Origin of the sequence: Tychonema sp. LEGE 06208, assembly GCF_015207505.1 — a bacterium.
GTDB lineage: Bacteria > Cyanobacteriota > Cyanobacteriia > Cyanobacteriales > Microcoleaceae > Microcoleus.
On sequence record NZ_JADEWT010000049.1, the window covers coordinates 1 to 44507 of the forward strand.

Here is a 44507-nt window from a genome sequence, read left to right on the forward strand (position 1 = left end):
AAACCCGCCCCACTACATCTAAGCTGATTCTTGGTGGCCCGGATCGCCCCGGAGTTTTTCTATAAACTCTGGATAATTTTCCATATCCTCTAAGGATTTTAGGGGTGGATGCGTTACCCGGTTCCCTTCTGCGTTGATTTTATCAACATAAGCATAGAATGCCTCATTATCATCTCGATGAGCGAGTACATAAGCGCGTAACTCTTTTTTGCTCATTTCATTGAAGTTGGGTTTCATATTTATTTAATCCATTCGACCTTGGGTTTAATTTCGATTTCGATTTCTTCACCAACTAAGATGAACACATTTCCTGTCCGCTCATCTATACGGACTAAATGAACACTCCGATACAATTTTGTTGCCCAGCAACAAAGAATGAAGGTTTGCCTCTGTGCTGTCGTGGGAATAGCTTCCACTCCTGAAACTCACCATCTTTCATTTTACACTTTTTGGCTAAAATTGCCATTCAGACAATCTTGAACTTTATTCACTTGTTTAGGCGTTTTCATTTGATTAAATATTTTAATAGCTTGCTGCCAGTGATTCTGAGCTATTTCTAATTCTCCCAAATCCCGGTAAGTCAGCCCGATGTAATAATTGCTAATCCCTAATTCGTACTTAGCACCAATTTTCGTATAAAATTCAATGGCTTGGTTTTGATATTTCAAAGAAGCTGAAAAATCATTACTTTCTCGAAAAACATCGCCCAGAATGTACCAGGCACGGGCGATGTCTGATGTAAAGTTGCAATTTTGGGCGATCGCCACAACTTGCCCTAAAGTTTGCTTAGCTTGTTCGTACTCGCCAATATGTTTTTGAGCTAAACCAGCCATATTCAAATCCCAACAAGCTTGCCAAGGCGGAACATTTTCTAAAGGTTGTTGTAAGTGTCTTTTAGCTTCTTTCAATGCTGCCTTGGCCTCACTCCCTTGTCCTAAATAAGAGCGCAGTAGAGCAACTTCGCAGTAACAACTATTTAACCGAGATTGAATTGCAGGAGATACTGGAGATAAAGCTAGATCGAGTTTTGCTTGGTAAATAGCTAATCCTAACTCGTATTCACCAGCAGCAATATAGCACAAACCCATATCACTATAGGAGTTGAATTCTGTCCATTTATCGCCTTCACGCTTAGCAGCAAATTGAGCTTGGCGGTGATATTCTAAAGCTACCTCAAAACCATCCGCTAGCAAATAGGCGTGACAGTCGCCGATGCAACGATACAGACTTGCTTCCCGGTTAGGCGAAACTCGATTTAACAGTTTTTCTGCTAATTCAAGAGTTTGGCTGATGTATCCCCAGGATAAAAAATATAGAAACAATTCTTCTGGTAAAATAGGTATAGCAGGGCGGCACAATACATCCCACGCTGAATCACAATCATGTATTTCTCGGAAATGATAATAAGCTTCTAAAACTTGCAAACCTAACTGAGGGGATTGAATGTGTTCTACACTGGTAAACCAATGTTGGGCGATCGCCCTTTGAGTTTGTTCCCATTCGCTGCTCTTTTGCAACTGATTCAAACCCGCCGCCCGAATTGCTGGGTGCATTCGGTATTTGCCCCGATGTAATTGTAGCAAGGAATAGTCGCACAACTGCCGCGTTACTTTCAATTGTTCTGCTGGCGTTACATCCCACAGCAAAGCCTTGATACAAGTATCTGGCAACCATTCAATTTCTTGATACCGACAAGCTCCCAAACGGCATAGCAAGCGGTAAGCTTGCTGAGAGTGAGCGTTGAGGCGATTTAGTTGATTGTTGATAAGAAACGAAAATGGATCTAGCTGCTGTAATTCCTGGCGGTTTTGTTGCCAAGCTTCGGCAATATCTCCGTCATAATTATTGTGAATATCATTGTACAGCACCTCCATTGCCAGAGCATTACCTTTGTAAACTGCGTGCATTTCTTGCAGAGCTTGTAAATCTTCCGAAGTTTTGGGAAATTCAAAATATTGTTGCCATGCTTCTGGACTCAAGCCTGTCAAACTGTGAGTTTGAACGCCTCTGATATCTGGTTCTTTTAATTTTTCTCTACTGGTAATCAGGGTGACTCCTTTGATTCTCGGATCGCACAGGACCCGCAGTAATTCTACATAATTGCGGTATTCAGGTAAAAACATACCGTTGCATAAGGCAGGTTCTAAGTTGTCTATGAAAATTGCGACTTTGATTTGACGCAGTTTTTTTTCTAGTAAGTTTAAACTGAGGCTAAAATCTCTGGGTGCATCTTCCTGAAAATCTTGTTGCAGCCAAGTTTGTACAAATGAATCGGCACTCCGCAAGTTTTCGGGAGTTAGGGCAATTTTCATATCTAAGATTTTTTCAAATTGGCAACTTGCTAAGTATTGCTGTGCTAAGGTGGTTTTTCCGATGCCGCCTTCTCCTACTATTATCAAAATTTTGAAATTTTCTGATGTCCATTTTTGGAGTTTGGCAATATCTGAAGTTCGTTCAACCCAGCGAGAATTTAATGGTTGTGTTTCTACAGGTTGCGCCGGGATTAATTCTGGCATGAATTGAAAAAACAATGACTGCAAATCTGACCAGCTTGAGCGCTTGTCGTCTCCCAAACCAAAGGCTTGATATGCTGCGGTCAAGTGTTGGCGTACAGTTGCTTCTGATTTAATTGCGAGAATTTTGGCGATTTGTTTGTTGGGTTTTCCAGCTAGTTTTTGCTGCAAAACTTGCTTGCATTTATTGCCTAAATTGTTGTAAATGGTGATAAACTCTGCTTGATTCATCGGTAGTTTACCTATAGGTATAAGTACGATCGCGCGGTGTATTTAGGGGGGATAACCCCTGGGATGTTTGAAAAAGTGTGATGTCTTAAGTGCGATCGCGTAGGGCAGCGAAATGTCATATCAAATCCGTTAGCATCGGAATTATAAAAACGGAGGACACGGCAGTGCCGTGTCCCTACGGCGATCAATTGTAGGGACACGGCACTGCCGTGTCCTCTATATCTATATCATTCCGATGCAACCGGATTTGATGTCAAAGGTTGGTGACTGCTGCCTGTGACTGCACAATTGTGAGTTTTGAATGTGCATTGATTTTACACTGAGTTACGGGTTAAAAGTTATTCAATAATTAAATTTTTGCAAACACCATTTTGGAGGTAAGAACTATGGATTTTCTGGCGGATGGGGATTGTGCGGATGCAAGGCTGCTATTTGTTGTGCGATCGCGGGTAATAGGTGCTTCACTGTCTGTGGCTTTGGGAGCGATCGTGTAAATGATTGTTACAAAAGCTGGAAGTATGCGTAAAAACATAGGGCTATTTCCGCAATGTCAATAAAGGCTGAAATTTAGGGAGTCAGAAGCTATGAGGTTTGTATCAGAGGATGCAGCAGGCGATCGGACTGACAAAGCAGGCGACAGCAACAGCAAAGCTAAGTCAACTCAGAAGGTGGAAACAGATATGTCATCAGCGCCAGAAAGCAAAGAGAATCCGATTAATCAGGTTTTGAATCAAGTTGAGAAGATTTTGTGTGAAACTTGGACAGAAACAGGGTTTGGACAGGTGATTATTGAGAGTGAGAGGAGAGAAAAGGGTAAAGGTAAGATTCAAGTGACTGTGAAAGGTTCTACTTTTTATCGGCATCACATTTCTGAGGAAGATATTCGGGAGTGGAATTCAAAGGAATAGGTGCGGGCTACCTCGCCTGGGCACTGAGACAGGGACTTATGTCCCTGTAGAATGTTGACAAACAGACGAGAATGGTGTATGTTTTTTTGTCAAGGTGAATAAAGCCTAAGTGTATCTACACTGCACGGCTGCGATGGCTGGCGGTATTAAAAGTTTGAATCATCTAAATAAACACAAAACCTAGTTCGAGACGATTGTGATTTTCGCGGGGCTGGGGAAGTGGTGATTTCGCATTATGTGCGATCGACCCTTCTCCGGCCTTTTGTTTTTCGATCCGCAAATTGACTTAACAAATTGGAGATTGAATATGGCTCGTTTAGATGGAACAGCGCAAAATGACCAACTCATTTGGTTGAATCCTGAACCCGTCGAAATTTATGGCTATGCTGGCGATGACACGCTAGTAGGCGATGCGGGAAACGATCTGATTGTTGGCGGTTCTGGAAGTGACAGTTTATTGGGAGATCCTGGTAACGATGTTATCTATGGTGGTCGGGATAGCGACTCTATGTATGGCGGATTGGGTGCAGATCAACTGTTTGGTGGCAAAGGAGATGATTATTTAGTCAGTGGCTTTGACACAGATACGCTGACAGGGGGTGGAGGTAGTGATACTTTTGGTGTCATCGGCGAAGGGGTAGCTATTATTACCGACTTTAATGCTGCTTTTGATTTCCTCCGACTGGTAGATAACCTGACAGGTTCTCGCGTTTTAGTTGCTCGTAATGACAGCAATAGTGTCGGAGTTTATGCTAGCAAAAATGGCAATTCTTCTTTTGATAAAGTCTTGGCATTGTTGACCAATTTTTCTGGTGATGTTGGCAGTGTTTCTGCGAAAATTATCGGTGGAAATGGGACAATAAGTCCGAGTCCAAATCCGAGTCCAAATCCGAGTCCAAATCCGAGTCCAAATCCGAGTCCAAATCCGAGTCCAAATCCATCGCCAAGTCCGAGTTCAACAGGAACCCCCGGCTTAGATCCAGAAGAGCGATCGGCTTTAGATTTCCTCAACTCTGCTCGGCAAAATCCCCAAGCCACAGGACAACAGTTAGGGATTGATCTGAGTGGAGTTACGCCTCGTCCTCCCTTAACACCCGATCCGATTTTAAATCAGGTTGCTCAGCAGCGAGCTGATGATTTGGCAGCTAGAAATTACTTCGCTCATGTAGATCCAGACGGTCTGGGCCCAAACATAAAGGTAGAGCGAGCTGGATATCCGCTGCCGTCGTTTTACTTGGGCAACCCCGCCAACAATTTCATTGAATCGCTATCGACCGTATACACCGTTGGCAATTCCTCTGGTGCTCAAACTTCAGGAAAAGATCAGATGGCAAATTTGCTCGTTGATGCTGGAATATCACCCCCTGGCCATCGGATTCACTTGCTAGCTCTTAATGATTTATACGGCAAGCATACGGATGTAGGTATCGGTTATACCAGCGTCACAAGAGGGAATCAAACCAACTACTATATGGCTGTTTTGACGGCCTATAAAGCTTGAAGGATATAACAACTAACAAGCGATAGCCTTTTCACAAAACAGGTGATTTTCCATAATTTTTTCAATCATATCATGTCCGTTTAATTCGGAATTGTATAAATTTTGGATGGCTGGTTTACCAACAATTATGGCCTAAAACCCACAATCTTATAAACCCGCCCCACCGATAAAAATCGGATGCTACCGGACATAATATCAGAGGTAATTATCGATCGGACTTAAAGCGCGATCGCCATTTCTTGACTTAGTTTTTTTTGCAAACCAATAGGTAGGAAAATTATGACTATCAAACGACAAGGGATTTATTTGATCGGAGAAGATACAGCCGACAATGTTGCACTCCAAGCTGGACAACTTCAGGAAGTGCCTGGAGGATTGGCAACTCGCAAAGGCAATGATACTGTCAGCGGTTCCTCTGATGCTGAAGTTGTATATGGTGGCAAAGGAAATGATGAAATTGAGGGCGGAGGTGGCAATGATTCCCTTCGCGGCGACAAAGATGAAGATACTGTTATCGGAGGAGATGGAGATGATTGCTTGTGCGGCGGTCAAGGCAATGATTCAATTGTCGGCGGTAGCGGCAATGATAGTTTGCACGGCGATCGGGGTATCGATACCCTAACAGGTGGCAGTGGCTCTGACACATTTTTTCTACTGTTAGATGATGAGAGTATTGATTACATTACCGATTATCAAAATGGAAGCGATCGCATTGCCAGCGACAACGGCATTTTGAATTTTGATAACTACACTTTTAGTGCGGGTACGGGTGCTAATGGTGCTAGTAGTGGCGACACGGTGATGATAGATAAAAGTACCAATCGGGCGATCGCGGTTTTGCTCAATGTTGCCAGTAGCACGTTTGCAGCTAGTCCCACACCAACACCAGCGCCGACACCAACACCAGCCCCAACTCCAGCCCCAACTCCAGCGCCAGCCCCAACACCAGCCCCAACACCAGCGCCGACACCAGCACCAACCCCTGCGTCAACTCCGGTGACAACACCGACTCCGGTGACAACACCAACACCAGCCCCAACACCAACACCAGCCCCAACACCGACTCCGGTGACAACACCAACTCCGGTGACAACACCAACACCAGCCCCAACACCAACACCAGCCCCAACACCGACTCCGGTGACAACACCAACTCCGGTGACAACACCAACTCCGGTGACAACACCAACTCCGGTGACAACACCAACTCCGGTGACAACACCAACTCCGGTGACGACTCCGACTCCGGTGACAACGCCAACTCCGGTGACAACGCCAACTCCGGTGACGACTCCGACTCCGGTGACAACGCCAACTCCGGTGACAACACCGACTCCGGCACCAGCATCATTCGATGAAAAGTTCTACCTTGTCAATAATTACGACGCTACCCAAGCGATTTTTGATAGCAAGGTAAAAAGTGGTTGGGAACACTACCAAACTATTGGCCAAGCTGAAGGTCGGGCCAGTGCTCCTTCTCAGGTAAGCACTTTCAACATCACATTTGACTATCGGTTTGATACCAATGGATACTTCAGTGACCCCATTGATGGCCCCAACCGCAAAGCTACTTTAGAAGCAGCAGCAGACTACTGGGAAGCTGTTATCCAAGATGAATTTCCCAATGTTCCCGTTGGTACTGAATTCTGGGTACAAGATCCTCAAAGTCCAACAGATGAAATTAAGAAGGTTGTTTTGGACAACGAGATTGACGATCTACTAATCTTTGTGGCTGCTCAACCTCTTGCGGGCTCTACTGGTTATACGACCCAGGGTGGTTTCACTGATGAAAAACGTTCTTCCTATGTTTTTCCGGATCGGATCAATGGGGTTAATTATGAACCTTTTGCAGCCAGGATCACATTTAATAGTGCAAACGTCACTGACATTACCCCATTTGACCTGAGCGATAATACTGATAATACCGGAGGTGGGAATCTTTTTATCACTGCCGCCCATGAAATAGAACACGCTCTAGGGATTGGCCTTGCACAAGTTTTCCGCGCAAGAACAGTTGGAGCCTCTTTTGACGGTCCCAATGCCAGATCTGCTAATGCAGGTAATCCTATTCCTCTTAGAGCCGACTTGGGACATCCAGCTAGTATTGTTAGTAAGGGTGGTTTGCCATCTCTTCTTGGTGACGGCGGTAATGCCAATGCCTTCATCCCCACCAAAGTTGATTTGGCACTACTTGCAGATATTGGCTACAAATTCCAAGGATTTACCGTTCAAGATTCAACGCCAACCACTGCAACTGAGGGAGATAATAAAGTCCTTGGTACAGATTTGGCTGATACCCTCAACGGTTTAGGGGGTAACGACACCATCAACGGTGTAGCTGGCAATGATAGCCTGATTGGAGGTGCTGGCAACGATGGGCTTGATGGTGGCGGTGGCAATGATACGCTGATTGGTGGTCTTGGCGAGGATGCCCTGACAGGAGGCCCTGGCAGCGATACCTTTATTTTTGATGTCGCAAGCGGTAAAGATGGGATAGCGGATTTTACGGTAGCTGATGACAAAATACAGTTGGCTGCTAGCTATGGATTTAAGGACGGAGCTGCTGTTTTAAGCGCACCTGGAAACTTCTTCAACGGCACAGTAAACGATGTCAATGGCAATCCCGATCCGGGTAAACGCTTTGCTCAAATCACTCTCGGCTCTAATTCGGGGAATGTTATTACGATCGTTTACGATAATAATCCCCTGACAGCCGCGAATTTCATCATTCTCTAAATCTAATCATCAAATAGGTTTGCGCTCCAGGCGATCGCCTCGACCTTTCTTGCGCGCGATCGCCATTGGTAGGGGCAATCCCCCGTGGTTGCCCCTTTTGCTTTTGCGATCGCGATGGGAGCCAAATCCTTAGAAAAAACCGAATAAATTCCAGCAAATCATTTATAAAATTTAGCAATAATGTCATGCGTCAAACTTTAGTTTTTCTGGCTATAACCACATTTCAAGTAACACAAATATCAGTAGTATTAGCTCAAAACAGTTCAGCATTTGAGCAGAGAATGATTTCCGAGATTAACCGAGCTAGAGAAAATCCTCCAGCTTATGCTGATTGGCTGCAAAGAGTCAAACAAACATACGATCCTGCTACCAGATCCTTCCAAATTCCTGGGCAAAATAGTCGATTTGGTGTGTTTGGAGACTTAGCAGCATTTGATGAAGCAATTAGTGCCCTTAAAAGAACTTCTCCAATCCCAACACTTCGTACATCTAATGGACTTGGTTCAGCAGCAGCAGATCATGCTCGCGAACAGTCAGTTGCTACATCTTTTAGCCAGATAAGTCACACTGGAAGAGATGGTAGTAATATAGGTGATAGAGTAAATCGTTACGGCTCCAGTAGGGGCGTTGTAGCGGAAAATATTGGAGCTGGTTCCTCACCTGAATTTATTGTAATGAACTTGATGCTCGATTACTGGGAAGCTAGTCGTGGACATAGAAAAAACTTTCTAAATTCAACTTTTAGATTAATGGGAGTAGGTTGTGGTAACTCATCTATAGCAGGTGTGGGAAAAGTCTGTGTAATGAACTTTGCTCAAGAGTATTCTGAGAATAGAGGAAACCTTCCTAATCAATTCCCGAATCAAACTGATAGACCACCTAGAGATACAAATCAGCCTAGACAACTTAATCTTACAGGCAAATGGGTAATTGAGACTGGGAGTTTTAAGTTCTTATCCAATGATGTAAATAATTCCTGTGTGTCAGCGCCAGAACTTGGAACTGGTTATTCTCCAATTACAATCCGTCAAAGTGGGAGCCAGCTAATACTTTCAGGTGTTTATCAGAGATATAACAATATTACGAATAGTCGAATTTCAGGTACTCAATTTGAAGCAATTGCTATGTTTGGGAATTTAGCATTACTAAGATATAGTGGTTCTGTGAGCTTGGATGGTAGACAAATTACAGGTACTATAGTGTGTGGTAACAGAGGAGCAAACATACCATTTATAATGAGGAAATCTTGATAAGAAATTTTCGCTACACCAGATAAGCTGAGAATTGTCAGGCTAGTTTGCATCATTTGTTGGTGGGTTAGGGCTGGTTTTTATAATTTGTCGATCGGTGTCAAATATCTAGGCGAACCCAACCTGCAATGCCTGTAAAATATGAGGATAAATTTGTAGGGGCTGGTTCGCCGCTCGATTATGCCACCCACAAATAATCTTGACAAACCCGCCCCCACCCAACCGTGAAACTTCTTGCTATAACAATATACGCGATCGTCCTTATTCCATCCATGTTTATCTGCGGTAAAAAAGGGCGATCTCTTTTCTTTTGTGAAGTGCTATCGATCTTTAAATATATAATTTTAAATCGCTTGTACTAATATTACAAAATTAAGTAAATGAAACTACCTAATGATACCATTATTACTGAAGCAAAAATAACTCAATACTTGCTCAAGTTCTTAGTAGAAGATGATAAATCTTTGTTTCTTGCACGAGCCAATTACACCCTAGACAAATGGCAACAACTAGAACAAGACTTAAGAGAACAAATTTTGCCTCTGGATGCAACACCAACCGAACAAACGCGCTATGGTAATAAGTATGAAATTCGCGGCACGTTAACTGGCCCTAACGGCATAAGCCTGTGAGTAGTGACTGTTTGGATGACTGAGTTTCCCTCACAAAAAACCAAGTTTATCACCCTATATCCCAATAAGGAGGTATGAAAATGAAATTTCCCTTGTTTAAAAGAGTAGCATTACGAACAGATGTACCCAAGTACAAACTCTGTCGAGGAGATATTGCCACTATTGTTGAGCATCATCCCCACCCCGATGAGGATGGCTACAGTCTCGAAGTTTTTAATGCTTTAGGTGAAACTATAGCTGTAATTACCTTAGCTGAGTCGCAAATTGAACCGTTGATGTCTAATGAAGTTTTGCGTGTCAGGACTTTGACCGAGGCTGCATAAACAGTCCTGGACGCACGGGCGGTCAGAAACCGGGTTTGTTACCAAATCTGCGATGTTCCAACGAAGTATTTTCCTAAAAAAAACCGGTTTTTTGACCCCAATGCGTCCAGGACTAAACGTAAACTTAAATAAAATTCAACGATGGTTAAATTATGTCATCACTAATCTTAACGCGCATTTTCCTCGCAACAGCAGCCGTCTTCGGAGGTTTATCCGTTGCAGGCGGTGCTTTTGCCTCCCACGCTTTGAAAAGTCACTTGGGCGATCGAGCTTTAGCAATTTTTGAAACTGCAGCCCGATATCAAATGTACCACGCCCTAGCTCTATTGCTCGTAGCTTTACTATTAAGCCGCGCCCCAGAGTCTCAAACCTTTTTTGCAGTGGCTGGATGGGCTTTTATTGCCGGCACGATCGTTTTTTCAGGAAGTTTGTACGCCCTGAGTTTGACTGACATCAAATGGCTGGGTGCCATTACGCCGCTGGGCGGAGTTGCTTTTATTGTCGGTTGGGGATGTTTGGCCGTCGCAGCTTTCTCTTTCAAATAACCTGTTGCTAAATTTTGACAATAACTGCCAACAACCAACAACCAACTGCTTTCCTAACAACTGCCAACTAATAACGGACTAATTATCAAAGACATCGCTGGAAAACATCTCTGTCACAGTCCGCAAGTAAGGTAAAAATACCATTAAATCTTCAGCAGGAAGCCGATCGGATATTTCCCAAAACAAAATCAGCAGCATATCCTGCACTAACTCCCAACTTACATGAAGTTTTGGGTAAAGCATCACGCACATTGGAAACAATTCTTGCTGTACCGGGCCAATGCTTTCTTCCAAAACGCACCAACACAAATAGCTTTGAAAAATTTCGACATCCCGGATACTAGAATTTTTTACATCGCGATCGCTCAAATAACCGCTGCTGCTGCGGTATCCTTGATGCTGGGAACTAGCGCGATCGTACACTGCACTAGCAATCTGAGTCGCGTGCTGCAACAAATGCTGAACCGCTAACATAGCTTTTGAATTCGGTGGCTGATTCGCAGCAGCCTCGTTAATCTCTCCGTAGGGACTGTGCAGGTAGTCATCTACAACTTTTAAGTAGGGTGTAAATTCCGATCGCTCTGACTCCGAAAGACATCCTAACAAGATTCTGCTAGTATATTGAAACTCCAACGTCACAAATCCTAGCACTAAGGAATCTCTCTGTGAGTATTTCCGCCTCACTTTGACAATATCTTTTCCCACCAGCACTGACAAACGAGAAGCTGGTTCTCTATCGCCGTAAGCGTCTATTGCTTTGCGATATAAAGCGCGAGTGTCGGCCAAAATTTCTTCACGATCGATTAAGCTCGCATCGATCGCCTGCTGCTCTATTTGTCCCCCTAAAATAGCTTCTACTTTATTCCAAGCTATCTCGCTACCTACTTTTAGGGTATCTATCAATTTGTCAACAATTTGGGCTCGGTTTTCATCAAAGTTATTTGACTGCGGGCTGTGGGGAATTTGCCGCGACGTTTGTTTTTCTCGTGCTTCGACTGTATTGTAATATTTTTTTGCCCAGCTAACTGCTAAGGAAGAAACATTAACACCCCCCGCCTCGGGATTTTTTTGAATGTCAGATTCATTCATACCCCGTGTTAGAAAACTGTCGCCCTGTTGAATCTCGTCGGTTGCTGATAAAGACTTCAAATATAGTTGTGAAATACTTGTCATGATAAACCTCGTTTTGTGATAAAGTCGCACCCGCTCGATTTCCTGATTTTTAAAGTTGTTAACTGCAATTTTCTCCATTTTGAGGCTAAAAGTCATCTGCCATTGTGCTTAAAACTATAAGCTATTTAGCTTGACTGCCTGCATCTTTTATAGATTGTACGTTAATAGCGCTATTGATTGTGCGCTGGATCACAGGGAGACGGCGATCTTCATAGCCTTTTTCAAGCGTGGTGAGGAGTCAATCTATTTTAGATACTTCGGCTCACTTAGACTTGCTTCGACTTCGCGGGTTCACAAGACGCGAGTGTGCAAGTCGCTCAGTAAGAATTTTAGATTTTAGGTTTTAGATTGGGGGATTTGGGGATTGAGAAATTAATCAATTGAGGGATACCTCATCAGTCTATTTTAGATTTTAGATTAGGGGATTTGGGGATTGAGAAATTGTTCAACTGAGGGATACCTCCTATGAGAGATAGAACTGCTATAGCCTTTCTGTGCTATCATAGGAGGTACTATGCGGCATAGGGCATCGGCCCGCGCAGGGCATAGAACCTAAAAGCATACCTCACTTTTTTGATAACCGCTATATACCTTAATTCTTTTCTCGAACTGTCAACTGTTTGCTGTGAACTATTTGCTGAAAAGGGGGATGCTTTAAACCCATTTTTTTGTTGTAAAAAAGGCTGAAAATAAATTCAACTTGTCTTAAAAGCTGACAATTAAAGTTTAGTTGACCTCAAAAAAACTGCTGATTTAAATTTTTAGTCTTTGTTTTGGCTCGTTTTTGTCCATCCCTGCTTTCTCAAAGAATCTACCCTACATCACAATCTAACGATAACTTTGATTAATTGATTTCGGTGAAGCAAGAAAATTATTTTCAGCCTGGCGATTGTGAGAAAACACTAACACATTCTAAGAGAGGCTTTTATAAATAAATAATTAAATTTATGATGATAGTAAAATTTATGTGACAGTTCGCGATCGCCCTCGGACTAATTGATTCCGGGTTTTTTGATGAATCGCCCGCAATTTTTCCCCGTCTATTCGATCGCCCAACCAGCTTTCAAAACCCGAATTTAGATCAACTCGCGCGCCCAATATCAGATTTTACCAACTCTAGCTGCTTCGAGTCCTCTGCCAAAAGTCGGATCGGGCTCACACAAGGATAGGATCGGGTTGATTGGGCTTGGCGCGGGGATTCTTGCTGGCGATCGCTTCGGCGCACCTCAAAAAGACCGCGGCCACTACGTCTTTAAGGCTATGCCTTCGGGTAGGATTAGTAGGACGAGAGGAAGTGATAAAATGAGCGCCAGCAATTCAACAGAAATTAAGTTCGGAACCGATGGGTGGCGAGGATTGATTGCCCGTGACTTTACTTTTGCCAACGTGCGAAAAGTCACTAGGGCGATCGCCAGTTACCTGGAAACTGCTTACACCAAAGACCGCCCAGTTCTAGTCTCCTACGATACCCGCTTTTTGGCAGACGAGTTCGCCCGCACGTCGGCGGAAATATTGGCAGATTTGGGATGGACTGTGCTTGTGGTCGATCGAGATTGTCCGACACCAGTCATCGCCTACAGCGCCAAGCATCTAAACTCCGCAGGCGCTTTGATGTTCACCGCATCGCACAATCCCGCACCTTACTGCGGCATCAAATACATCCCCGACTACGCCGGCCCGGCTACCCCAGAAATTACCGATACGATTGTGGCAAATATTGCTGGTGCTTCTGATGCGCCAGCAATCGGTAGCCACAACGATAAAATCTCCACTTTCGATCCGAAACCCGAATATCTGAAGTTTCTTTATGCCTCGATCGATGTGGAGCGGATTCGCTCTGCTAAGTTAAAGGTCAAGTACGACGCTCTCTATTCGACTTCTCGCGGTTATCTTGACGAAGTTTTGGAACACTGCGGCTGTGATGTCGAAAGTTTTCACACCTACCGCGACGTGCTGTTTGGTGGCGGAATGCCCGAACCCAAGGGCGAACAGTTAGTCGAGTTGGTGGAATCTGTTAAAAAGGATTCGGCTGATTTAGGTTTGGCCACCGATGGCGATGCCGATCGCTTTGGTATTGTTGATGAGTTGGGAAATGTCTTAACTCCCAACACTGTGCTGTTGCTCTTGGGCCGCCACTTGGTTAAGAATAAAGGCTTGACTGGGGCGATCGTCCGTACCGTCGCAACTACCCACTTGCTCGACAATATGGCCGCCAAATACGGTTTAAAAATCTACGAAACCGCAGTCGGTTTTAAATACATCGGCGAAAAAATGCGGGAAACTGCGGTGCTCATTGGAGGCGAAGAGTCTGGCGGTTTGAGCGTTTTGGGTCACATCCCCGAAAAAGACGGGATTTTGGCTGATATGCTAGTTGCTGAGGCGATCGCCTACGAAGGCAAACCGCTTTCTCAGCTAGTCGAAGAAGCCATCAAAGAAGCCGACGGCCCCCTGTACAACAAACGCTTGGACTTGCACCTAGAGGAAGCCCACAAAGCAGCCGTTTTGGATTCTTTTACCAAGAATCCCCCCACGGAAATAGCGGGTATCGGCGTTAAGGAAATCGGCCGCAAAGACGGCATTAAACTTTATCTAGAAGACGGCGGTTGGGTACTCCTGCGGCCTTCGGGAACCGAACCTTTGATGCGCGTTTACATGGAAACCAATTCTGTGGAAAAAGAAACCAAAGTTGCTGAATACATGGAAAAGGTTATTTCCCATTTAGAACCTGCTTAATTTTTCACCTATTCCAATGCGGGGTTTTTTCCCTAGGCCTTGAGATTGTATGGTGCGCGCAGCGCGCACCTCATCTAGGGCTTGAGTCCGTAGGGTGCGTCAGCAATGATCCGATCTGTGTTTAGCCAAGATTTTACAACTGACGCACCCTATTAAAACAACTAAAATTAATCATCGATACTGCTCGGCCAGTCATATATAGCCTTTCTCAAGCGTCGTGACGTATGCCTTATGCCCAATGCCGCATAGTACCTCATCTTTCTGAGAAAGGCTATACTTGCAATACAGTCCGACTTGTTACAGTTTATTTTTATTTGTTTAAATATTTAAAAAAAACCTCATTTTTTTTAGTATCTACTTGACTTTTCCTGATATTTTATTGTATATTATTTAATAATGGGATGGTTGCAAAAATAATATTTTGACACAGATTTCTATTATACAATAAGTATATCAGTTAAATTGTTAGCTTGTCAAGCCTTTTATGAAAACAATTCCTCAGCTCGCCATTAGTTTTTTATTAGCAATTTTGGCCGGCGCGATCGGCATAATCTCAGTACAGAACGCCGCCCCAGTATCCTTAAACTTTATCTTTTTTAAATCCATACAAATGCCCGTAGGATTAGTATTGGCGACGAGTATTAGTGCAGGACTGATCGGCGGTGCGCTGCTGCAACCGCTGTGGAACCTTTCTGAGTCCCAAGGTTCGCGTTCCAACTTTCAGGCAAATTCACAGGACTCCGACACCGCAGAATATTAAGTTAATTTGCTGAATGCTTAGATTGAATACACCTGACCGTCAATCAACAGCCGAGTAATTCCCTTGGCTAGCAGGTAAGGCGCAGCTTTTTGCAGCATCCGGCCGTCAGGAATCTTGAAAACTCTTTGATTGCGAGTGGCAAATCGGCGCGCTACTCGGTGATTGTCAAATACTGGCAGGGTTTTTTCGCGAATTTCGATCGCCGGAATTTGACCGAGTTCGCCAAAAGCTTTCAGAGGTCTAGTGATTAACTCGGACGCCCGATCGACTACTAAATAGCAAATTTGGGGTACAGATGCTTCGCTTAAAGGCAAAACTTGAATCACCCCAGTAGCCCGAAACTCGCTCGAATCCCCCGACATCGAACCCAGCAGGCTGGCTTCAAAGAGAGAATTTTCATCCTCTAAATCTTCGTCGAAATCGTCTAAATCGTCCGCGTCGTCCTCATCTAAATCGTCCTCATCTAAATCGTCCTCATCTTCCTCGAAATCGCTAAAATCTTCACCCGCCACCTTTTCTGCTTCTAAAAGCACAGGCTGCTGTTCCCCAGTCACAGCAGCGCTGTCGCTGCGATCGACATCGGTTGATAAAGTAGTATCTGGCAAAGCCGAAACCAAATCCGACTGGGCATTTGATAAAGAACGCTTTGTCGGAGTCGGCCTCGAATTTGAGGCTGATTTCGGGACAGGGACTGACTCCGACAGGGGGACACCTGCAGGATCGGTTTCGCCCTCAGCAGCCGGGGATGCAGTCTCATCTTTCGGCTCAGAAACTGTGCTGCTGGTGGAGGAACGCTTTTGTTTTTGCTGGACTAGAAATTCGTATTCCGACTCCGACAAAGCGCCCTGAATGATGCGCCTGACTGTCGAACTACTTACTCCGTAGCGCTTTGCTAGAGTGATAGTATTCTCGTCCGACTGTCGGTACAGCCGCAGGAGTTCCCGTTTGTCTGAATCGGATAGTTTTGTGGGCGTCATGCCAAATTTTCCAGCAAAAAAATGTGAAAAAACGCAGGAAGTGCGATCGGCGAACTGTGATTTTTCATTTTCGATTTAAAGTTGACAGATGCCGGCAAGGGCAAAACAGCTTTCGCGTTTCCATCTCTTGCCGAAGCAACCCCAATCTCCCATTGCTACGCGGAGCGACGACTCCGCCTGTTCTGGCGAGAACGGGTTGAGATGTCATGTTCCAAGACAGCTCCTATTCCGAACAGGATGCCGCTGAAAACAAAAAAGACTTCCAGCAAACTGCCGCTTTGATAACTACCCTCAGCCTGAGTATCGCGCCATTTAAAGTACATATCTGCGACGTAAAGCGAAAAAGTTGCAGCCGCAATCATTCGCCAAGATTGCGAAAAACGTCCTCCCCAAAATGCCAACAGCAGTGCAGTAGCAATAATCAGCAGAAAAACGTCCCCGACGATGTAAAACAAATTGATTGCATAGGCGTAAGGCGACAGTTGCTTCTCAAGTGCCATCACCCATGCGGGAGTTTTACTTGGTTCTGCTGCTTCTTCTTCTTCGGGTGCGGATTTAGCAGCAGTCGCAGCTGCTCCTTTTTCCTTTGAGTTGGATGAATTGTCCAAAGCAGGCGCTTTTCCTGGGGCAGCCGTTGCTGGTGCAGATTCTGTCACTACTTCCTGGGTGGCTGCCGGGGCCATTCCTACCTGTGCCCTCCAAGAGTCAGGTGCAGCAACCCAGATAGCTACAGCAATCCCGAAGGCTGCAATTCCCGCTAACAAACCCCACTGCCAAATTTCTAGATTCAGCCGCTTGGAAGTCACGGCTATAACCATGCCCCCGATCAATGCCACATAACTGACCAGATAAAACGCATCTGCCGGGGACACGTCCGGGTCTAACTCGAAATAGAGTTCCCAAATCCCGAACAGCACGCCGCCGATCAAATAGAAGAGCATCCCCAAACCAATTCCCAGCCAGACGTTGCGCCCGCTGACCATGTGCGGGCTTTGCCAGTTTCTAAAACAGACTAAAGTCGCTCCCAAGTATGCTCCGCATTCAAAAATAAGAGTGCCGATCGAGTACCAAAGAGGTAAGCCCTCTTCTGGTGAGAGGGGAACGCTGAACAGCAAAAAGAACAGCAGTGCCATTACAGCCCAGACAATGCCCACAATTACTAGGGTCTGAGCTGACAGTAAAGATGCAGATGTAGATGACTTTTCTGAAGTGCTACTCATAGGGATTTCACGAAACCTAACTAGCGGTTGAACCCACCCCATCTCAATTTGTGATTGTAGATGAGGATTCTTTCGCCACATAACCTTTGTCTGACGCTCCCGGAAAAACTGGCGTCCTCAGCGTGCCGTCGGGATTTTTGCCCTCGTACACTAAGAGAAAGACTAAGCAAGAATAATATCTATTTACTAATTCGAGGAATTAGTTGTTAGTCGATCTTTTGTCCGGAAATAATAATAAATGATAGAAGTAAGGTCTGTGTCTTCACCATTAAGGCTTTTACAGTACCAAATCCATCTCTGAAATCATACCCTCAAATGTTGCTGTCTCTGTTGTTTTTGTTTCGCACTACCCCAATCAGATCGATGATTGTGGGTGGGGACTGCGATCGAAATTTAGTTAAATTGCTAGACTGTAGGTGGCACCAAAACCGACTCAACAATTTGGTTGTTCGTACAAGTTGGCATTCCCACCTGTATATCCCGTAGCCCCTACAGTGCAATTATCTCAGCTTAATTATCTGCTGCCAATTGTCTGAGCAATTGTCAAAGATTGTTTATGCTGCAATCCATAACTTGTTGAGGGCTGATTGTTTCAGCCAATCTAAAAATTGAGTGCGATCCGGTGCTGGCATATCTTGCAGTACATCGCTCACTCCCTCAGCGAAGCCCGTATCGCCAAAATATGATTTGCCCAAACGGTGGAGTTCTTGCAATAAGGTTTTGAGATGTTGCTCTTGCCAAGGGGGCACCTTATGATTTTGCAAGGGACTAACGGTCAGCCAATTTTTGATCGCATCAGCCGAGTCTGCCTGGGGGAAGTTGCCCTGCTGAAATATCTTGGCGATATCTTTCTGAAACGATGCGGCTTGCCTTGCGCCTAAGAGGTCTTCTACATCGAAGTAAACAGCTTGGAGCAGCAGCAGGCAACCCTGCGCGAACAGCGGTGATGATGCAGATTCTGTACCTGCTTGTTCTTCACCCGCAAGCTGATCTAAACGGACTTTTCCCCAGACGCTATACCTATCCGGCTCTTCTAGCAGAACGCAGGCTTTGCCTCGATTGTCGGTTAAGTCCCGCCACAAGGCTCTGGCGTCTTCTGCTTGTTTGCCGTTGAAGGCGCTGATCAGGCGAAAAGTCTGCCCCTGATAATTGAGAATGGGAATTTGTTGATCCCGTTTTGGATGTTGATAATTGGTTATTTCAACGTCCTGCCGTTTCAGAATAAACATGACACTGCGATTTGACTCCTGTCATGGCCGAGGTGCTGTGCTTGTGACGTTCCCCTAGCCTTTAGGTTTGGGGATTCTTGATTTAATGAGTCCACTTACATTAGCAGGATTGCCCTCCTCAAGCGTTGCGATCCTTTTTTGCTAACTAATGCTAACAAATTTCTCAGTTGAGATTGTTTCTCAACCCTGGCGTTTCAACTAATGCACTAAGGAAAAAATTCCCCGCGCACCAGGGAATGCTGTACTGGCAACGCTTGATTTTCGCGATCGTACCGATCGGGCGATCGACTATTTTGCTTTGATGTCGTAGAGGAACCTTATATATTGGCTCCGTACCATCAGGGATTTGCACCTGAGTCTTTCACTCCTAGTTCTACCACATTTTGATCAAATATCAAGTTGAGCCGAATGTTACCAAACATCGCTCCTGAGCGACAAGTTAGTCGCTGAGGATCGACTTGTGACTCAAATCCAGAGACTAGATCTGGTTTTTTGGTAATACGATCGCTCCTATCGTCTCGGTTTTTGACATTGAGGGCGATCGCCCTCGATGCCCTATTTTTGTAGTTCAAACCGATTTCTGCATAAATTATCAGATATTTACTTGCTCGATCGCACACTGCACCGATACAATAATGTTGTTAGCAATTTTTGAGTTGGGTGCGTAACTCAGTTGGATAGAGTAGCTGCCTTCTAAGCAGCGAGCCGCAGGTTCAAGTCCTGCCGTACCCGTTACTAAAACCTAATAGCATCAATGCTTTGAGCCGTTCTTTACCGAAAAGTAGAGGGCGGCTCAAACCTTATTTGTTTCGCATTTGTTTCGCATTTTGTTTCGCACAACAAATGCGAAACACTGCCTATCTGGGTCAGAGGTGGTATCCCGGCATCCTTTCAGCAGACACGGGTCAACTCTCCGAGCCCAATATTTCCAAGAACGTCTCCACGTCTGCCAAGTCCGCTCTGGATTTTTTGCGCCGCGCTTTTAACTGGTTGAGCAAGTCAGCCGGTTCTGGAAAATCGGGAAAATTTTTCCTGGGTGCATCATTTTTTGATTTTTGTCTCAGGTCGGAGAGTTCTGTGTCAATTCCTCCCCGATCGCGCTGCGCTTCCTTGAGTTCTTGCTCCAACATCTGCACCTTTAGCCCCAAATCGCCGTTGCGCTCGTGTAACTGATTGAGTTCCACATCCCATTCTGCAAGTTGCTTGTTGGCCGCTTTCAATTCCTGCCTGAGTGATTCATCGTTGCCATCACTCAGGCACTCAATTTTCCCAAGCGTTCTTCAATCCCTGCTAATTTAGTGGCTAGCAGTGTGTCTAGCTTACTATCTAGCAATTTGTCTAGCACTGGTTGAATGTCCGAAATTTCGGACACTTGTGTTTGAGGTTGGATTGTTGGCGCTGATATTGCCTGGTTGGCCGCTTGCTCTAAGGTGCGGATTACCCAAGCATTGACGCTCAAACCCTCTGCTGCTGCAACATTTTTAATGGTTTCGAGCAAGTCTCGGCGACCGTCTAATCTCAAGTTAAGCTGGCATCTGTCTGTCATGTTTAGTACCTGTCTAGTGGTCGTTTAGCTAAATACTAGCACTTTGTTTAGTGGTTGTCTAGTTAAATACTAGCACTTTGTTTAGTGGTTGTCTAGTTGGATGCTAGCACTCTGTCTAGCTAGTCAACCTTCAGTTTTTCCAGACGTTCTTCAATGACAGCTATCCGTTTAATTAGTGGGGCAAGACGATCGGATATAAGTATGTCTACACTTTCGGCGGCTACTGTAGACACGAGGTTAGTGTCACTTTCTTTAGACAGCGTGGTAGACGTGCCTGAGACTTCCTTGAGAATGCGTTGTGCAGCTTGATTAACCGACTCACCGTCTAATCTCTGAGCTTCTATCCAATTCAGGAAGTGACCGGAAGCTCTAAACGATACGACTTGACTTTGACTCATTGTAGACATCTGTATACAGTATTTGTCTACAATAACTGATAGCTGTCTACACTGTCAACAATTTGTCTACAAAATTTGTAGACATAAAAATCCCCCAGTTAAGGGGGATGGGTTTAGCCGTCAACAGTCAGGCAGCGGCTAAATTTTCCGCAGGTTACAGAAGAGCATTGAGATTACCCGTCCGCCCTTCATGCCTTCGCGCTCTTGCCAGTCAACCTTGCAACTGATGCTCGTGTGAATCTCGACGATGCGGCCGTGCCAGTTGTAGCTAATATCCTCTGGATTGTTGCCAGCCACTTTGTCTCCAACTCTGAATGCTTTGAGCGGGTCAGAGCAGGGAATGCCGGTGAGTAGTTCTACCAGTTTTTGCTTGTCGGAGACAGAGAGTTTGGAGAACGAATTGCAAAATTCCAAAAGAGTTGGATTTTCATCGCAACCATCGCAACCTTGGCTCTGGCTAAGGGTTTCATCGCAACCGTCAAGACAACCGAGTTGCGATGGCAGTTGCGATGAAACCCTCTCTGTGCAAGGGGGTTGCGATGGTTGCGATGAATTCACAAGTTTCAATCCAAAAATAAATTTGTGACCTTTTCGTTCCTGAGTATCAACCCGCCGCTCAATCTTGGGGAATAATTCCCGCAAGCGCAAATACAAATCTTGAGACTTCTTCACTGGTGAGTCATAGGGCGATTCAGCTTCCCACGACTTTTTAGTTTTTTTACCGGAGTCATCAACAGTCAGCCACCCATTCTCCAAATACCAGTCCTCCAACATTTCATAAAGGTCTCCAATGTAAACCTTGCCCTCTGGGTTGAATTCCAATCCAACCTCACGAGCAAACTGCCACAAGTGCCGGCTTTCTTCCTGAGCTTCCCGCATCGCCTCACGAGTCGCCTTGTAGTCAATACCCTCAGCCAGCAACAGCGGCATCCGCTCCAACATCTTGTTAAGCATCGCCGGCGCAATCCGCTCCAGAATAAAGTCCGGGTCATCCTTAAAACGCGGGTCAGCCTCTAACTCACCCTGAGACGGGTCAGCGCCGCGCTTGTAAGTTTTCTTAAAGCTCAGGATGCCGTAGCGGTCATCAATAGCAGCCGTCCCCCCGGTGATAGACGGTAGCTTGTTGCAGTTGGCTAAGAAAATCGCAGCAGGCTTGTATTCGTAGCTATCCTTACCTTTGCGCTCAATATCAAGAGGGTCGCCTGTGATGAACTGCTTAAGACTTTGAAGAGCGTCGAGACTCACATTTGAAGCATTCTCAGAAGCCCAATTGCAGACACCGCCCTCAATGGTAGCCAGTGCAAATTTACGTCCACCGTCATAAGACTTGAAGTCCGACAGTGACTTCCCAGTCATCCCCCGCCCAAAGACAGCAGCCAACACGGCCCGCAGCGTATCTTTGCCGTTAGACCCCTCGCCGTAGCACAGCAAGCCCTTGACTCCCTTACCAGTCAGCTTTGACCGCACCAATTTCAAATTCAACGCAGCAGCAGCAGTCCGCAGAAATATCTCGCGCTGTGCCGGCTCCAAACATTCCAAAAGGCGATCGCAATCGGCGCTATCAACATCAGGCTTATACTCGCTCCCGACGTAGGTATAGACCTGGTTAGGGTCATGTGGCACAAGCGAGTGAGAGCCATCAGGATTAATCCTCACTACCCCGTTAGAGCAGTTCAAACCGTCAGGATTTATCTTGTTGGGGTCAACGGCGCTCCGATCAATAACCCACTTGAGAACCTCGGCTACGTTACTAGACTTGGCTCGGTTGTTGACCCAAACACCCTTTACCTTTTCCGCGTAGGTATTAAGCCAGTCACCGATACGACGTTTTTCTTCGGATTCCGAGCGCAATTGGTAGTGACTGCCGACATAGTGATAAAGCTGACCTCCAATAGATTTCCAGTGACCGTCTGAGTAAAGTGCAGCCTCTGCCTTCTGTACGAAGTTTTGGAGTGCAGTCGGCGCTGTGTCTAGGATGTAGTCCCCTTTAATACTGTCATACTTCTGGCATACTACATCTTCTCGCGTACGCGGGTGAGGAGTTAAAGAAATATTAGGGTTTGAAATGTCAATTTTGCGATCGCTTTTTTTAAGCTGTTTTTCCCATTTGACTAGGGTTGGCGCGTCCGCTACAGATTCCTTGAAAGCGTCAGCACCGTTAGCTTTGATGAAATCATCCATCCCTTTGAATTTGGTATCCCAAACCGTGATGTGTACCTCACAGCCATGCTCTGCCAGCAAGCGGCCAAACTTCAAAATGGCTGCACGGCAAGATGAATTGGCTGCGTAGTCAGAGTCAAAGTCTATGTAATGAACAGTTTCAGGTTGCGCCCAGTTTTCAACCTCTTTTGCCAACTGCCCGTCTTTGCCCCAATTCCAAACTCCTGTCAAAGCAATGGTTGCTAAGCCGATGCTCAGTCCAGAGCCAGCCTTTTTAACCCCTTCTGTCCAGTGCCGGGGAACAGAGAGGTCGTTGCGAGTCTTGAGCCAGTAATCTCTGTCTGGCATGGCTAGGAAGATTGCGTCGGGTTCCATTCCTGATGCTGTTAGGTACTTACGCGGTTTTTGCCCTTCTGGTTGATGCGGTTTGTCTGGCTTGCCCTGGCCGTAGCGGTTCCCTGTTTTTACCCCAGTGCGCCAATTGATGCTGCGGCACCACCAACCACCTGTTTTGATTGGTTCTTTGGGCTGGATGCGTTCGTTGAGTTCTTTGGCCGTCAGCGATTCGATATTGAGACGGGCGATCGCTTCTGATACGGCTGAACCTTCAACCCACTCGGCGAGGTGTTTGGGGCTGATGAAGGTTGAATTTTGAGATGCAGAATTTGACCCAGTGGGGTATGATGAATTCATGAGTGTACCGCCCTAAAAAGCGGGTTTAGTACCAAAAGACTGCTGCAACACTGGGTTCCAATCAGAGGCAGCGGTTTTTTGGCGTTTACTTTTTTGAAAAATTGAAAGCTTAAATGGAACCAGCTTGTATCGCCATGCAAAATCAAGCATCAAAGGAATGCGTTTTGCTTGCGATAAAAAGCCAGTCACCTCGTGCAAATGAGAGTCCAGCTTACCTCTGGTGGGTCGTATGCACTCACGGCGCTTATCACCGGGCCGTCTGTTTACCGGGTTTTAACCCGCCCTTCCTAGCAACCTACTTTGGGAGATTCCCGAACCCATTCGTCGCCATCGACCGCGACAGATTCGCCTACTCTTTCTCTTGTCAAAGCATTTCTTGGGCTGCCTACCGGATGCACCTCAATTGCTCAAGGCTAGAGTCCCACCAATTTAAATCCTACATCTTGCCGAAAAGTTGCGGCTATTTTTCCGAAGTTCCGGCGGAATCTGTGCAACTTCGGCAGAGCTTGCTAGCGGAACATCGGAAAAATCCCGCTAGATAAACCCAGGAGCTTAAAGAAGGAATCAAGTAATCAGAAAACATATCAAAATAGATGATAAATTGTTTGTTATCTATTTTTTGCTATTTTTCAACTAACATTATCTATTAAGCTTTTTTTCTACTTGTTAAAGAGTGTACCGGGTATTACTCAGTTCCGGTTGCCTGCGGCGCCTTAAATTCTAGAGGCACGGCCGGGGGGGGCGGGCCATAAACCAGCTCCCCCCCCGGCCCGCGTTTTCACTTTTCCTCTTCCTCCTGTTGACTAACAGCTCGCGGGCGATATTGCCAGCAGTTAAAGCACAAGCAATCGCAGCCGTTAAGCTTAGCCCCCTGCAAGGTTTTGTGAATGTCTAGCTTTTGGTCTAGTGCTGCTAGTGGTGTCTACAAAAGCGTCTACACTATCTAGTATTGTGTCTAGCACTGTGTCTAGCGACTCGCTATCAACTAGGTAAAGTTCTAGCAGCGCTTCCCAAGTAGCAGTCTTGGAAAGCTTCCCGAACTGCTTAGCGTCTTCGTTGGTGAAACCACAGGCAAAAGCCAGAGCCTTGAGTTGGTCAATCCGCCGACAACTAGCAGCAGGTTTAGTCATTCCCGCCCCCAGCACTAGCGGCCAAAATGAATTTGATTGATTGCAAAGCTTCCTCTAATCCATCTGCAAGCTCCTCACTCGCGTCGGGCCAAGTGTCCGTCCATACGCCCAGTAGATTAAGGGCTTTACCGTTTTCGGGGTTGTCCAGACTGGCAAGGTAGTTCTTTGTGGCAAACACAAAAATATCGTTGTCGCACAAATACTTAAAATTGGCGCTGCACCCATTCAGCAAGGCAAAAATGTGCTCAAGGGTTGCGCGGTCAATAGTAACTGTCTCTTTCGCCTTAAACGTAAAGAGTTGCGATCGTCCGCAAAGACAATCGTCTGAAAATGTCATAATTATTCGGCTCCAAACGTTCCAACACAACGATTTGGGGAAGTCGTGGTTTGGCTAGCATTGTCAGTGCTCGTCAACCGCGCATCAATCTTCCTTAGTTACTCACGATTGCAGACTTACACTTCCTTGTCAACACAGGGACTGTAAAGTTTTGTTTCGCAAAAGTTGCCCCTAGAATCAACATCCTAACAGCATCAAAGCGGGCGTAAATGCTCCAATATTTTGTTGTCTAAATAGTGGGAATTAATAATACTTTCCGACGTATCACACCAGCGAGCAATTACCGCAGATGGGATACCTTGCGCCAATTGTTCGCTAATAAAAGTATCCCGACAAGAATATGGAGTCGTAGGCTTGTAACCAGGTTCCCGCGTCTTGTCAGTGATAGGTACAACTATCTTGTGCCAAGCTCTTTGAGAAAAATTACTGTAGTTGATTACGTCCCCGGTAGGAGAAGAGAAAACAATTTTTTTAGAGTCAAACTGTTGCGGTCTAATTGACACTAAAAACTCTTTCAACTCATTATTGCAAGGGAATTTTCGGTGTTTGTTATTTTTACTGCCCTTACTCTCAACAGCTTTCCCCTCAATGAACTGAATACTGCCGTTGAACAAAACATAAGAACAGTCGGGCGAGATATTCCCCCAAGTCAAGCCAATAGCTTCGCTAGGACGGCAACCCGTTAAAAACCAAAACTTTACCAATGGGTAGTATGTGTGGTAGCAGTGTCCGGGTTTATTCTTGTGAGACTCAAAAGCTTGCAGCACCAGCAACTTTTCTTCAGTAACAAAACCATTAGGGGCGGGGTCGTTTTGCCAGTTGTACTTAGGCAAATCATTAGCCATATCTTTGTAAGGACTAACAGGTAAAGTAATCAACCTATGCTTGATACCCCAACTAACAGCAGCATTTAAGTGAGTAAGAATGCGCTTAGTCATGTCCCCCGTTGTTGTCCCTAAAAGGACTTCGCGAACTTCTAGCGCTTGCAGAATATCCGAAGGACACTTGGCTATGTGTCGCCCCAACGTAGTCTGCAAGTAATGCAAAGACTTTGGCTTGAGCGTGTTCTGCTTGTAGTTTAAATATTTGTCCCACAATTCTTGTAGCGTCAGACTTGTTGCCCCAAATTTAGCCTGGACCAGGTTACCGCTGTGTTTGTGGAGTTGGACAGGTTTGTATTTGCTTAAATCATTTGGGTCAAACATTCCTGTAAGGATGTCAAGCTCAATCTGCTTAGCCTTGCATTCTGCGATCGCCCGGTTTTCCAAAGTATCCGGCAGACCCATGCACACAAACTTATTTTTACCCCCGTAAAGCTCGCGAGGTAAATGAAGGCGTAGCAGACCCCGGCTTACCATCACCCCTACAGTCCCTTTTTTCCGACGCTGAGATTTGTTTACTTGCATGGTTAGGTCATTAACTCTGCACACCTACAGTACCAAATTGTTTCGCATTTGTTTCGCATTTGTTTCGCATTTTGCATGACAAAAAACTAAGAAGCTTACGCACAGGGTGATACAATAATTTGAGGCTACTGCCTTCTAAGCAGCGAGCCGCAGGTTCAAGTCCTGCCGTACCCGTTACTAAAACCTAATAGCATCAATGCTTTGAGCCGTTCTTTACCGAAAAGTAGAGGGCGGCTCAAACCTTATTTGTTTCGCATTTGTTTCGCATTTTGTTTCGCACAACAAATGCGAAACACTGCCTATCTGGGTCAGAGGTGGTATCCCGGCATCCTTTCAGCAGACACGGGTCAACTCTCCGAGCCCAATATTTCCAAGAACGTCTCCACGTCTGCCAAGTCCGCTCTGGATTTTTTGCGCCGCGCTTTTAACTGGTTGAGCAAGTCAGCCGGTTCTGGAAAATCGGGAAAATTTTTCCTGGGTGCATCATTTTTTGATTTTTGTCTCAGGTCGGAGAGTTCTGTGTCAATTCCTCCCCGATCGCGCTGCGCTTCCTTGAGTTCTTGCTCCAACATCTGCACCTTTAGCCCCAAATCGCCGTTGCGCTCGTGTAACTGATTGAGTTCCACATCCCATTCTGCAAGTTGCTTGTTGGCCGCTTTCAATTCCTGCCTGAGTGATTCATCGTTGCCATCACTCAGGCACTCAATTTTCCCAAGCGTTCTTCAATCCCTGCTAATTTAGTGGCTAGCAGTGTGTCTAGCTTACTATCTAGCAATTTGTCTAGCACTGGTTGAATGTCCGAAATTTCGGACACTTGTGTTTGAGGTTGGATTGTTGGCGCTGATATTGCCTGGTTGGCCGCTTGCTCTAAGGTGCGGATTACCCAAGCATTGACGCTCAAACCCTCTGCTGCTGCAACATTTTTAATGGTTTCGAGCAAGTCTCGGCGACCGTCTAATCTCAAGTTAAGCTGGCATCTGTCTGTCATGTTTAGTACCTGTCTAGTGGTCGTTTAGCTAAATACTAGCACTTTGTTTAGTGGTTGTCTAGTTAAATACTAGCACTTTGTTTAGTGGTTGTCTAGTTGGATGCTAGCACTCTGTCTAGCTAGTCAACCTTCAGTTTTTCCAGACGTTCTTCAATGACAGCTATCCGTTTAATTAGTGTGGCAAGACGATCGGATATAAGTATGTCTACACTTTCGGCGGCTACTGTAGACACGAGGTTAGTGTCACTTTCTTTAGACAGCGTGGTAGACGTGCCTGAGACTTCCTTGAGAATGCGTTGTGCAGCTTGATTAACCGACTCACCGTCTAATCTCTGAGCTTCTATCCAATTCAGGAAGTGACCGGAAGCTCTAAACGATACGACTTGACTTTGACTCATTGTAGACATCTGTATACAGTATTTGTCTACAATAACTGATAGCTGTCTACACTGTCAACAATTTGTCTACAAAATTTGTAGACATAAAAATCCCCCAGTTAAGGGGGATGGGTTTAGCCGTCAACAGTCAGGCAGCGGCTAAATTTTCCGCAGGTTACAGAAGAGCATTGAGATTACCCGTCCGCCCTTCATGCCTTCGCGCTCTTGCCAGTCAACCTTGCAACTGATGCTCGTGTGAATCTCGACGATGCGGCCGTGCCAGTTGTAGCTAATATCCTCTGGATTGTTGCCAGCCACTTTGTCTCCAACTCTGAATGCTTTGAGCGGGTCAGAGCAGGGAATGCCGGTGAGTAGTTCTACCAGTTTTTGCTTGTCGGAGACAGAGAGTTTGGAGAACGAATTGCAAAATTCCAAAAGAGTTGGATTTTCATCGCAACCATCGCAACCTTGGCTCTGGCTAAGGGTTTCATCGCAACCGTCAAGACAACCGAGTTGCGATGGCAGTTGCGATGAAACCCTCTCTGTGCAAGGGGGTTGCGATGGTTGCGATGAATTCACAAGTTTCAATCCAAAAATAAATTTGTGACCTTTTCGTTCCTGAGTATCAACCCGCCGCTCAATCTTGGGGAATAATTCCCGCAAGCGCAAATACAAATCTTGAGACTTCTTCACTGGTGAGTCATAGGGCGATTCAGCTTCCCACGACTTTTTAGTTTTTTTACCGGAGTCATCAACAGTCAGCCACCCATTCTCCAAATACCAGTCCTCCAACATTTCATAAAGGTCTCCAATGTAAACCTTGCCCTCTGGGTTGAATTCCAATCCAACCTCACGAGCAAACTGCCACAAGTGCCGGCTTTCTTCCTGAGCTTCCCGCATCGCCTCACGAGTCGCCTTGTAGTCAATACCCTCAGCCAGCAACAGCGGCATCCGCTCCAACATCTTGTTAAGCATCGCCGGCGCAATCCGCTCCAGAATAAAGTCCGGGTCATCCTTAAAACGCGGGTCAGCCTCTAACTCACCCTGAGACGGGTCAGCGCCGCGCTTGTAAGTTTTCTTAAAGCTCAGGATGCCGTAGCGGTCATCAATAGCAGCCGTCCCCCCGGTGATAGACGGTAGCTTGTTGCAGTTGGCTAAGAAAATCGCAGCAGGCTTGTATTCGTAGCTATCCTTACCTTTGCGCTCAATATCAAGAGGGTCGCCTGTGATGAACTGCTTAAGACTTTGAAGAGCGTCGAGACTCACATTTGAAGCATTCTCAGAAGCCCAATTGCAGACACCGCCCTCAATGGTAGCCAGTGCAAATTTACGTCCACCGTCATAAGACTTGAAGTCCGACAGTGACTTCCCAGTCATCCCCCGCCCAAAGACAGCAGCCAACACGGCCCGCAGCGTATCTTTGCCGTTAGACCCCTCGCCGTAGCACAGCAAGCCCTTGACTCCCTTACCAGTCAGCTTTGACCGCACCAATTTCAAATTCAACGCAGCAGCAGCAGTCCGCAGAAATATCTCGCGCTGTGCCGGCTCCAAACATTCCAAAAGGCGATCGCAATCGGCGCTATCAACATCAGGCTTATACTCGCTCCCGACGTAGGTATAGACCTGGTTAGGGTCATGTGGCACAAGCGAGTGAGAGCCATCAGGATTAATCCTCACTACCCCGTTAGAGCAGTTCAAACCGTCAGGATTTATCTTGTTGGGGTCAACGGCGCTCCGATCAATAACCCACTTGAGAACCTCGGCTACGTTACTAGACTTGGCTCGGTTGTTGACCCAAACACCCTTTACCTTTTCCGCGTAGGTATTAAGCCAGTCACCGATACGACGTTTTTCTTCGGATTCCGAGCGCAATTGGTAGTGACTGCCGACATAGTGATAAAGCTGACCTCCAATAGATTTCCAGTGACCGTCTGAGTAAAGTGCAGCCTCTGCCTTCTGTACGAAGTTTTGGAGTGCAGTCGGCGCTGTGTCTAGGATGTAGTCCCCTTTAATACTGTCATACTTCTGGCATACTACATCTTCTCGCGTACGCGGGTGAGGAGTTAAAGAAATATTAGGGTTTGAAATGTCAATTTTGCGATCGCTTTTTTTAAGCTGTTTTTCCCATTTGACTAGGGTTGGCGCGTCCGCTACAGATTCCTTGAAAGCGTCAGCACCGTTAGCTTTGATGAAATCATCCATCCCTTTGAATTTGGTATCCCAAACCGTGATGTGTACCTCACAGCCATGCTCTGCCAGCAAGCGGCCAAACTTCAAAATGGCTGCACGGCAAGATGAATTGGCTGCGTAGTCAGAGTCAAAGTCTATGTAATGAACAGTTTCAGGTTGCGCCCAGTTTTCAACCTCTTTTGCCAACTGCCCGTCTTTGCCCCAATTCCAAACTCCTGTCAAAGCAATGGTTGCTAAGCCGATGCTCAGTCCAGAGCCAGCCTTTTTAACCCCTTCTGTCCAGTGCCGGGGAACAGAGAGGTCGTTGCGAGTCTTGAGCCAGTAATCTCTGTCTGGCATGGCTAGGAAGATTGCGTCGGGTTCCATTCCTGATGCTGTTAGGTACTTACGCGGTTTTTGCCCTTCTGGTTGATGCGGTTTGTCTGGCTTGCCCTGGCCGTAGCGGTTCCCTGTTTTTACCCCAGTGCGCCAATTGATGCTGCGGCACCACCAACCACCTGTTTTGATTGGTTCTTTGGGCTGGATGCGTTCGTTGAGTTCTTTGGCCGTCAGCGATTCGATATTGAGACGGGCGATCGCTTCTGATACGGCTGAACCTTCAACCCACTCGGCGAGGTGTTTGGGGCTGATGAAGGTTGAATTTTGAGATGCAGAATTTGACCCAGTGGGGTATGATGAATTCATGAGTGTACCGCCCTAAAAAGCGGGTTTAGTACCAAAAGACTGCTGCAACACTGGGTTCCAATCAGAGGCAGCGGTTTTTTGGCGTTTACTTTTTTGAAAAATTGAAAGCTTAAATGGAACCAGCTTGTATCGCCATGCAAAATCAAGCATCAAAGGAATGCGTTTTGCTTGCGATAAAAAGCCAGTCACCTCGTGCAAATGAGAGTCCAGCTTACCTCTGGTGGGTCGTATGCACTCACGGCGCTTATCACCGGGCCGTCTGTTTACCGGGTTTTAACCCGCCCTTCCTAGCAACCTACTTTGGGAGATTCCCGAACCCATTCGTCGCCATCGACCGCGACAGATTCGCCTACTCTTTCTCTTGTCAAAGCATTTCTTGGGCTGCCTACCGGATGCACCTCAATTGCTCAAGGCTAGAGTCCCACCAATTTAAATCCTACATCTTGCCGAAAAGTTGCGGCTATTTTTCCGAAGTTCCGGCGGAATCTGTGCAACTTCGGCAGAGCTTGCTAGCGGAACATCGGAAAAATCCCGCTAGATAAACCCAGGAGCTTAAAGAAGGAATCAAGTAATCAGAAAACATATCAAAATAGATGATAAATTGTTTGTTATCTATTTTTTGCTATTTTTCAACTAACATTATCTATTAAGCTTTTTTTCTACTTGTTAAAGAGTGTACCGGGTATTACTCAGTTCCGGTTGCCTGCGGCGCCTTAAATTCTAGAGGCACGGCCGGGGGGGGCGGGCCATAAACCAGCTCCCCCCCCGGCCCGCGTTTTCACTTTTCCTCTTCCTCCTGTTGACTAACAGCTCGCGGGCGATATTGCCAGCAGTTAAAGCACAAGCAATCGCAGCCGTTAAGCTTAGCCCCCTGCAAGGTTTTGTGAATGTCTAGCTTTTGGTCTAGTGCTGCTAGTGGTGTCTACAAAAGCGTCTACACTATCTAGTATTGTGTCTAGCACTGTGTCTAGCGACTCGCTATCAACTAGGTAAAGTTCTAGCAGCGCTTCCCAAGTAGCAGTCTTGGAAAGCTTCCCGAACTGCTTAGCGTCTTCGTTGGTGAAACCACAGGCAAAAGCCAGAGCCTTGAGTTGGTCAATCCGCCGACAACTAGCAGCAGGTTTAGTCATTCCCGCCCCCAGCACTAGCGGCCAAAATGAATTTGATTGATTGCAAAGCTTCCTCTAATCCATCTGCAAGCTCCTCACTCGCGTCGGGCCAAGTGTCCGTCCATACGCCCAGTAGATTAAGGGCTTTACCGTTTTCGGGGTTGTCCAGACTGGCAAGGTAGTTCTTTGTGGCAAACACAAAAATATCGTTGTCGCACAAATACTTAAAATTGGCGCTGCACCCATTCAGCAAGGCAAAAATGTGCTCAAGGGTTGCGCGGTCAATAGTAACTGTCTCTTTCGCCTTAAACGTAAAGAGTTGCGATCGTCCGCAAAGACAATCGTCTGAAAATGTCATAATTATTCGGCTCCAAACGTTCCAACACAACGATTTGGGGAAGTCGTGGTTTGGCTAGCATTGTCAGTGCTCGTCAACCGCGCATCAATCTTCCTTAGTTACTCACGATTGCAGACTTACACTTCCTTGTCAACACAGGGACTGTAAAGTTTTGTTTCGCAAAAGTTGCCCCTAGAATCAACATCCTAACAGCATCAAAGCGGGCGTAAATGCTCCAATATTTTGTTGTCTAAATAGTGGGAATTAATAATACTTTCCGACGTATCACACCAGCGAGCAATTACCGCAGATGGGATACCTTGCGCCAATTGTTCGCTAATAAAAGTATCCCGACAAGAATATGGAGTCGTAGGCTTGTAACCAGGTTCCCGCGTCTTGTCAGTGATAGGTACAACTATCTTGTGCCAAGCTCTTTGAGAAAAATTACTGTAGTTGATTACGTCCCCGGTAGGAGAAGAGAAAACAATTTTTTTAGAGTCAAACTGTTGCGGTCTAATTGACACTAAAAACTCTTTCAACTCATTATTGCAAGGGAATTTTCGGTGTTTGTTATTTTTACTGCCCTTACTCTCAACAGCTTTCCCCTCAATGAACTGAATACTGCCGTTGAACAAAACATAAGAACAGTAGGGCGAGATATTCCCCCAAGTCAAGACAATAGCTTCGCTAGGACGGCAACCCGTTAAAAACCAAAACTTTACCAATGGGTAGTATGTGTGGTAACAGTGTCCGGGTTTATTCTTGTGAGACTCAAAAGCTTGCAGCACCAGCAACTTTTCTTCAGTAACAAAACCATTAGGGGCGGGGTCGTTTTGCCAGTTGTACTTAGGCAAATCATTAGCCATATCTTTGTAAGGACTAACAGGTAAAGTAATCAACCTATGCTTGATACCCCAACTAACAGCAGCATTTAAGTGAGTAAGAATGCGCTTAGTCATGTCCCCCGTTGTTGTCCCTAAAAGGACTTCGCGAACTTCTAGCGCTTGCAGAATATCCGAAGGACACTTGGCTATGTGTCGCCCCAACGTAGTCTGCAAGTAATGCAAAGACTTTGGCTTGAGCGTGTTCTGCTTGTAGTTTAAATATTTGTCCCACAATTCTTGTAGCGTCAGACTTGTTGCCCCAAATTTAGCCTGGACCAGGTTACCGCTGTGTTTGTGGAGTTGGACAGGTTTGTATTTGCTTAAATCATTTGGGTCAAACATTCCTGTAAGGATGTCAAGCTCAATCTGCTTAGCCTTGCATTCTGCGATCGCCCGGTTTTCCAAAGTATCCGGCAGACCCATGCACACAAACTTATTTTTACCCCCGTAAAGCTCGCGAGGTAAATGAAGGCGTAGCAGACCCCGGCTTACCATCACCCCTACAGTCCCTTTTTTCCGACGCTGAGATTTGTTTACTTGCATGGTTAGGTCATTAACTCTGCACACCTACAGTACCAAATTGTTTCGCATTTGTTTCGCATTTGTTTCGCATTTTGCATGACAAAAAACTAAGAAGCTTACGCACAGGGTGATACAATAATTTGAGGCTACTGCCTTCTAAGCAGCGAGCCGCAGGTTCAAGTCCTGCCGTACCCGTTAAAACAACACTATACACAGTAATACTTTCAGCCGTTTTTGATTTGAATGGCGAGACTGGTTCAAACCTTATTTGTCCTGCATTTGTTCCGAATTCGGTCATCCCGCACTAAGTCAAATCTGTAAAAAAGTCCCGCAGGCCCAACTGCTACCCATTTTCCCGCTTCCCGATCGACACTACTCATCTCCGCATCTGTTGGTCGCCGTCGGTGTATTATCATAAAAAGACCATCGTGTCAATAGCCTGTCGCTGGCAAAGTTAAAACAGCGACCGCTGTTGTGGGCCGAGTAGCCCTCAAGAGTTATCCTTAGTTCAGGCTAGTTTCCGACAGGTTTGGATAATGATCCCAGCAAATATATTGTATATTCCCCAAGATTTAATGCTATTGCCCTACGACACCGCGATCGATCAATTAAAGCCCCTATTAGCCCAAGCAACCGGAATGCCACTAATTGCATCGGACAATACGGCAACAATTGCACTCTTATTGCTTTCTGTGGGAATTCTGGGTTGGGGATTTTATCGCGCCAGAGATCGAGGCAAACTAGGAATTTTGGCTTGGTTGCAGTCAGTGGCGCTGATGACTCCTTGGCTGCTGTTCTTTGGTTTGTTCGCCGCCGGGATTTACCTCAATCTAGTGGCAGTATTGTTGCTGCTAGTGGCATCCACAGGATTATACATTTATCTGGGCCGGCAATTGCGTCAGGCTGCCTTGGATGCAGTGCTAAAGTCGCGCGATACTGCCCAAGAAAAGCCCCAAACCGATGGTTTCTCGCCCCCCGACTCGCAGCCGACATCAGCCAAAGAAACGATTAAAACCGTCACCTCGTCACCAGGAACCAATGAAGTAGAAATAATTCCCGTTCCTGTTGAAGACCTCAAGGCAATTCAAGGCATTTTTGGCATCGATACTTTCTTTGCCACAGAAACAATTCCCTATCAAGATGGGGTAATCTTGAAAGGCAATCTCCGGGGAGACCCCGAACAAGTACACTCGCGTTTGACCGCAAGTTTGCAAGCAAGATTAAACGATCGCTACCGCCTATTTTTAGTAGACAATCAGGACGAAAAGCCGGTAGTTATTATCTTGCCGAGCACAAATGACCCCCAGCCAACTACCGTATCTCAAAAAATCCTAGCAGTCGTGCTGCTGCTGGCAACAATTGCTACTAGCTTGGAAACTGGCGGTTTGCTGCTAGGTTTCGATTTCTTTGGTTCGCCGCATCGATATCTAGAAGTTCTGCCAGTGGCGGCGGGAATTTGGGCGGTTTTAGGCTCGGGAGAAATTGCTCGCCGAGTGGTAGCAAATCAATACAATGTTGGCTTGAGTTGGCCGTTTTTTATACCAACTTTGCAAATAGGTTCTTTTGGGGCGATCGAACGTTTTGAGTCGCTGCTTCCCAACCGTAAAGTTTTGTTTGATATCGCTTTTGCCGGATCGGCGGCTGGCGGAATAGTTTCTCTCCTAATGCTGATTACAGGTTTGCTGCTTTCTCACCCCGGCAGTTTGTTTCAAATTCCTGCAGAATATTTCAAGGGCTCGGTTTTGGTGGGGGCTTTGGCAAAAGTGGTGTTGGGTTCGGCTTTGCTGCAGCCGATTGTTGACGTTCACCCGCTGGTAGTTATCGGTTGGTTGGGCTTGGTAATCGTGGCGCTTAATTTGATGCCTGCAGGACAGTTGGATGGGGGTAGAATTATACAAGCAATCTACGGCCGCAAAATTGCCAGTCGCGCGACTTTGGCGACGTTTGTAGTGCTGGCGATCGCTTCTTTAGTTAATCCCTTGGCTCTATATTGGGCGATCGTGATTCTGATTTTACAGCGGAATCTGGAGCGGCCGAGCCTCAACGAACTGACTGAGCCTGATGACGCTCGCGCGGCTTTGGGTTTGCTAGCTTTGTTTTTGATGATTGCTGCGCTTTTACCCTTGACTCCGGCTTTGGCCGGCCGTTTGGGAATCGGGAACTAACAGCAGCCGCCGGTCTTTGGTAACAGACTCTGGCGTTGCAGTAAATTAGTCAAATCTAGGAATTGGGCGATCGAACTGGGGAACTGAAGGCGACGGTATTCCTAACTACTAATCTCCAATTAAGGGCGCGGCCCCGAGCAATTTATTTTTTACCGAAAGTAGATTTTTGAACAACCCAAAATTTGTTTAAACTCGATCGAGTTTAAATAACTTATCTGAACATCTAGGATAAAGTCATGGCTAATCAACTTCCTCCTATATTGGTAACTTTTGATGCAGATGTTTTGATGGCTGGCAGAACCCAAGTGTGGCAAGAATATGCCAAGGTGGGAACTTGCTATATCCCGGAAGTAGTGTACGACGAAATAGATCGTCTTACCGGCGAAGCGGTGGAACCGGCTATCGAACAAATCGCTAAGGAATTTATGCGCTTTTTTGCCGAAAGCGGCTGGATTGCAACTGACGCTCAAGAGACGCACCGAGGTCTTGAACCTTCGATCAAAAATCAAAGCAAGCAAGCAATGCTCGTGGTGGCGACGGCTCAGTGCGTTTACGGTTTGGCTCAGGAACACCCGGAGGCTTTGTTGATTTTTGTGTCAAACAGCCAGCCTCTACTGAAGCGGCTGGCTTCTGTCGGGGCTGCGAATCTCTGCGGGATTACCGGGGCTATGCTGTTAAATTGGGCGAGGAAAGGGGAACGCCCGCCGGCGGTGACTCAGCAATTGCAAAGTTTGATGCGTACCCTCGCCGATCGCCAATCGACTCAGCGCTCTAACAGCAGAATTCAGGATGTTGCTGTCGGTAAAACCGGGACTTCTGCTAGCAAGTTCACGGGGATGCGCGGCACTTCTGAGTTGAATTCGCCGATCGCTTCTACTAAAACTAATCACACGGGTTTCACTGGGAACCGCAGTGCGACTCCGCGCGCCAAAAAGCCGCCGCGCATTCGCGAGGAGTCTAGAGATTACGAGCCGGCTGTATATCGGATGAAAAATATTACGCCGCCGAAAAAAAGAAATAGCAGTTTTTTGTCTGGTGCGTTCAATTTTTTGGGAGCGTTATTTTTCTTGACGGTGGCGGTGGGTATTTTGTGGCGAGTATTTGATGTTAAGGGTTTTAGAAAAACTTTTGTACCGGCTCTACCGCAGCCCGTGCAACAATTTGTTAAGTCTATCGATCCCAAGTAATCGACAGTGCCACTCTTTTAACAATGTTGAACAGGAACGAAATAATTGGTCAATTTGCCTATATTGTTGCGAGTTGTGCCTATGCTTTAGTGTTTTTTGTGCTTCTTCCCTTCACACAGTATGATACGCCACCGGTTTGGATTGTGGCAATGGCGATCGTCCTGATTGTAGCAATGAATTGGCTGCTGTCTTCATCGTTGCTAGCTGGGTGGAGTTGGGTGGCTGCATTATTTGCTTGTCAGCTCGTACTGATATTTTTTGGTATCGTGTTTCTGGGAGATGGGCTGGTACTGCCAAGTTGTTTGTTTTTCGGAACTATGGTACTAGGAGTTGCGAGCGTTTATACCAATTTCTTGCCACAAAAAACTCTGCTAATGGTGGGTTTGTTGACGGTATTTTTTATGGCTTCAATGTACTTATCTGTGATTGGCGGCTATGTGCTCAAAGGCAAAAATCCGTTTCATGGTTCTTCTACCCAGATGCAGCCGCTGTTGAATCAAAAAGTAGAAATTATCACCGACAATCCCAAACAATTGTATTTGAATGGCAGAACTGGGGAACTCACGCATATTAACCGTTATGAGGTGACAGTGAAGCTAGATGATGAGACATTCATATGGCCTTATGTCTATGTTTGGTGGCAGGATATCCAGGCTGCTAACGAACAGAAACCTTCAACAGTTGAGAGTTGAAGCAAATATGGGTTCTTAGTCTTTAACAACGCTGAAAAACTTGGTTTCACCCGCCCTGGTGTGTCATATCAATTCCGGTAACACTCATACATGATGTTAACTGTTAACAGTGAATTTACTATTCCGATTGTTGACAGACCATTTAAATCCCAATTAGATCGCGAGCATTGTCCACTGCATTAAATGCTGCCACTCAGGAGATTGAGCTAATAAATCCGCATCGAATTCATTCCCCGCATCCCGCGAAAATTCGGCAAAACAGTCCGCCCAATTAATTACTGTTTCTACAGGCAAATAAGGCGTATAATTCCAAGAACGCTGCAAAAATTCTACCATTTCAACAGAATGCCCGGTGCGGTACAAATACCAAGCAATCCAAACTAAGGTACTGTACTTGATTTGCTTTTCCAACAAACGTATTTTATCGGGCAATTCGGGGCGGGCAAAAAAATTGTCCGTGACGGCGGCGAGGGATTTAGCCTGCGGTAAACCTTTGTACATGGCGCTTTGTTCGTGCTGGCGGTAGCAAACAGTTATTTGCTGCAGCCAATCTGCTTCGCATCCCATTAAGGCTAAACGCAGCACTAAATCTGTATCTTCTGCTGGGGGAAATCGAGGGTCAAATCCGCCGGCGCGCTCTAACCAATGGCGGCGAAATACCATCGCGCTAGGTAATACTGGTTTCCACCGCAGCCACATTTCTAAGTCTAATTTAGGGACGTTTTGCCAGGGTTTTACATCTTTTATGGGTTCGCCTATACTGTTGACTTGACGCCAGCCACTGTGGACTATTCCTAGATTTGGTTGCGCTGCAAATACAGCCATTTGTGCTGCTATTTTGTGGGGTAAAAAGTAGTCATCTGCATCGAGAAAGGCGATGAATTCTCCTCGGGCTAGCTCAATACCGCGATTTCTGGCGATGGAAACTCCTTGATTTTGTTGGTGAATGTAACGAATTCGATCGCCATATTGCTCCAAAATTAATCTGGTGTCGTCTCGGGAACCGTCGTCTACTACAATAATTTCCCAGTCTGTATAGGTTTGGTGCAGCACGCTATCTACGGCTTGGCAGATGTAAGCTGCACAGTTGTAAGCCGGAATTACCACGCTTACCTGCGGGGTTCGATCGCTCATAGTTAAAATATTAAGTTTGATGGATTATAGCAATTCGAGCGAAAAATAAGGTATTGATTCCTCAATCCCTCAATCCCTCAATCTCTGATGATGTTAACCGCAGATTTCAAGGGTACAAACACTGATGGACGCAGATACATTCAATCTTGTTTGCGATTGAGTGCAACTCAAGTCTCATGACTGATGACTGTCACGGTTGAGAGCTTGCGGCCTAAATGCTTGTAGAGTGCGCCCGAGGCTGATCCGCGCGATCGGCAGCGATACTTTTTAAGCAGAATTTTGGTTCAAGAATTTGCTAAGGTAAGTTGGTGCGAATTGAGTAAATCGTGGTGGCGCGTGGCTAAAGGGCTGCGATCGCCTTTTGCCTTCAAATACTTATCAGCTATTTGCAAAACCTGTTCTGGACTCGCCGGCTTGCTCAAAAAATCGGAAGCACCTGTTAATTTTGCTCGCGTGCGGTCAATTATACTGGCTTGACCTGTCAAAAACACGATCGGAGTTTCGCGAAAAGCCGGTGTTTTTCGCAAAAAATTGCACAAAGCAAAGCCGCTTGTATTCGGCATCACTAAGTCCATAAAAATTAAATCAGGCTTGTGTTTGGCAATGATGCCCACCCCCTGCATCGGGTCTTGAATTTTTAGGACTCGATACCCTGCCGGCAATAAAATTTGCTCTAAAAATTCGCAGACTGTGGGACTGTCATCGATACAAGCAATCAAAGGGCGACCGGGGCGGGCGATCGCTGCGGCAAGGCGCCACTGTTCTATCGGCGATGGCAAATCTGGTACTGTGCGGAAATTTACTAAACCTTGCTTGATGTAATTAACTAAAGCGCGAGTTGCCACTGTGACGCACTGTTTTTTCTTAAATGCAATATCCCAAAGAGTATTTTCGCCGTTAAAGACGTTAGCCAAAGCCATCAAAGAATTAGAACTAAATCGATTTTTCTGCAATTCGGCGGACGCTTTTAAAAGCGGTGCTTGTTCTGGATCTACCAGCCACAGACCCATTGCTTTCCACTGCTGCCAAATTTGTTCTGTAGAACACAAAATTTGCTCTACTTCCGTTACGGACAGCATCAAAGTAGAGATAACTTTAGAAAAATATTTTGAAGAGGGACGCCACTCCCGGCGCAAACCCGATTGACCGATCAGAGCAAAGAACACTTCGGAAATGCTGCTGCGGACGATCGCCTTAGCTTGTTCCAGACTCATTTCGCTGTCTGCTATCCCTCGTTGAAGCAGTTGATATTCCCAAAGTTCCCCAGCATCAAGGTCTCTAAGATCGACTTGAAAGTTGCGACAGTGTTGCCCGATCGCCCTGTACCAGCGCCTCGCCCTGTGCGATCCTCCTGTGGCATAAACCAAACAACCCTGAAAAAAGTAAAGTTGCCACTGTTGTTCCCCTTGTTCTAACAGGAGTTTCCCAGTTGCTTGTTTTTGGCCGAGCACGGCCATAGTATGGGACAACATTTTGTATCCGATTGCGGTAGCAGACATATCAACTCGCATCCCCTGTACTCTGTTTGTACCATTATATAGCTGCTGAGTTGTGAACAATAACAGTAATATTACTGAATTTTATTCATTTAAAAAAACTTGGTGCTGCGAATTTAACCGCATCATATCATGTCAGATCGATGACCATAACCAAAACGAATATGTGCCTAGAAGAGTACGCAACCGATCGAGCGTACTCTTGTCGGCACCGATCCAATTTTGTTGTTATCAATACACCATACCCAGGATCGGGTCGGGGTATCAATCCCCTAGAATAATGCAACTCCTTTGCCCTGGTTGGAAACCCTTAATTCATCAGCCATTTTCAATTGTTCAATTTCAAACTTGGAGGGCGACTTGTCCGAGGAGCTTAGTCGAAGGAAGTCAAAGTATTTCAAATGGTATGATTCCCCTCGGGAGTGTTAGCCATGAGGGTGCAAAGCCTCTCGATCGCACTAATTAATAGCTAAAATTATGCTGACAACTAAAAATTAATTTTCCTCGTTATCTTTGGGAGGTACTGGATCGCAACCCCCAGGATGAAAAGGATGACAGCGCAAAATCCGCTTAACGGCCATTGAACAGCCGCGGAGTGTCCCAAATCTTTCTATGGCTTCGATCGCGTATTGCGAACAAGTGGGCTGAAACCTACAGGCGTTAGGCAAGTAAGGAGAAATCACCATTTTGTAGGATCGAATTAATCCGATCGGCAATGCTTTCACAATTTTCACCTCAGCGCTGGATTAAATTAATCGCAAAATCTTGTCCCATACCGCTGAAAGCTAGGTTAATCAACAACATCCCCAGCGGTTTCCGCAATCGAGCTTGCTTGAGTTCCCCGACATCTACAACTTCAAATCCGATGTTTTGCGCGAGATTAGTGACAATTTTCTTGGCATCTATATTGTCTCCGCAAATAAAAGCGGTTGCTGTTTGCGAACAGAAGTGCAAATTTTTTAAACAGCTTGCGCCAATGTTGTTAAAAGCTTTCACAACTTGCGATCCGATCGCCCATTCGGCAATTTCTTCTGCCGCCGAAGTTGTGTGTCCGATTGTCAGTCCCGCAGCAAGTCCAGCGGGTGTCAGCTCCATCGGATTTGTAGCGTTAATAACAATTTTGCCAGTCAAATCTCCCGCAGCGGCGATCGCCTCTTGCGTGCCATTCCAAGGCATTGCTAAGATCAAAAATTGACCGTGACTGGCAGATTCTACAAGGCTAGCGGCTCGTGCATTTCCTCTTGTAGAAGCTACAGCAGACTGTACTTTTGCGCTCTGGGGATCTCTGACACCAAATACAATCGAGTGACCTTTTTGACTGAAAATTCGTCCCAGAGTTCCGCCAACATTTCCCGCGCCAATTATACCTATTTTCATTTTTACCTCTTGGATAACTAAAGCACAATTTGAGGAGACAATATGGTACTTGTTTCTGAGGAAGCTACTTGACCGATACCTAAGAATTTACCATTTGTATCGTAAACTTGCAAGGGATAGGGAGGTTGGGGTATTAAGTTTGCGGGGGAATTGTTCGGTGTTTCCTGCGGTGTTATTGTTTCGGGAATGGGGAGGCGCTGTCCTTGAAACCAGCGTTTGGTATATTCAGGAGAAAGGACGATCGCACCTAGGTGTCCCAAAACCACCGAGGGCAAAATCGGGCTGAATGTATTCTCCTGTATTTGCTGTTCCAATTCTGCAAAAGTGAGACTTTGGTCGATCGAGAAACCGCTGCTTTCGGTACGAGTCAAACAAGCCAAAGTACCGCCTGCATTCAACAGTGCACCCAAGTCCCGCGCGATCGCCCGAATGTAAGTACCGGGCCCGCAGGCGATCGACAAATCCAACTCAGGAAAATCCCCCGGCCGCCAATCCAAGATTTCCAGCCGAAAAACCTCAACATTTCTAGCAGCAACTTCCAGAGTTTCACCTTTTCTAGCTAACTCGTAAAGGCGTTTTCCTCCCACCTGAACCGCACTAAAATTCGGCGGAAACTGTTCAATTTTCCCCAAAAAATTCGGCAGTGCAGCTTGGACTTTTTCTAAACTCAAATCCGGCACAGGTTGAGAATGGATGATTTCTCCTTCTAAATCGTCTGTAGCGGTAGTTAAACCAAACCGAATCGTACCTCGGTAAGCTTTATGGTGTTGGAGAAATTGCAGCAGTCTGGTTGCTTTACCCAGGGCGATCGGCAAAACGCCAGTCACTGCAGGATCGAGGGTTCCTCCGTGTCCGACTCGCTTGAGTTGCAATATTCGGCGCACTCGCCCCACGCAGTCGTGAGATGTCATGCCCGCAGGTTTGTTAAGATTGAGAAAACCGTCTGTAGTCATTAGTTAGTTGTTAGGTGTTGGTTGTTAGTTGTTAGGTGTTGGTTGTTAGTTGTTAGTTGTGAGTTGTTATTCGTTAATTGTTATTTGTTGCTTGTTGTTTGTTGTTGTTGGTTATTTGTTGGTTGTTAGTTGGTAGGGCGGTACCCCCGTGCCCGCCCTCTTAGTTGTTGTTAGTTGGTAGGGGCGGTGGATGGTGCGTGCCCGCCCTCTTAGTTGTTAGTCGTTAGTCATTTTACCCTGATAGAAGTCAAAGAATTGTTATTAATTATTAGCATTTTGTACGGCGGCTTTAGCTAAGTATGTCTGATAAAAACGACTAAAAAAAGCGAGATTTGCCTTCATTTATCAGTAGTAAAAAATCAGTAATTATTAGCATTCTGTACGGTGGGTTTAGCTAACAATGTATGATACAAACAGCTAGAAAAAAGGCAAAATCTGCCCTCTAATTCATCATTCATTATTCACCATTCATCATTCATCAGTCATCCGTCATCCGTCATCGGTCAAAAGGAAGTTCGGCAACGGATTTTTAACCAATTTAAGGGATAGATGGAAGAAGGTAGAAGGAAGTTGAAAACTTTTGAGATGTCTTGGTTACTGACAACGCCCAAGCCTTGCCTGAGTTGAAAACTTCAACATTAAAAACTTCAGACTCAAAAGTACCCGCAAGCTCAATTCCCAATTACCGATTCCCGATTATCGATTCCCAATTAAAAAATAAAGTCCGCCCTAGGGATAGAAGTAACTCCCAATACAGTAGCCAGAATTTCCTTGCTGCTTGTAATTTGAATAATTGTACTCGTCGAAGTTCCAGATCCAGCGAAAATATTGAGTTCGCCAAAGGTGAGGCCGGCACTCAAGCGAATTTTATCAGTACCAACAGTAAAATCGGTAATCACATCGCCATCTGCAAAACGCCCGATCGCAAAAGTATCATTTCCAGCGCCACCAGTTAAAGTATCTCTGCCGCGATCGCCCGACAAACAATCATCCCCAATACCGCCAAACAGCGAGTCGTCACCATTACCCCCAAACAGGGTATCATCGCCCGCGCCGCCCAACAAAGTATCGCTATCTTGGTTGCCAAATAGCAAATCATTGCCCTCGTCGCCGCTTGCCGAGTCAGCACCTTTGCCGCCGTAGACAGTATCGTCGCCCGCGTTGCCGAAAACGCTGTCGCGGGCTGAACCGCCAAACAGCAAATCATTGCCCGCGTCGCCTGTAATTGAGTCGTCGCCGTCGCCGCCGTAGAGGGAATCGTTTCCCGCCAAGCCAAAAATGCTGTCAGCCCCGCCCAAACCGAATATCAAGTCAGCGCCCCCAGTACCGCTGAGGGAGTCGGGGCCGCTGGTACCATTCTTAGCCTTAACTGACCCTCCGGGGCTGGTACCACCGCTGGAGGGGGTTGGAGTTGTGATGATGATAATGTTAGGTACTGCTGATGGCATGATTTGGCACAGTGGTAGAAATTTGCCATTCTAACTTAGCTTAAAAGCCGGAGTTATCAGCTCCTCAACCGCCGAAATGAGAAATATCGATCGCACCTGCGACAGCATAAGATTCGCACAAAAAGCCCTGCACGGTGGAGCCGTCCTCCAACATTAGCGTACCGATTCCCAGCGGCCGCTTAATTTGAGCGACAAATCGGCCCAAAGTTGCGATCGACAATTCCAAAATTTCCACGTTGGTAAAAGCAGCGGGAACCCCCCGCGATCCTGCGGTATCGGTATCCAGAGTATTTTGGGTGCGATCGGTCTTCTTTTGTTATTGGAGAGGGGATGGGGCGATCGCTATTTAATTATTAACAGATTAGGGTGCATCACCTGCGACAGATAGTTTGGGCAAAAAATGCCAAAGTGACGCACCATGCAAAATATTTAATTATTGACACTCCTCGGCAATCGGGCACGAGGATTCTTAAGACATTTGGGTCTTAATATCCCTATTGCTAGGGTTCCTTTCGCTGACCGCATTTGCACGTTACGCGCACAGTCATATCTCCTCTGTGAAT

Annotated in this window: 42 protein-coding genes and 1 tRNA gene; 13 read left to right on the top strand and 30 right to left on the bottom strand. The window is 46.0% G+C overall.

From position 1 onward, the window contains the following. Positions 1–18: 18 nt before the first annotated feature. Genes IQ263_RS14530 through IQ263_RS14535 form a run of 3 tightly spaced genes read right to left on the bottom strand, consistent with a single transcriptional unit; the run spans position 19 to position 2744 of the window. Complete coding sequence (locus tag IQ263_RS14530; RefSeq protein WP_194068052.1) at positions 19–237, bottom strand: DUF6887 family protein; 219 nt, start codon at positions 235–237, stop codon at positions 19–21. A gap of 2 nt (positions 238–239) precedes the next feature. After that, a complete protein-coding gene (locus IQ263_RS30115) occupies positions 240–416 on the bottom strand; it encodes a DUF6888 family protein (RefSeq protein WP_442922469.1) in 177 nt (58 codons plus the stop codon). Between the two features lie 24 nt (positions 417–440). Beyond that, on the bottom strand, positions 441–2744 hold the full coding sequence (locus IQ263_RS14535; RefSeq protein WP_194068053.1) for a tetratricopeptide repeat protein: 2304 nt from the start codon (positions 2742–2744) through the stop codon (positions 441–443). A 584-nt stretch (positions 2745–3328) separates the two neighbouring features. Between IQ263_RS14535 and IQ263_RS14540 the strand changes: the two genes are divergently transcribed. The 7 genes from IQ263_RS14540 to IQ263_RS14570 all read left to right on the top strand — a co-directional run bounded on the left by IQ263_RS14540 (position 3329) and on the right by IQ263_RS14570 (position 10639). Continuing rightward, the gene (locus IQ263_RS14540; protein ID WP_228050056.1) at positions 3329–3652 is read left to right on the top strand and encodes a hypothetical protein; all 324 of its coding nucleotides are present in this window, start codon (positions 3329–3331) and stop codon (positions 3650–3652) included. A 307-nt stretch (positions 3653–3959) separates the two neighbouring features. Further along, entirely contained in the window at positions 3960–5153 is a 1194-nt protein-coding gene (locus tag IQ263_RS14545) for a CAP domain-containing protein (protein ID WP_194068054.1), read from the top strand. Between the two features lie 279 nt (positions 5154–5432). Further along, on the top strand, positions 5433–7889 hold the full coding sequence (locus IQ263_RS14550) for a calcium-binding protein (RefSeq protein WP_194068055.1): 2457 nt from the start codon (positions 5433–5435) through the stop codon (positions 7887–7889). 185 nt (positions 7890–8074) lie between these two features. After that, positions 8075–9139, top strand: a complete 1065-nt coding sequence (locus tag IQ263_RS14555) for a CAP domain-containing protein (protein ID WP_194068056.1) — start codon at positions 8075–8077, stop codon at positions 9137–9139. Between the two features lie 380 nt (positions 9140–9519). Continuing rightward, positions 9520–9771, top strand: a complete 252-nt coding sequence (locus IQ263_RS14560) for a DUF6883 domain-containing protein (RefSeq protein ID WP_228050057.1) — start codon at positions 9520–9522, stop codon at positions 9769–9771. An 80-nt stretch (positions 9772–9851) separates the two neighbouring features. Further along, a complete protein-coding gene (locus tag IQ263_RS14565; protein ID WP_194068057.1) occupies positions 9852–10094 on the top strand; it encodes a DUF4926 domain-containing protein in 243 nt (80 codons plus the stop codon). Between the two features lie 152 nt (positions 10095–10246). Then, a complete protein-coding gene (locus IQ263_RS14570) occupies positions 10247–10639 on the top strand; it encodes a DUF423 domain-containing protein (RefSeq protein WP_194068058.1) in 393 nt (130 codons plus the stop codon). 78 nt (positions 10640–10717) lie between these two features. Here IQ263_RS14570 and IQ263_RS14575 read toward each other — a convergent pair whose 3' ends face one another. Further along, entirely contained in the window at positions 10718–11908 is a 1191-nt protein-coding gene (locus tag IQ263_RS14575; protein ID WP_228050058.1) for a hypothetical protein, read from the bottom strand. Between the two features lie 1080 nt (positions 11909–12988). Between IQ263_RS14575 and IQ263_RS14580 the strand changes: the two genes are divergently transcribed. Together IQ263_RS14580 and IQ263_RS14585 are read left to right on the top strand one after the other, a co-directional pair. Beyond that, positions 12989–14545 (top strand): phosphoglucomutase/phosphomannomutase family protein, encoded by a 1557-nt coding sequence (locus tag IQ263_RS14580; RefSeq protein WP_486579324.1) that lies wholly within the window; start codon positions 12989–12991, stop codon positions 14543–14545. Between the two features lie 484 nt (positions 14546–15029). Continuing rightward, positions 15030–15305 (top strand): lipopolysaccharide assembly protein LapA domain-containing protein, encoded by a 276-nt coding sequence (locus tag IQ263_RS14585; RefSeq protein WP_194068060.1) that lies wholly within the window; start codon positions 15030–15032, stop codon positions 15303–15305. Positions 15306–15322: 17 nt separating this feature from the next. Here the strand turns inward: IQ263_RS14585 and IQ263_RS14590 are convergent, their stop codons facing one another. The 5 genes from IQ263_RS14590 to IQ263_RS14610 all read right to left on the bottom strand — a co-directional run bounded on the left by IQ263_RS14590 (position 15323) and on the right by IQ263_RS14610 (position 19303). Next, positions 15323–16282, bottom strand: coding sequence for a hypothetical protein (locus tag IQ263_RS14590; protein WP_194068061.1), 960 nt, complete (start codon positions 16280–16282; stop codon positions 15323–15325). Positions 16283–16437: 155 nt separating this feature from the next. Further along, complete coding sequence (locus tag IQ263_RS14595; RefSeq protein WP_194068062.1) at positions 16438–17502, bottom strand: hypothetical protein; 1065 nt, start codon at positions 17500–17502, stop codon at positions 16438–16440. Between the two features lie 554 nt (positions 17503–18056). Continuing rightward, positions 18057–18731 (bottom strand): Npun_F0813 family protein, encoded by a 675-nt coding sequence (locus IQ263_RS14600; protein ID WP_194062548.1) that lies wholly within the window; start codon positions 18729–18731, stop codon positions 18057–18059. A gap of 163 nt (positions 18732–18894) precedes the next feature. Beyond that, on the bottom strand, positions 18895–19083 hold the full coding sequence (locus IQ263_RS14605; RefSeq protein WP_194009504.1) for a hypothetical protein: 189 nt from the start codon (positions 19081–19083) through the stop codon (positions 18895–18897). Further along, on the bottom strand, positions 19070–19303 hold the full coding sequence (locus IQ263_RS14610; protein ID WP_194068063.1) for a hypothetical protein: 234 nt from the start codon (positions 19301–19303) through the stop codon (positions 19070–19072). Before IQ263_RS14610 ends, IQ263_RS14605 begins: the two co-directional genes overlap by 14 nt. Before the next feature lie 86 nt (positions 19304–19389). Between IQ263_RS14610 and IQ263_RS14615 the strand changes: the two genes are divergently transcribed. Continuing rightward, positions 19390–19463 (top strand) — tRNA-Arg (locus tag IQ263_RS14615). Positions 19464–19636: 173 nt separating this feature from the next. On the opposite strand, the gene IQ263_RS14620 is transcribed toward IQ263_RS14615, so the two are convergent. The 14 genes from IQ263_RS14620 to IQ263_RS14685 all read right to left on the bottom strand — a co-directional run bounded on the left by IQ263_RS14620 (position 19637) and on the right by IQ263_RS14685 (position 33513). After that, a complete protein-coding gene (locus IQ263_RS14620) occupies positions 19637–19951 on the bottom strand; it encodes a flagellar alpha dynein (RefSeq protein ID WP_194068064.1) in 315 nt (104 codons plus the stop codon). 32 nt (positions 19952–19983) lie between these two features. Beyond that, positions 19984–20277 (bottom strand): hypothetical protein, encoded by a 294-nt coding sequence (locus IQ263_RS14625; protein ID WP_193976001.1) that lies wholly within the window; start codon positions 20275–20277, stop codon positions 19984–19986. 119 nt (positions 20278–20396) lie between these two features. Continuing rightward, positions 20397–20675: a hypothetical protein gene (locus IQ263_RS14630; RefSeq protein WP_194068065.1), complete on the bottom strand. Its 279-nt coding sequence runs from the start codon at positions 20673–20675 to the stop codon at positions 20397–20399. Positions 20676–20813: 138 nt separating this feature from the next. Then, positions 20814–23528, bottom strand: a complete 2715-nt coding sequence (locus IQ263_RS14635) for a DUF3854 domain-containing protein (RefSeq protein ID WP_194068066.1) — start codon at positions 23526–23528, stop codon at positions 20814–20816. Between the two features lie 863 nt (positions 23529–24391). Further along, entirely contained in the window at positions 24392–24658 is a 267-nt protein-coding gene (locus IQ263_RS14640; protein ID WP_228050059.1) for a hypothetical protein, read from the bottom strand. Further along, positions 24651–24995, bottom strand: a complete 345-nt coding sequence (locus IQ263_RS14645; protein ID WP_194068067.1) for a hypothetical protein — start codon at positions 24993–24995, stop codon at positions 24651–24653. Before IQ263_RS14645 ends, IQ263_RS14640 begins: the two co-directional genes overlap by 8 nt. 194 nt (positions 24996–25189) lie before the next feature. Further along, the gene (locus IQ263_RS14650) at positions 25190–26401 is read right to left on the bottom strand and encodes a tyrosine-type recombinase/integrase (protein WP_194068068.1); all 1212 of its coding nucleotides are present in this window, start codon (positions 26399–26401) and stop codon (positions 25190–25192) included. 347 nt (positions 26402–26748) lie between these two features. Beyond that, positions 26749–27063, bottom strand: a complete 315-nt coding sequence (locus IQ263_RS14655) for a flagellar alpha dynein (protein ID WP_194068064.1) — start codon at positions 27061–27063, stop codon at positions 26749–26751. A 32-nt stretch (positions 27064–27095) separates the two neighbouring features. After that, complete coding sequence (locus tag IQ263_RS14660) at positions 27096–27389, bottom strand: hypothetical protein (protein ID WP_193976001.1); 294 nt, start codon at positions 27387–27389, stop codon at positions 27096–27098. Between the two features lie 119 nt (positions 27390–27508). After that, positions 27509–27787 carry a hypothetical protein gene (locus IQ263_RS14665; RefSeq protein WP_194068069.1) on the bottom strand — a complete coding sequence of 93 codons (279 nt, stop codon included), beginning with the start codon at positions 27785–27787 and terminating at the stop codon, positions 27509–27511. 138 nt (positions 27788–27925) lie between these two features. After that, positions 27926–30640 carry a DUF3854 domain-containing protein gene (locus IQ263_RS14670; protein WP_194068066.1) on the bottom strand — a complete coding sequence of 905 codons (2715 nt, stop codon included), beginning with the start codon at positions 30638–30640 and terminating at the stop codon, positions 27926–27928. Between the two features lie 863 nt (positions 30641–31503). Then, positions 31504–31770: a hypothetical protein gene (locus IQ263_RS14675; protein ID WP_228050059.1), complete on the bottom strand. Its 267-nt coding sequence runs from the start codon at positions 31768–31770 to the stop codon at positions 31504–31506. Further along, positions 31763–32107, bottom strand: a complete 345-nt coding sequence (locus tag IQ263_RS14680) for a hypothetical protein (protein ID WP_194068067.1) — start codon at positions 32105–32107, stop codon at positions 31763–31765. Before IQ263_RS14680 ends, IQ263_RS14675 begins: the two co-directional genes overlap by 8 nt. Positions 32108–32301: 194 nt before the next feature. Then, positions 32302–33513 carry a tyrosine-type recombinase/integrase gene (locus IQ263_RS14685; RefSeq protein ID WP_194068070.1) on the bottom strand — a complete coding sequence of 404 codons (1212 nt, stop codon included), beginning with the start codon at positions 33511–33513 and terminating at the stop codon, positions 32302–32304. 617 nt (positions 33514–34130) lie between these two features. Between IQ263_RS14685 and IQ263_RS14690 the strand changes: the two genes are divergently transcribed. From IQ263_RS14690 to IQ263_RS14700, 3 genes are all read left to right on the top strand, one after another. After that, positions 34131–35657: a site-2 protease family protein gene (locus tag IQ263_RS14690; protein ID WP_228050062.1), complete on the top strand. Its 1527-nt coding sequence runs from the start codon at positions 34131–34133 to the stop codon at positions 35655–35657. A 236-nt stretch (positions 35658–35893) separates the two neighbouring features. Next, a complete protein-coding gene (locus IQ263_RS14695) occupies positions 35894–36844 on the top strand; it encodes a PIN domain-containing protein (protein ID WP_194068072.1) in 951 nt (316 codons plus the stop codon). A 23-nt stretch (positions 36845–36867) separates the two neighbouring features. After that, entirely contained in the window at positions 36868–37536 is a 669-nt protein-coding gene (locus tag IQ263_RS14700) for a hypothetical protein (RefSeq protein ID WP_194068073.1), read from the top strand. Positions 37537–37689: 153 nt separating this feature from the next. On the opposite strand, the gene IQ263_RS14705 is transcribed toward IQ263_RS14700, so the two are convergent. From IQ263_RS14705 to IQ263_RS14735, 7 genes are all read right to left on the bottom strand, one after another. After that, positions 37690–38670 carry a glycosyltransferase family 2 protein gene (locus IQ263_RS14705; protein WP_194068074.1) on the bottom strand — a complete coding sequence of 327 codons (981 nt, stop codon included), beginning with the start codon at positions 38668–38670 and terminating at the stop codon, positions 37690–37692. Positions 38671–38954: 284 nt separating this feature from the next. Beyond that, entirely contained in the window at positions 38955–40169 is a 1215-nt protein-coding gene (locus IQ263_RS14710; RefSeq protein WP_228050060.1) for a response regulator, read from the bottom strand. Between the two features lie 491 nt (positions 40170–40660). Next, on the bottom strand, positions 40661–40891 hold the full coding sequence (gene yidD, locus IQ263_RS14715; protein ID WP_194068076.1) for a membrane protein insertion efficiency factor YidD: 231 nt from the start codon (positions 40889–40891) through the stop codon (positions 40661–40663). A gap of 10 nt (positions 40892–40901) precedes the next feature. Continuing rightward, complete coding sequence (locus IQ263_RS14720) at positions 40902–41630, bottom strand: NADPH-dependent F420 reductase (protein WP_445286313.1); 729 nt, start codon at positions 41628–41630, stop codon at positions 40902–40904. Then, on the bottom strand, positions 41561–42496 hold the full coding sequence (gene truB / locus IQ263_RS14725) for a tRNA pseudouridine(55) synthase TruB (RefSeq protein WP_194068078.1): 936 nt from the start codon (positions 42494–42496) through the stop codon (positions 41561–41563). Before truB ends, IQ263_RS14720 begins: the two co-directional genes overlap by 70 nt. Before the next feature lie 710 nt (positions 42497–43206). Then, a complete protein-coding gene (locus IQ263_RS14730) occupies positions 43207–43944 on the bottom strand; it encodes a calcium-binding protein (protein ID WP_194068079.1) in 738 nt (245 codons plus the stop codon). 64 nt (positions 43945–44008) lie between these two features. Next, on the bottom strand, positions 44009–44179 hold the full coding sequence (locus IQ263_RS14735; protein WP_228050061.1) for an allophanate hydrolase-related protein: 171 nt from the start codon (positions 44177–44179) through the stop codon (positions 44009–44011). Between the last annotated feature and the right edge of the window lie 328 nt (positions 44180–44507).

Bases quoted from the DNA above. Each gene is read 5' to 3' on its own strand.
- IQ263_RS14590 (WP_194068061.1), bottom strand. From the start codon at position 16,282: ATGACGCCCACAAAACTATCCGATTCAGACAAACGGGAACTCCTGCGG.
- IQ263_RS14600 (WP_194062548.1), bottom strand. From the start codon at position 18,731: ATGTTTATTCTGAAACGGCAGGACGTTGAAATAACCAATTATCAACAT.
- IQ263_RS14640 (WP_228050059.1), bottom strand. From the start codon at position 24,658: ATGACTAAACCTGCTGCTAGTTGTCGGCGGATTGACCAACTCAAGGCT.
- IQ263_RS14660 (WP_193976001.1), bottom strand. From the start codon at position 27,389: ATGACAGACAGATGCCAGCTTAACTTGAGATTAGACGGTCGCCGAGAC.
- IQ263_RS14645 (WP_194068067.1), bottom strand. From the start codon at position 24,995: ATGACATTTTCAGACGATTGTCTTTGCGGACGATCGCAACTCTTTACG.
- IQ263_RS14560 (WP_228050057.1), top strand. From the start codon at position 9,520: ATGAAACTACCTAATGATACCATTATTACTGAAGCAAAAATAACTCAA.
- IQ263_RS14690 (WP_228050062.1), top strand. From the start codon at position 34,131: ATGCCACTAATTGCATCGGACAATACGGCAACAATTGCACTCTTATTG.
- IQ263_RS14705 (WP_194068074.1), bottom strand. From the start codon at position 38,670: ATGAGCGATCGAACCCCGCAGGTAAGCGTGGTAATTCCGGCTTACAAC.
- IQ263_RS14565 (WP_194068057.1), top strand. From the start codon at position 9,852: ATGAAATTTCCCTTGTTTAAAAGAGTAGCATTACGAACAGATGTACCC.
- IQ263_RS14730 (WP_194068079.1), bottom strand. From the start codon at position 43,944: ATGCCATCAGCAGTACCTAACATTATCATCATCACAACTCCAACCCCC.
- IQ263_RS14535 (WP_194068053.1), bottom strand. From the start codon at position 2,744: ATGAATCAAGCAGAGTTTATCACCATTTACAACAATTTAGGCAATAAA.
- IQ263_RS14650 (WP_194068068.1), bottom strand. From the start codon at position 26,401: ATGCAAGTAAACAAATCTCAGCGTCGGAAAAAAGGGACTGTAGGGGTG.
- IQ263_RS14695 (WP_194068072.1), top strand. From the start codon at position 35,894: ATGGCTAATCAACTTCCTCCTATATTGGTAACTTTTGATGCAGATGTT.
- IQ263_RS14680 (WP_194068067.1), bottom strand. From the start codon at position 32,107: ATGACATTTTCAGACGATTGTCTTTGCGGACGATCGCAACTCTTTACG.
- IQ263_RS14555 (WP_194068056.1), top strand. From the start codon at position 8,075: ATGCGTCAAACTTTAGTTTTTCTGGCTATAACCACATTTCAAGTAACA.
- IQ263_RS14685 (WP_194068070.1), bottom strand. From the start codon at position 33,513: ATGCAAGTAAACAAATCTCAGCGTCGGAAAAAAGGGACTGTAGGGGTG.
- IQ263_RS14545 (WP_194068054.1), top strand. From the start codon at position 3,960: ATGGCTCGTTTAGATGGAACAGCGCAAAATGACCAACTCATTTGGTTG.
- IQ263_RS14540 (WP_228050056.1), top strand. From the start codon at position 3,329: ATGAGGTTTGTATCAGAGGATGCAGCAGGCGATCGGACTGACAAAGCA.
- IQ263_RS14675 (WP_228050059.1), bottom strand. From the start codon at position 31,770: ATGACTAAACCTGCTGCTAGTTGTCGGCGGATTGACCAACTCAAGGCT.
- IQ263_RS14550 (WP_194068055.1), top strand. From the start codon at position 5,433: ATGACTATCAAACGACAAGGGATTTATTTGATCGGAGAAGATACAGCC.
- IQ263_RS14585 (WP_194068060.1), top strand. From the start codon at position 15,030: ATGAAAACAATTCCTCAGCTCGCCATTAGTTTTTTATTAGCAATTTTG.
- IQ263_RS14595 (WP_194068062.1), bottom strand. From the start codon at position 17,502: ATGAGTAGCACTTCAGAAAAGTCATCTACATCTGCATCTTTACTGTCA.
- IQ263_RS14710 (WP_228050060.1), bottom strand. From the start codon at position 40,169: ATGTCTGCTACCGCAATCGGATACAAAATGTTGTCCCATACTATGGCC.
- IQ263_RS14570 (WP_194068058.1), top strand. From the start codon at position 10,247: ATGTCATCACTAATCTTAACGCGCATTTTCCTCGCAACAGCAGCCGTC.
- IQ263_RS14630 (WP_194068065.1), bottom strand. From the start codon at position 20,675: ATGAGTCAAAGTCAAGTCGTATCGTTTAGAGCTTCCGGTCACTTCCTG.
- IQ263_RS14575 (WP_228050058.1), bottom strand. From the start codon at position 11,908: ATGACTTTTAGCCTCAAAATGGAGAAAATTGCAGTTAACAACTTTAAA.
- truB (WP_194068078.1), bottom strand. From the start codon at position 42,496: ATGACTACAGACGGTTTTCTCAATCTTAACAAACCTGCGGGCATGACA.
- IQ263_RS14700 (WP_194068073.1), top strand. From the start codon at position 36,868: ATGTTGAACAGGAACGAAATAATTGGTCAATTTGCCTATATTGTTGCG.
- IQ263_RS14625 (WP_193976001.1), bottom strand. From the start codon at position 20,277: ATGACAGACAGATGCCAGCTTAACTTGAGATTAGACGGTCGCCGAGAC.
- IQ263_RS14665 (WP_194068069.1), bottom strand. From the start codon at position 27,787: ATGAGTCAAAGTCAAGTCGTATCGTTTAGAGCTTCCGGTCACTTCCTG.
- IQ263_RS14530 (WP_194068052.1), bottom strand. From the start codon at position 237: ATGAAACCCAACTTCAATGAAATGAGCAAAAAAGAGTTACGCGCTTAT.
- IQ263_RS14670 (WP_194068066.1), bottom strand. From the start codon at position 30,640: ATGAATTCATCATACCCCACTGGGTCAAATTCTGCATCTCAAAATTCA.
- IQ263_RS14635 (WP_194068066.1), bottom strand. From the start codon at position 23,528: ATGAATTCATCATACCCCACTGGGTCAAATTCTGCATCTCAAAATTCA.